The organism is Spiroplasma endosymbiont of Danaus chrysippus (genome assembly GCF_902809815.1).
Taxonomy (GTDB): domain Bacteria; phylum Bacillota_I; class Bacilli_A; order Mycoplasmatales; family VBWQ01; genus Spiroplasma_E.
The window spans coordinates 1-57,671 of record NZ_CADDIL010000005.1; the positions used below are offsets into that span (position 1 = coordinate 1).

Consider the following 57,671-nt stretch of genomic DNA (forward strand, 5'->3'; position numbering starts at 1 on the left):
GTAAACCAATATATTATGTTTTATAATTACGAAAGAATACATTCTAAATTTCTAAAACCACCAATTTCACAAATAAAAATTTAAAACTGTCTATCCAAAAGTGGTCCAGTATTTAGGGCTAACCACCGTTTTACAAAGTACTAGTTCAGATTAATTCTGTCTCCAAATTTTATCATAAAATGAGCAATTGCTGTATTTCAATTTTGAATAGGCAATGTTCATTTTTTTGTGATATTTTCAATTGCTAAGTAAAAAATTTTAAAAACTGCCATATCATTAGGAAAAACTTTTTTATTTCTAATAACTTTTCGTAATTGGCTATTAACAGATTCAATAGCATTTGTAGTATAAATTACCCTTTTAATTTCTGCTGGATAACTAATAAAAACCATTAAATTTTCTCAATTTTTATATCAAGATTTAGCAATTTGTGGATATTGTTTATTTCATTTACTTTCAAATGATTCTAAAGCTTGCATTGCTTGTTCTTCACTACATGCTGTATAAATTGGCTTTAAATCGATAACTAGAGACTTTCGATGTTTGTATGAAACATATTTTAAGCTATTTCTAATTTGATGAACTATGCATAATTGATGTTCAGTTTTAGGATAAACTGATTGTATTGCCTCTGACATGCCTGTTAAATTATCACTACAAGCAATAAGAATATCATTTAAGCCTCGATTTTTCATTTCTGTAAAATTATTTAATCAGAATTTAGCACCTTCATTTTCACTAATTCATAAACCTAAAACATCTTTTTTACCTTCTAAATCAACTCCTAAAGCTATATAAACTGATTTGTTAATAATACGTTTATCCTGACGTACTTTAACTACGATACAATCAAAATAAATGATTGGATAAACACTATCTAATGGACGATTTTGCCATGCTTTGACATCATCAATGACATCATCAGTAATTTGACTAATTACGCTTTCGCTAATATCTGCGCCATGATATAACTCTTGCAACTGCATTCTAATATCTGATAAAGTCATACCTTTTGCATATAGTGAAAGAACTTGTTGATCAAAACCATCAAATCTTCTCTGTCTTTTTGTGATTATTACTGGTTCAAAATTACTATTACGATCTCTTGGTACATCAATTTCAATTTTACCTTGTTGAGTTATTAATTTTTTTGATGTTGTACCATTACGAACATTGTCATTATTACTGCGTTGATTTCTTTCGTGTCCTAAATAATTTTGCATCTCAGAATTCAACATTTTTTCTACCAATCGTTTAGTTAATTCTTTATATAAGCCTCCCTCTTTAAAAACTGTTGTTAAATCCTCAGTATTTTCTAATAATAAATCTACTGCTTTTGATATTGGATCATTGTTATTAAGATTATCTTTTTTAGCCATCTGTAACTCACTCTTTCTAGATATATAAATTATATTTACTNTAATTATTGATTTTTATTCAAATAATATTGTAAGCTATAATACATGTTCAAACAAATCCTATCAAGATTTAATCCTTCCTGCACTTGAAAAAATAAATCAACAATTCTCTTGAAACCAAGTAAAAAACGTTATTTTACACTCAGATAACGCCAACGAATTTTATTGTCAAGACATCACAAATTGAGCTGCTGATAAGCAAATAATTTTAAGCAAAAAACAACCTTATGATATTGGTGGCAATGTAATATCTGAAAACTGATTTTCTCATTTATCTCAAGAATGACTACCTAAAGGTTCAAATCAATATTTTTCTCTCAATGAAGCTATAAATGATGTAAACCAATATATTATGTTTTATAATTACGAAAGAATACATTTTAAATTTCTAAAACCACCAATTTCACAAATAAAAATTTAAAACTGTCTATCCAAAAGTGGTCCAGTATTTAGGGCTAACCACCTGTCCTAAATAATTTTGCATCTCAGAATTCAACATTTTTTCTACCAATCGTTTAGTTAATTCTTTATATAAGCCTCCCTCTTTAAAAACTGTTGTTAAATCCTCAGTATTTTCTAATAATAAATCTACTGCTTTTGATATTGGATCATTGTTATTAAGATTATCTTTTTTAGCCATCTGTAACTCACTCTTTCTAGATATATAAATTATATTTACTAGAATTAATTAAACATAGTTATTTTTGTAAGTCACACAGATTACTAAACATTCCCAAAAAAGACGCAGAAAAAAATATATTGAAAAGAAAAAAAAATAAAGAACTTATTGATAAGCAAATTCAATTAATGATTAATGAAGTTAATAACTTTGCTAATTATGAAACAATACAGATAGAAGATATATTGCAAGAAAATCAAAAAATTCTGTCTTTAAATGATATTATTGATATTGAATCAGAATATTGAGTATATACAGTTAACTGTGTAAATTATAATCCTTTTAATCTTTAAAAAAATCGTAAGTATTACTTACGATTTCTATTTTGTTTACGTTCATTTTCAGTCAAGAATTTTTTACGCATACGAATATTTTGTGGTGTTACTTCAACTAATTCATCACTAGCAATAAATTCTAAAGATTCTTCTAAACTAAAAATAGTTGGTGGTGTTAATCTAACAGCTTCATCATTACCTGAACTTCTAGTATTTGTTAATTGTTTTGCTTTGCAAGGATTAACATCTAAATCTTTATCACGATTACTTAAACCAATAATCATTCCTTCATACACTTTAGTTTGTGGTTTAACAAATAAAGTACCACGTTCTTCTAAAGAATTTAAAGCATAAGGTAATGTTGTCCCTGTAATCATACTTACTAGAACGCCATTTCTATTATTATTAATTTCGCCTTTTAATGGTTCATATGTAAGGAAACTACGAACCATAACACCAGTTCCGCGAGTAATATTAACGTATTGACGACCAAATCCAATTAATCCTCTTGTTGGAATATGAAAAATAATTTTATCACGAACATTATCAGAATCCATATTAGTCATAATACCTTTTCTTAGATTTAAATTATTAATAACAGTACTACTATATTCAGTAGAATGATTTAAAATAATTTCTTCGACTGGTTCAGTGGTGTGTCCTTTTTCATCTTTTTTAAATACTACTTCCGGTTTAGAAATACCTAATTCAAAGCCTTCGCGACGCATATTTTCAATTAAAACAGATAAATGTAATTCACCACGACCAAAAACTTTAAAACCATCAGCATTACTTCCAGATAATTGTTCTATTTTTAAACCAACATTAGTTTCTAATTCTCTTGTTAAACGTTCTTTAATTTTATTACTAGTTACTAGTTTACCTTCAGTTCCAGAAAATGGTGAATTATTAACAAGGAAATTCATTGACATTGTTGGAGCCTGTATTGTAATTGGTTCCATTGGCACAACATTATCTTTATCACAAATAGTATTACCAATTGTTATATTTTCAATACCCGCTATGCAAACAATATCACCAGCAACAGCGTTTTTAACAGCTACTCGTTTTAATCCTTGATAAACAAATAAATATTTTACTTTAGCTTTTCTTTTTAAATCATAATCATCAACAACAATTATTTCTTGTCCTTCAGAAATAGTACCTTGAAATAATCTACCAATTCCAATTCTGCCAATAAAACTATCATAATCTAATGAACTAATTTGCATTTGTAAAGGCTCATTATATTTTACTAATTTAGAAATTTTAGCATGTTTAATAATTGTTTCAAATAATGGTTCTAAATTTTCACTTGGTTGATTCAATTCATATTGGGCAATACCTTGTTTAGTAATTCCATAAAGTGTTGGAAAGTCTAACTGTTCATCATTAGCATTTAATTCCATAAAAAGTTCTAATACTTCATCTTTTACTTCTTCAATTCTTTGGTCCTTTTTATCAATTTTGTTAATCATTAAAATTGGATTTAAGTTATGTTCTAGTGCTTTTTGCAATACAAAACGAGTTTGTGGCATTGGTCCTTCAACACTATCAACTAGTAAAATAACACAGTCTACTGTTTTCATAATTCTTTCAACTTCAGAGGAAAAGTCAGCATGACCAGGTGTATCAATAATATTAATTTTTGTATTACCATGCATGATTGAACAATTTTTAGAATAAATAGTAATTCCTCGTTGACGTTCTTGATCATTACTATCCATTATTTGTTCAACAATAACTTGGTTTTGATGAAAAATATTTGATTGCTTTAATAAAGCATCAACTAATGTTGACTTTCCAACATCGACGTGTGCTATCACTGCAATATTAATAATTTTTTGTTCAGCAGAAACTTTTTCTTGTTCAGACATTTTTCATTCTCCGTTATTCTTAAATTTTGACATTATATAAATTATACGCAATATTTTTAAATTTAGTAAACTAATTAAAAAAATAATTTATTTAAAATTATTTTTTGACATATAGTAGTTATCTAAATCTTATGATTTGTGATTTTTTTTCATTATTATTTAAAAAATTATTTTGTTGTATTTGTTCGGTTAATAAATATGTTTGTATATCATTAAAATTATTTGTATATATAAAACTGCTACTAGGTTTTGATATTTTTATTTCGATAAATAAACTATGTTTAGTGTGTGTTTCTAATGTATTAGTATAATGTTTTTTATTAATTAAAGATGTGTTAATTTTTGTTGTTAATTCTCATATTTGATTTTTATTTGGTAATGATAAATCTAATGGTTCTTGTTGTAGTCTTTGTTTTTTACTTGATAGTGATAAATCTAATGGTTTTTCATTTTTTAATTGTTCTGAAAATTGATGAGATATTGTAAATAAATATTGTAATTCTTCATCTGTTATGTTTTCTTGATTTATTAATTCACCTACAAATAAATTTAATTCACTTAATATTTCAAATAATTGTTGAGGTTCTTTTTTATATTTATCAATAAAAAAACTAAATTTTTTTATTTGTGCTAAATATTTGTTTAAAATCTTATTTAATTTCTTTTTTATCTTTTTGTTTTTATTAAATTTTCTCTGAATTTTATTTCTGTATTTTCTATTATTTTCTAATTCTAAAAAATATTTTTGTTGTTTATATAAGTCATTATTGATACTTGCAATTGCATTAGTTATTTCAGAAATTTTAAATTTGTAATTAATTAAAGTACTAATTTTTAAATTTCTATTCATCAATTCAAGTAATTTTTGTCTTCTTTCATTCATATTTTTGCCTCTTTCTATATTTTTGATAGTCTAATCTCAAATTTCTTAATAATTATAATTTGTGTACAAATACTAAATTTCTATAATAACTACTTATATCTATTTAATTTAAAATTTTTCTATAAACTTTTTTAAAAGTTTTACACACTTTAATGATAACACTTTATAGAAATTGATAAAATTATAATAAATATTTCATTTTTTTTATAAAACTATATTTTTATTTATTATTTTTTAAAAAATAATAAATAAAAACTGATAAAATCAAATTACAAAGTTATTTTAGATATTTCGGAGGCAAAAATAATGGCAAATAAAATATTAGTAATTCGTTCTTCTATGATTAAAAAAGAACTATCTTATTCTGAAAGTTTAGTATCTCGTTTTGTTAAATATTATCGTGAATTTCATCCAGAAGATTCAATAATTGAATTAGATTTAAATCAAATACCAATGGCAAGTATTACTATTACGCAAAAAAACTTTACTTCATATTTTAATGAAAAAGATTCTCATTATTATATTAATCAACTAAAAAATGTTAATAAAGTTATATATACAACACCAATGACAAATTTTAATGTTACTAGCATGACAAAAAATTATTTAGATCACATCTTAGTTGCTGGTAAAACTTTTGATTATAAATATACCAAACAAGGTGAAGCTAGAGGATTATTGCCACATTTAAAAGTTCAAATTTTGGCGACACAAGGAGCACCATATGGCTGATATTTATGAGGTAATCATGCAACTTATTTAAAAGGGACATGAGAATTTGTAGGTGCTAAAGTAGTAGAACCAATTCTTATTTGTGGTACTAAGGTTCAAGAACTTCATCAAAATGATGCTAATTTACTTATTGGTTCTAAAATATTAGCAAAAGGTGGAGGTTTGCCAGCATTAGGGCCAGAAAAAACGATCGATAAATTTGAACAGTATATTAAAGAAGCAGCAAAAAAGTTTTAACTTTAAAAATATATTTTGTGAATTTGTCTTCAAAAAGTAGTAAAGTAAAATTGACTTCTTGAATAAAGTCAAAATAAAATAGAAGGATGGAAAAATGAAAAAAATATTGACAGCATTAAGTGTTTTAACATTTGCATCAACTATAGGAAGTTTAACTGTAACTGTTTTAAACACAAGTTCACAAAAAAAATGATGTTTTAAATAATAAAACTCAACAAGACACTATTTACATTGATGAAAATGGCAAAAAAGTAATAACTAATAAGCATAATCTATCAGATATAAAAACTACCAAAATTACTCAAATTGGATTTTATAAAAATGATGAGGGAGAAATTCAAGTTGTTAATATGCCAAGAACAATTAAAGAAGTTCCAAAACAATTACCACCATAAATAACTTCTTTGAGTTATATGTTTAATAATGCTTCATCATTCAACCAAAATATATCAAGTTGAGATACTTCACGTGTAACAAATATGAACAATATGTTTAGTAATGCATGAGTATTTAATCAAGATTTATCAAAGTGAAATGTATCAAATGTTATGAAATACGAAAGTTTTTCTTTTGATTCAGGACTTCATAACTCAAAAAAATTACCAAAGTTTAAAAAAATTTTTAATAATTTAAATTAATTTAAGATTTTTATAGTTTTTTTATCCTAAATCTTCGTCCTTTATTAGAATTTCACGATTAGGATTTTGTTCAATTATTAATTGTTTGTAAATTGTATCACGATATTTTACACAACCATCAATAACATTATCTAAAGGATTTAGAGCAGTCCGCACTTCAAAAAGATCTCCTTCATATTTTTGACGCATTGGTTTTGTACCTTTTTCAGTTTTAACTTCAATATAATATTCTTTAGCTAATTCTTCTTGAATAAATTTATCAACTTTTTTAATATAAGCTCCACCACCACAAATTGTGATTCCCTTACCTTTTTTCTTTAAATCACTAATACTTCCAGCAGCCTTGTCACCAGCAGTTCTTAGTACTCTACGAATGGCCGGAATAATATGTTCTTTGAATTGAGCTTGCATAACATTTTCACGAATTTCTTCTGGTGTAATTTCAATAGTTTTAGAAATTGACATTGTTTCTCCTGGTTGAGAATTTAATCTAGGTAATGAAAAACCCGAAATTGTGTATGGTTTTTCATCTTGATATTTCATAAGTGAGCCAATATTTTTAATAACATCTTCAGCTTCTTTTATTCCAACTTTTAAGACATGTTTTTTTATAATATATTCTTGAACTTTTTGTATTAAATAGTCACCAGCACAATGTGTTGTATATGAATATAATATTGAATTATTACTAATAATAGCAGCATCAGTACTGCCACCACCAATATCAATGCACATAATTGCACTTCCAAAAATATCTTGCCCTGAACCTAAGGCTGCCATTTTTACTTCTTCTTGTACAAATCCACGGAGTGCTCCTAAACGATATACAATATTTTCTAAAGCTTCTTTTTGTACTGAATTAATTTCACTTGGTGTTGCCATCAACACAATCAAATTACGATTTTTATCTAATTTTTCATGTTTTTTTATAGAATTGTTATTAATTTCTTTTAAATTTTTAATTTCAAGTCTGAAATCTTGAAAAATTTTAGTAAGAATACGTTGTAAAGCATCTGGATCAGCAATATTACCATCACGAACTGGACGTTTAATAATAACGTTTTCATTTGTTTTGTCAGTTAAAGCCTTAGCCTCTTCACCGTAAAGAATTCTATTTTTTTCATAGTCTTCAGCTAAATAGGTTGGAGCATCATATCTAAGACCTATATTAATATGTCTAGCTTTAAAGTTTTCTGTTCCGATATCTAAAGCTAATCATTGATAATCAGTTATTGATTTAAGTTTGTTATTTTTCTGATTTAAATTTTCTTTTCTTGTTTTAAACATTTCTCTAATTTTCCCTTTCTTTAAATAATTAAATTTTATCTAAATTAATTTTACATTATTTTATAAATAAGTTATTTATATTAATTTATAAGGAAATATGGGATTAATGTTGATAATTTTTATTTATTATATTTTGTTTAAAAAACAGCAAAAACTTTGAAGTATGTAATATATCTAATTTTATAAATATTAAATTTAATTGAATAAATAGTTAAAAATATATTTTAATTATCTGAAAAAATCTCTGGTTTTTATTAAAAAAAGGAGATAAAATAATCATTGGAAAGGAAAGTAAAATTGAAAATAACTAATGATTTATTAAACAAATCACATATTATTTTTGAATCTAATACTAAAAATCAAATAGAAGCACTAACTAAAATTATTGATTTAGCATTTTCATTAGGTTATATTACTAATCGTGATGAATTACTAAAAGCATTTCTTGCTCACGAGCAAGAATCATCAACAGGTTTTGAAGGTGGAATTGCAATTCCACACGCTAGAATTAAATCAATTAAAAAACCTGCAATTCTAATATTATGTAATAATAATGGTGTTGACTGAAAAGCAATAGATGGACAATTAACAACTTTTATTATTGCTTTAATAATTCCTGAAACACAAGCAGAAAATTTACATTTAGATATTTTAAGTACACTTGCAATTAAACTTGTAAATGAAGATTTTCGTAAAAAATTAAAAAATGCAAAAAATTCACAAGAAATAATATCGCTTATTAATGATGAAACAGTTAAAAATAGTACTAAAAAAGAAATAAAAACAATGAAAAATAAGGGAACAAAAAAAATTATTAGAGTTTCTTCTTGTACAACTGGAGTAGTTCATACTTACATGTGTAAAGAATTATTAGAAACCGCAGGAAAAGAACTAGGCTATCAAGTACATATTGAATGTCAAGGTCAAAAAAGACCAGAATATGTACTAACAGAACAAAAAATTAAAGAAGCGGATGTCGTTATTTTAGCAACAGATGTTGCAATTGACTTAGAACGTTTTATTGGTAAAAAAACATGAAAAATTAGATAAAAATCGTAATTTGATTGTGTTGATGGCAACACCAAGTGAAATTAATTCAGTACAAAAAGAAGCTTTAGAAAATATTGTATATCGTTTAGGAGCAATGGTTGGATTTGATATGGGTGGTCCAATTAATAAAACAGCTGTTCTTGTTGCAACATCATTAATGGTACAAGATGGTAGTCGATTAATGGGACCAGTAGCAGCAGCGATTCCGATTGCACCATTGGGTTGTGCATTAACATCAACAGTATTTAGTCGTAAATTATTTACAAAACAAGAACAATCATTAGGGTGAAATGCCTGATTATTAGGGTTTATGGGAATTTCTGAATCTGCTATTCCATTTGCAGTAAGAGATACATGAAGAACAATAGTTGCTAATGTTATTGGTAGTGCTGTTGCGGGTGCTTTAGCATTTGGTTTTGGTGTACTTGGTCATGTTGGGGCTTGAGGTTCTTTTATTATTGCTTTATTTGGTGGTGTTACTAATATTGATGGTAGTTATATTGGTATTTTATGATATGCAGTAGCTATTATTATTGGTACGGTAGTACAATCTATTATTTATACTTCACTTTTATTGCAAAATCAAGGATTATATAGATCTTCAATTTTAATGTTATTAAATAAAATTGGAATTAAAACTAAAAATAAAAAAAAGAAAATAATATTAATATATGAATAATAAAAAAAATTGATGATTTGAAAATCAATATAGTCGAAGTACAATAACTATTGATGATAAAAAAATAACTATTTATCATAAAGGATTAACAACTTTTAGTTTAAAAAAACAAACTAAAAATATTATTATGATTAATAATATTAATTATTTAGTTCTTAAAAAACCAACTTTTTGACAGTGTGGGTACCTTTATTTTGTTTTAAAAAATGAAAATGAAAAAACTAATAATCAAGAAATTTTATTATCTAATTTATGTATAGCCTTCAAACGAAAAAATGAATTTAAAGAAGCAGAAGAAATTAAGCGTATTACTGATAATTTAATTATTTAAACCAAAAAAGAATTTTAATTGACATATTAAAAAAAAATAAATTATAATTTAATAGATGTCCATAGATGTATAGATGTCCAATCCTAATATAGAAATTTTTCTGTATTAGGATTTTTATTAAATTAAAATATTTGAAAGGAAGATTAAAAGATATGCCTAAAAATATACAAAATATACAAATGACAGAAAAAGAATATAAAAATTTTAAAAATTATAAAAAACAAAAAGCAATTCAAGAAGAAATGATATTAAAAACAAAAAGTACAGCAAAAAAAGCGGGGAAAATTGCTATTAATCATGCGCCAACAATAGGTGGTACGTTGGGGTTTTTAGCGGGTGGATTTGGTGCAGGACTTACTGATAATAATCATAATACTATTTTTGATATACCTTTTGCAATTTCTTCAGGTGTTGGTGGAGCAATAATTGGATCTGTTGTAAAACAAAATTACAAAGCTAATATTGCTGAAAAAAAAGCAAAACGACAAGAAAAATTACAATACATGCTATTAGAAAATATAAATAATTCATCAGATTCAGAATCCGAAGAAGAATCAGAACAAGAATTTGAACAAAACAAAGAAAATAGTTTGTATACTAATTTTGAAAAAAAATAACATTAAAAGAAGAAGCAATAAAAAAGAGAGAACTTTTATTACAAAACATGAAATTAGATGCAAAATTTCAAAAGCAAGAACAACAATTAAAAGAATTGAGTATTCAAAATAATTCAGTTGATGATATTCTTCCAAAAGAATTAGCAAACACATTATCTACTGTTCCTATGACTTTTGCTAATTTAAATAATGGTAATCCTATTTCTCAAGATGTAATAAATGCTGCTAATTTAATGTCTATAAGTCCATCTTCAAAACCTGTTGCTGATAAACAAGAAAACCAAAAACCTCTTATTTCTATGTAATATTATACATTAATGAAACAAATAATAAAATCAGATATAGTTTAAAGGAGGATTACTTATGCATTTTGATCCTATCGAAGACTTGTTTAATGATTTAGGTTCACAGTTTCAGTATTTTGGAAATGATACTGAAACTTTATTTAATAATTTTGGTGATAATATAAGTTCAGAATTTGAAGTATTTACAAAAGATTTAAATACTAATTTTCAATCTTTTAGCAATGATGCAAGTAATGTCTTTAATGATCTAGGTAAGGAGTTTCAATCTCTGGGTAATGAAATTACTGAAGGTTTTCAAATTGTTAGTAATGATGTAGAATTTTTTTTAATGATCTAGGTAAGGAGTTTCAATGTCTGGTATTTAATTAATTAAATTAAGTAACACAATTCAATTAAATTAAGTAACACTACTGTATTTAATTAATTAAGTAACACAATTCAATTAAGTAACACAATTCACCGCCATAAAACACAACAGCAATTTTAAAGAAGTAAGGGAATGTTTAGTAATCTGTGTGACTTACAAAAATAACTATGTTTAATTAATTCTAGTAAATATAATTTATATATCTAGAAAGAGTGAGTTACAGATGGCTAAAAAAGATAATCTTAATAACAATGATCGAATATCAAAAGCAGTAGATTTATTATTAGAAAATACTGAAGATTTAACAACAGTTTTTAAAGAGGGAGGCTTATATAAAGAATTAACTAAACGATTGTTAGAAAAAATGTTGAATTCTGAGATGCAAAATTATTTAGGACACGAAAGAAATCAACGCAGTAATAATGACAATGTTCGTAATGGTACAACATCAAAAAAATTAATAACTCAACAAGGTAAAATTGAAATTGATGTACCAAGAGATCGCAATAGTAATTTTGAACCAGTAATAATCACAAAAAGACAGAGAAGATTTGATGGTTTTGATCAACAAGTTCTTTCACTATATGCAAAAGGTATGACTTTATCAGATATTAGAATGCAGTTGCAAGAGTTATATCATGGCGCAGATATTAGCGAAAGCGTAATTAGTCAAATTACTGATGATGTCATTGATGATGAGGCTTTTTAGTAATCTGTGTTTCTTTGTTTTACAAAGTACTAGTTCAGATTAATTCTGTCTTCAAATTTTATCATAAAATGAGCAATTGCTGTATTTCAATTTTGAATAGGCAATGTTCATTTTTTTGTGATATTTTCAATTGCTAAGTAAAAAATTTTAAAAACTGCCATATCATTAGGAAAAACTTTTTTATTTCTAATAACTTTTCGTAATTGGCTATTAACAGATTCAATAGCATTTGTAGTATAAATTACCCTTTTAATTTCTGCTGGATAACTAATAAAAACCATTAAATTTTCTCAATTTTTATATCAAGATTTAGCAATTTGTGGATATTGTTTATTTCATTTACTTTCAAATGATTCTAAAGCTTGCATTGCTTGTTCTTCACTACATGCTGTATAAATTGGCTTTAAATCGATAACTAGAGACTTTCGATGTTTGTATGAAACATATTTTAAGCTATTTCTAATTTGATGAACTATGCATAATTGATGTTCAGTTTTAGGATAAACTGATTGTATTGCCTCTGACATGCCTGTTAAATTATCACTACAAGCAATAAGAATATCATTTAAGCCTCGATTTTTCATTTCTGTAAAATTATTTAATCAGAATTTAGCACCTTCATTTTCACTAATTCATAAACCTAAAACATCTTTTTTACCTTCTAAATCAACTCCTAAAGCTATATAAACTGATTTGTTAATAATACGTTTATCCTGACGTACTTTAACTACGATACAATCAAAATAAATGATTGGATAAACACTATCTAATGGACGATTTTGCCATGCTTTGACATCATCAATGACATCATCAGTAATTTGACTAATTACGCTTTCGCTAATATCTGCGCCATCATATAACTCTTGCAACTGCATTCTAATATCTGATAAAGTCATACCTTTTGCATATAGTGAAAGAACTTGTTGATCAAAACCATCAAATCTTCTCTGTCTTTTTGTGATTATTACTGGTTCAAAATTACTATTGCGATCTCTTGGTACATCAATTTCAATTTTACCTTGTTGAGTTATTAATTTTTTTGATGTTGTACCATTACGAACATTGTCATTATTACTGCGTTGATTTCTTTCGTGTCCTAAATAATTTTGCATCTCAGAATTCAACATTTTTTCTACCAATCGTTTAGTTAATTCTTTATATAAGCCTCCCTCTTTAAAAACTGTTGTTAAATCCTCAGTATTTTCTAATAATAAATCTACTGCTTTTGATATTGGATCATTGTTATTAAGATTATCTTTTTTAGCCATCTGTAACTCACTCTTTCTAGATATATAAATTATATTTACTAGAATTAATTAAACATAGTTATTTTTGTAAGTCACACAGATTACTAAACATTCCCATAAAATGAGCAATTGCTGTATTTCAATTTTGAATAGGCAATGTTCATTTTTTTGTGATATTTTCAATTGCTAAGTAAAAAATTTTAAAAACTGCCATATCATTAGGAAAAACTTTTTTATTTCTAATAACTTTTCGTAATTGGCTATTAACAGATTCAATAGCATTTGTAGTATAAATTACCCTTTTAATTTCTGCTGGATAACTAATAAAAACCATTAAATTTTCTCAATTTTTATATCAAGATTTAGCAATTTGTGGATATTGTTTATTTCATTTACTTTCAAATGATTCTAAAGCTTGCATTGCTTGTTCTTCACTACATGCTGTATAAATTGGCTTTAAATCGATAACTAGAGACTTTCGATGTTTGTATGAAACATATTTTAAGCTATTTCTAATTTGATGAACTATGCATAATTGATGTTCAGTTTTAGGATAAACTGATTGTATTGCCTCTGACATGCCTGTTAAATTATCACTACAAGCAATAAGAATATCATTTAAGCCTCGATTTTTCATTTCTGTAAAATTATTTAATCAGAATTTAGCACCTTCATTTTCACTAATTCATAAACCTAAAACATCTTTTTTACCTTCTAAATCAACTCCTAAAGCTATATAAACTGATTTGTTAATAATACGTTTATCCTGACGTACTTTAACTACGATACAATCAAAATAAATGATTGGATAAACACTATCTAATGGACGATTTTGCCATGCTTTGACATCATCAATGACATCATCAGTAATTTGACTAATTACGCTTTCGCTAATATCTGCGCCATCATATAACTCTTGCAACTGCATTCTAATATCTGATAAAGTCATACCTTTTGCATATAGTGAAAGAACTTGTTGATCAAAACCATCAAATCTTCTCTGTCTTTTTGTGATTATTACTGGTTCAAAATTACTATTACGATCTCTTGGTACATCAATTTCAATTTTACCTTGTTGAGTTATTAATTTTTTTGATGTTGTACCATTACGAACATTGTCATTATTACTGCGTTGATTTCTTTCGTGTCCTAAATAATTTTGCATCTCAGAATTCAACATTTTTTCTACCAATCGTTTAGTTAATTCTTTATATAAGCCTCCCTCTTTAAAAACTGTTGTTAAATCCTCAGTATTTTCTAATAATAAATCTACTGCTTTTGATATTGGATCATTGTTATTAAGATTATCTTTTTTAGCCATCTGTAACTCACTCTTTCTAGATATATAAATTATATTTACTAGAATTAATTAAACATAGTTATTTTTGTAAGTCACACAGATTACTAAACATTCCCAAAATGTAATTAGTCAAATTACTGATGATGTCATTGATGATGTCAAAGCATGGCAAAATCGTCCATTAGATAGTGTTTATCCAATCATTTATTTTGATTGTATCGTAGTTAAAGTACGTCAGGATAAACGTATTATTAACAAATCAGTTTATATAGCTTTAGGAGTTGATTTAGAAGGTAAAAAAGATGTTTTAGGTTTATGAATTAGTGAAAATGAAGGTGCTAAATTCTGATTAAATAATTTTACAGAAATGAAAAATCGAGGCTTAAATGATATTCTTATTGCTTGTAGTGATAATTTAACAGGCATGTCAGAGGCAATACAATCAGTTTATCCTAAAACTGAACATCAATTATGCATAGTTCATCAAATTAGAAATAGCTTAAAATATGTTTCATACAAACATCGAAAGTCTCTAGTTATCGATTTAAAGCCAATTTATACAGCATGTAGTGAAGAACAAGCAATGCAAGCTTTAGAATCATTTGAAAGTAAATGAAATAAACAATATCCACAAATTGCTAAATCTTGATATAAAAATTGAGAAAATTTAATGGTTTTTATTAGTTATCCAGCAGAAATTAAAAGGGTAATTTATACTACAAATGCTATTGAATCTGTTAATAGCCAATTACGAAAAGTTATTAGAAATAAAAAAGTTTTTCCTAATGATATGGCAGTTTTTAAAATTTTTTACTTAGCAATTGAAAATATCACAAAAAAATGAACATTGCCTATTCAAAATTGAAATACAGCAATTGCTCATTTTATGATAAAATTTGGAGACAGAATTAATCTGAACTAGTACTTTGTAAAACAAAGAAACACAGATTACTAAAAAGCCTCTATTTATCATGTAAGGAATATAAGATATGTTTTGAATTTTTACTTTTTTCTTTTCTTTTTTTTATTAAGTTGACGTAATATTTTTTGATAAAAATCATATAAATGATGTTCAGAAGTTTGATAACGTTTGAACATTAAATTATTAATTCAAATATAAAAATATTGTAAACTGAAAACTAAACCAAAAACAAAAACAACGGCACTAGCAGCGATTAATCATCCATATTCACCATTTGAATAATCAAAGAAAAAATATGGATATCATGTATCTCTTGGTGGATGAGGGACTAAGCCTTTACTGATAGTATCTTGATAATCTAAATAACGTAAATGACCTCTAATTAGAATAACAATACAATAAATTGCTGGATAAATAACAATTAATCATAAATATATTTTATGTTGTTGTTTCATATTAATATATTGATGACCTGATGTAACAATAAAGCTAGTAATCATAATTATTGGCATTAATAAGTGTAAAATTAATGTTGCAATTCAATTATAAGCACTGTATTGTTTTGGATCTTGCTCAGCAGTGAAAATACCTATTCAAAATACTAACATCGTAATAGTAATATAAACAGTTACTGCTAATCGAGTTTGAAAACTTGGTTTAGTACCACGAAAATAAGAATCAAATAAATAAACACAAAAATAAATAACAACCATATGATTACTCTCAGTAGTAAAAAAAGCATAGTAGTTACTTACTCGTTCACCATATCCTAAATCTTCAAATTTTTCCATTGGATAATATATTGCACTAATTAAATCAATAATTAAAAATAAAATTATCATTATTAATGCAGATAAACGTATATAAAAGTTGGCTTTGTTACTTAATTTATACATAATAATCCCACATCTTTTCTTTTTTCTTTGTATTATAATTCTAACATTAATTGTGTATTTTCTTCTAAATGTTCTAATACTCCTAACTCATTTAATAGTTGATAATTAGTTTTAGTAATATTAGTTCGTAGTTGTAAATCATTTTTTGAAGTAATTGCTTGTTCACTCCTTGCTTTAACAATTGAATTAGCCACAATTTCACCCAATCCATCTAAAGTAATAAAAGGTGGTAAAATTTGTTTTTCACCATTTATTATTTTAACTTGAAAAAGTTTAGCATCAGAATGTTCTAAACTAATATTGCTAAATTTAATATTTCTAGCATTCATTTCTAATGCTACTTCTAATAATGGGATTAAATCTTTTTCTTTAGTAGTAACTGTATTTTTTTGACCATCATTTTTTCTTAATCTGTTATTAATATCTTTTAATTTATTAGTAATAGCACCAATGCCTTGTAACATAGTTTTAATATCAAAAATTTCACATCTTGTTGTAAAATAAGTAACATAATATTCATGCGGATAATAAACTTTAAATCAAGCTACTCTTCATGCCATTAATACATAAGCAGTAGCGTGTGCTTTAGGAAACATATATTTAATTTTTTTGCAAGATTGAATGTATCAATTAGGAACTTTCTTTTCTTGCATTAACTTTTCATATTCTTGTTTAATGCCTTTTCCTTTACGGACATCTTCCATAATGTTAAAGGCAATTTTTGCTGGTAAGCCTTGATATACTAAATAAGTCATAATATCATCACGACAACCAATTACATCTTTTAGTTTTAAACCTTGTTGTGAAATTAATTCATCAGCATTATTTAATCAAACATCAGTACCATGTGATAAACCAGATATTTGTACTAATTCAGAAAATGAAGTAGGTAATGTATCACTTAACATTTTACGAACAAAACCAGTACCAAATTCAGGGATACCAATTGCTCCTGTTTTTTCGCCAAGTAAATCATCACTAGTAATATTTAAGGCACTTAAATTAGAAAATAATGATAAAACTTTTTCATCTTGATTAGGAATAGTTTTTGGATCAATACCAGTTAAATTTTCTAACATTTTTAATGCTGTTGGATCAACGTGACCTAGAATATCTAATTTTAATAAATTATCATGAATAGCATTAAAATCAAAGTGGGTAGTTTTTCATGTAGAACTAGTATCATCAGCTGGAAAATTAATTGGTGTAAAATCGTTAATATTATATTCTTTTGGTACAACAATAATACCGCCAGGATGTTGACCAGTTGTTCTTTTAATACCAACACATCCTTGACTTAGTAACTCTAGTTTTGCTGCACGCATATCTGATTGACCAATTTTTTCTGCATAAGCTTTAACATAACCATAAGCTGTTTTATTGGCAATTGTTGAAATTGTTCCAGCACGAAAAACATTTTCTTCACCAAACATTTCTTTAGTAAAATCATGAGCTTTATTTTGATATTCACCAGAAAAGTTTAAATCAATATCAGGTGTTTTATCACCATCAAATCCTAAGAATGTTTCAAAAGGAATATCATGACCATCAGTAATTAAATCAATATTGCATTGTGAACATATTTTTTTTGGTAAATCATAACCACACTTATAAGAACCATTACTAATAAATTCACTAGTTTTACATTGTGGACATAAATAGTGTGGTTGTAGTGGGTTAACCTCAGTAATGTTAGCAAAAGTAGCTACTAAAGATGAACCAACTGAGCCACGACTACCAACAAGATAACCATCTTGTAAAGATTTTTCTACTAATTTGTGTGCAATTCAATAAACAACAGCAAAACCATGAGTAATAATTGCATCTAATTCGCGAGTTAAACGTTTTTCTACATATGTTGGTAATGGATTACCGTAACGATTTCATGCTTGTTCATAACAAAGATTACGTAATTTAGTATCAACATTAACAATACTTGGTGTAAATAAGCCATCTTTAATTGGTTTAATCATTTCAAATTGTTTAGCTAATTGCAAAGGATTATTAATAACAATATCATTAATTAAATTAGGGTCATCTAAAAAATTAAATTCTGTTAGCATTTGATTAGTAGTTCTTAAATGTTGATCGGGATATGATGCAACTTTACCTTTACGATCAAATAATGGGTGTAACAAACCGCCAATTGCTTTGCTATTAATAATAACATCACGATACATTTTTTCATGGGGATGTAAATAGTGGGCATCGCTAGTAGCAATTACTAATTTATTTAATTTAAGGGCATTATTAATAATTTTTTTAATAGTATCATCTAATTGTTCTTTAGTAATATTTCCTAACTGTATTAAGTGTTTATAAACAGCAGGTGGTTGGATTTCAATAAAATCAAATCATTTCATTATTTTAATTAGTTCTTCTTCACTTTTATTTAATGCTGTTTCAAAAACAGCACCATTTATACAACTACTACCAATTAATAGTTCTTTTCTATTTTCATTAATTGCTTCTGATATGATTTTTGGTGTTTTATAAAAATACTTTGTATGAGATAGTGAAACTAATTGATATAAATCTTTTAATCCTAATTGATTTTTTGCAAAAATAGTAATATGTTCACCACGAAGTTTAAAATTAATTTGTTCATTAATTAAGTTATTAATTTCTTGTAAATTACAACAATTAAATTCTGTTTTTAATTGTTGTAACATTTTTAAAAATACTTGTGCTAATACATTAGCATCATAATCAGCACGGTGGGCAATTTCATCATCATATTTAATGCCATAAGTACGACAAATAGTACCTAATCGATAATATTTTAGTTGTGGTAGAATTGCTCTAGATAATTGCAAAGTATCAATGACAGGATTATTTAAAGGCATAAAACCCAATTGTTTCATTGCTGCTTGTAAAAAACCAAAGTCAAAGTTAGCATTATGAGCAACTATTGTTTTATTGCCAATTATTTCAATAATTGTTGGCAATATTTGTTGTAATGTTTGTTTATCTTTTAACATAACATTGGTAATACTAGTAAGTTCAGTAATATGTTCAGGTACGGGATTATTTGGTTTAATTAAAATTGTATCTTGTTTTAAAATCATATTGTCTTTAACAATTGTATAACCAAATTCAATAATTTCATGGTAATTGGTTGATAAACCAGTTGTTTCTAAGTCAAGAACAATGTATTCTAAATCTAATAATGGTGTATTAATATTATTTTTAGTAATACTAATATTATTGGGGATTAAATCCATTTCAATACCATACATTACTTTTAAGTTTGGATGTTTTTTAGCGGCATTAGCAATATCTGGGTATGCTTGTACATTTAAGTGATCAGTAAAACCAATTGCTTGGTGTCCTCATTTAGCTACTTGATTAATATAATCACTTGCTGAAGTAATACCATCCATAGCACTCATTTTAGTATGAGTATGAAATTCAATTCTTTTAGTTTTAGCATCATCATTATTGTTAGTATTTTTATTATTTAAATCAATAATTAAATCATCAATTCATAGTACTTGTTCTTTACTATAATTATCATAACGACTATTAGCATTAATTTTTATTCAATCATCAACTTTAATATTATCAAATTTCTGATCTGGTTGATCGCTATTAATAAATGCTTTGCAAGTAATTGCATCACTATAATCAGTAATTCAAAATGAATAAAATCATTTTTGAGTTTTAGTTAAAAATTTATTAATTTTAAAAACTTTACCACTAATAATAATATTGGGTTCATCGCCAATGATATCTTTAATGCTATGAGTTGGGTCTGTTATTTCTAAATTAACTTTTGCTTTTTTGCGATAAGTAGTTGTATTAAAATTTTTACTTATATTATTGTTAGGAATTTTAGTTTTTAAATTGTTAGTAATTTTGCTAATTTCTGCTTTAGATTCATTTTCATAACTAATAAATGGTTGCTCTGCTTTATTTATTTTAGTTTTTAATTGAATTTTTTTAAAACCATATTGTTGAAAGTAGTTAATAAATTGTAAAAATTCATTAGTTATTAATTTTTCTTCAATACTATTATGAATAGTAATGGTAATAATATTATTTTTATAATTAATTGCTGAGTCGGGTAAAGAATAATAAATGCCAGCTAATAGTTGCAATTTATGAGTTTTAATATAATGAAAATATGTTAATACAGTTGATTCATCAGCAGTAAGGGAAACATTAAAATCGACACTAATATTCGAAACAGGTAATTTTTCAAAATGTTGTTCAAAACTTTTTAAAGTAGTAGTTGTTAGAAAATTAGGTAAGTTGATGGTAATTATTACTTGTTGATTATGATGAAAATATTGTACTTTTTTAATAGTAGCATGATTAAATTCATTATTAACATCATTAAAATCCATTTCATGGAAAAGTTTTTGCAAATCTTGGTTCATATATTTTTCCCTCTCTTAATACTAAATAATTAACAATAATAACTATATTTTAATTAAAATATATTAAATCATTATTCTAATGTTTAATCAAATTTCATATTTTAATTATAACTTAATTAAAATTCTTATTCTTATTCTTATATAAAAAAAGTATGAAATTTTAGTTATAAAAAAATAAAAACAAAATAATTTAATTGCAATAAAAAGTAATGCCTAATATTTAGGCATTACTTTTTATCATGAAGGTATTATTGGATTATTTGTTTTAGGTAATGATTTGGTTTCAAAAATAGCATTTATATTATCCACATTAAAATTTGAATTTAATTGTTGATTTCTTGTTTGTATAGATGGTTTATTAAAAGCTTTTTTTGTTCTTTTGTAAAAACTTGTATTTGTTCTTTGGTAAATGCTGCCTTTTGATTAGAAGTAAATCATTTTAATTGTTTTGGAGTTAATGATTCAATTTGAAATTTAAATTCATAAAAATCATATTCTATTGTTAATTGATTATTAATTGTTTTTAATGCTTTTCTTATTCCTTTTTCTAGTAGCGAAAACTTATTATAACTGAAATTTTTTATTTGTTCTGTTGTAAATGCTTGAATTTGTTTTGTTGTAAGTGCTTTCATTTGTTTTTTTGAAAAAGCATAAAGCAGTAAATTATTTTTTGTAAATAAGGGAATTAAGTTGCAATTAATTGTTGAAACTTGATATGGACTTAATAGTTGCAATAATTGTCTTCAAATTGGTAACCCATTATTATTATTATTATTTGCTTTAATGATACTTAAAATAAATTTATCAATTTCTTGTTTATTGACAGTGTTTGTAAATGATTGTATTTGTGTTTTAGTAAGCCCTTTAAGTTCTGCTTTGCTAAATAATATTTGATTTTTTGTAGGCATATCTTTTAATTTTTGTCCTTTTTATTTAAATTTAATTTAATAAAAATCCTAATATAGAAATAATTTCTATATTAGTTATGAATATTTATATATTTATAAATTATAAAGTAATTATAATATAAATTAATTATTTTTGTTATATTATGCATTTTATGAATTATAATTTAATATTTTTTAAATGAATATGTAATTTGTTTTCTTTTTAGACAGAAGTTACTGTTAAACTTCTGGTTCTCATAACTGGTTCTTTTGATGAATTTGCTAGTTCATTAGATACTTTAATGTAATCAGGAGTAATATTTGCTTTTGATACTCTTTTTGTAGAAACAAAACCACTTAATCTTAAAAATTCGTTAAATCGTGATTCTTTAATATCATTAGGATTAACATTTTCTTTTGATACTCTTACTGTGGGGATAGTAGGATTTGTTCTTAAAAATTTGTTAATTCTTGATTCTTTTCTTCCAAAATTTGTAGTAGTAGCCATTCCACTGCTATTAAAGTTGTACCAACAGCAGCTGGTAATAATGAAGTACCACCCCAGTCATAGGTGCTGCAGCAACACAAGCTGCTGTTATTCCTGCGGTTGTTGTTAATGTTCCTGTAGTTATTGTGACACCAGCATTTACTTTTCTTTTTCAATATTTAATTTAATAAAAATCCTAATATAGAAATAATTTCTATATTAGGAATGAACAATTATTAAATTACAAAAATTATTATAATATAAAAAAATGAAAATATTTTATTTTTTTAAAAAAAATTATTGCTTAAAAGTACATAATGAAATATCAAAATAATATTAAATATAATAATATTATTTTTTTATTGAAAAGTAACCAATTAATAATTGCATTTTTTAATCAAACAAGTTAAGATTACTTATGGTAAATGTTATGCCCACGTAGCTCAGTGGATAGAGCACCGCCCTTCTAAGGCGGGGGTCAGAAGTTCGAATCTTCTCGTGGGCGCCATTAAATTTTAAAATACTAAGAAGGTTTAACTAAATAATGATAAATCATGACAATTATTATCAAGACATTATTGGTAAAATTAACCACCTCATTAGTGAAAATAAATGAGATCAAGCAATGAAGTTGGTCAAACATGAATTAGAGATGCCTTATATTCCTATTCATCATGAAATTACATTACAAGAGTTACATCATAATATTACTACTCATATTAGATTAAATAGTAAAAATGAAAGTCATGAGTGAAATTTAGAGAGAATAAGTCGTGTATTAATGAATCCATTTGATGAAGATCTTCATCCGGTGGCATTTTATTATTTACAAAGTCATAATGCTAGGTTAATTTTGCCAACAATTAAGATTTTTCTTACAAATAAAAATATAAATAATATAAATAAAACACAACTATTATTTATATTAAATAATCAAGGTATTGATGAAGAAATAGAAGTAATAAAAGGTCATGATACATTTAAAATTAATCCAAAAAAAATAACACAATGACAAGAATCACTCGTTTATTTAAAAATTACAAAAATATTTGAAAATGAAGTTCATATTGATAATCCAGGTATTTATGGTATTTGCTTGTTTTTATTGGATAGTTATTTTGAGAATTTGTTTCCAACATTACCTAATAAAAATCAAGCAGCAGCATTAGCAGCTGCTTTGTATATTCGTGCTTGTAGTTTCCAGTTTATTAGTGTAAAATTGGTAGAAAGTGCTAAAAAATTTAAAACTACTACTACTTTAATAAAAAAATACTTAAGTATTATGATTCAACAACAAATTACATAAGGAGAGATTTGAAAAATGACATTAAATATTATAAAAGATGAAAAAAATGGTCTTGGAAAATGACATGTTACCATTGATGCTAAAACTTGAAAAGATCAATTGGCAAAAGCTGAAAATAAATTGATTGCACAAGTAGAAATCCCTGGATTTCGTAAAGGAAAAGTTCCTACTAAAATGGCTAAAAAACATGTAACTGAAGAACAAACTTTACAAACAGCAACTAAAGCAGTTATTACTATTGCTTATGATTTTGCCTTAAAACAAAAACCTAACTTAATGCCTACTAATCAACCCGAAGTTAATGTGGAAAAATCTACTATTAAAGAGTGTGAAATAATGTTTGTATTTGATTTACCAGCAGAAATTACTATTGGTAAATATCGTGGTATTGATATAGTAAAACCTGTAGCAACTGTTAATCAAGAAGAAATTGATACTCAAATTAAACTATTACAAGATCGTTTTGCTATTTTTAATCCAAAAGAAAAAGGAAAATTAGAAAAAGGTGATACTGCAGTTTTTAATTTCACTGGTTTTTTAGACGGTAAAAAATTCCCTGGCGGTGAAGCTAAAAACATGGAATTAGAAATTGGTTCTGGTAAATTTATTCCTGGTTTTGAAGAAGGAATGATCGATATGGAACCTAAATCTAAAAAAACTATTGAAGTAACTTTCCCAGAAGATTATCATGTTTCAAATTTAAAAGGTCAATTAGTACAATTTGAAATTGAATTAAACGAAATAAAAACAAAAGTTATTAATGAAGATTTAGAAGAATTAGTAAAAGATGTTAACATTCCAGATGTTACTACTACTGAACAATTATTAGAAAATATTAAAAAACAAATTGAAGTACAAAAAACAATGACAATTAAGGAACAATTTATGGAAGAACTTATTGCTAAAATTGTTAAAGATTCAAAAATAATAATTCCAAGTTTTGCTGTTAAAAATGAAACTGAACGTTTAGAAAATGAATTTAAAAAACAATTAGCTAATCAAAACTTTACAATTGAAAACTATATGGCAGCAACTGGTTTATCTCATGAAGAAATTATTAATGAAATAAAAAAGGATGCAATTATGCAACTTCAAAATTTTTTAGTTATTGAAGAAATTATTAAACAAGAAAAAATAGAAATTACCGAAGAGGAAGTTCAAAAACAATTAACAACATTTGCCGACCAATTTAAAATAAGCATTGAAGAAGTTAAAGCAAATATTAAAGATTTAAGTTTAGTTACTACTACCCTAAAACGTAATAAAGCCTTTGATTTATTATGAGAAAGTAACGGTAAAAACCAAAAGCAAACAACAAGTGCTTAATTTAATTTGATAATTATTATATAACCTAATTACCAATTTAATAATTAGGTTATTTTATTGTTTATTTTTTTCAAAAAGTAAAAATTATCAAAAAAAAAAAAAAAAAAAATAAATGTAATAAAATACTACTAGTATAAATTAAATATGAATTAATAAGTGCTGCTGTAATAGTATAGTATAAATCAAAAATTAGATATTTTAGCAATTAAGTATTGCAAGTGCTAATATTTTATATTATAATCCAGTTAATACATTATTTGAGGTGAGACAATGAAGATAAAAAATATTACTAATATTCCAGTACTAGTAACAAGAGGAAGTTTTGTTTTCCCAACAGTTGAAATAGAACTAGAAGTTGGCAGACATAAATCAGTAGCGGCAATTAATGAATCGGTAGCTAAGTTTAATTCAGAAATTATTTTAGTTTCGCAAAAGGATCCGAAAGTAGATAATCCGCAATTAAGTGAAGTCTACAATCATGGTACTTTGTGTAAAGTGCAAATTCAAAAAAGTCATAATGATGGTACACTTACCGTATCTTTTTATGGACAACAAAGAGTTAAAGTTTCTAAGTTTTATGATGATAAATTTTATACAGGAGATGCTGAAACTTTAGTTAGTCCTAATGTTTCAAAATCATTAGAAGAAGAGTTGATTCAAAGAATTGTAAATAATTTACAACAGATTTTAGATGTTCATGGTTCAATTCCACAAGGTGTAATTAGTCAAATCACCGATGGAATGAAAGCTAGTGAAATTATTGATAAAATGGCTCAATTTTTACCATTTTTAACTATCAATAAACGCCAAGAAATTTTACAAGAAACTGATATTAATAAACGTTTAGATTTATTATTGAAAGATGTTGGTGGTCAAAAACAAGTTGGTGCCATTGAAAAGGATTTAACAGCTAAAATTAAAGATCGTATTGATGAACAACAACGTGAATATTATTTACGAGAAAGATTGCGTGCTATTAAAGAAGAATTAGGCGAAATTGATGGTAAGTCTAATGAAATGAAACGTTATTTAGAACGCTTAGAAACAGAAGAGTTTCCTGAAGCAATCAAAACTCGTGTTAAAGAAGAAATTAGTCGTTATGAAGATATGCCGCAAGCTTCAAGTGAATCAAATATAATTCGTACATACATTGATTGAATGATGACTTTACCTTGATTTCAAAAAAGTGAAGAAAAATTTGATTTAATTAATGCAAAAAAAATTCTTGATAAATATCACTATGGTTTAGAAAAAGTTAAAGAAAGAATTATTGAATATCTTGCTGTTAAAAAAATGGCTAAGGCAATGCCAGGACAAATTATTTGTTTAGTTGGCCCTCCTGGTGTTGGTAAGACTTCTTTAGCTAAATCAATTGCTGAAGCGATGGGTCGTACTTTCGTTAAAGTTTCACTTGGTGGAGTTAAAGATGAATCTGAAATTCGTGGTCATCGTAAAACTTATATTGGTGCGATGCCAGGAAGAATTATCCAAGGTATGAAACGTGCTAAAGTTATTAATCCATTATTTTTATTAGATGAAATTGATAAAATGTCATCTGATTATCGTGGTGATCCAGCTAGTGCTATGTTAGAAGTATTAGATCCTGAACAAAATGCTAATTTTTCAGATCATTATATTGAAGAAAATTATGATTTATCACAAGTTATGTTTCTAGCAACAGCTAATTATATGGAAGGTATCCCTGAACCATTAAAAGATCGAATGGAAATTATTGAACTTTCTTCATATACAGAATTAGAAAAACTTGAAATTGCAAAAAAATATTTAATTCCTCGTGTTATTGAAATTACTGGTTTAAATAATAAAATGTTAAAATTTAAACCAAATTCAATAGAAGAACTAATTAAATATTATACAAGAGAATCAGGTGTTCGACAGTTAGAAAGATTATTAAATAAAATTGCTCGTAAATTTATTGTTAAACTTTTAAATAAAAAAATTAGTACTGAAGAAATTGTTGCTGATAATGTTAAAGATTATTTAGGAAAACAAATTTTTGATTATACTAAAAAAGAAAATGAATCACAAATTGGAGTGGTAACTGGTCTTGCTTATACTCAATATGGTGGTGATATCTTACCAATTGAAGTAAACTACTTTAAAGGAAAAGGTAATTTAGTATTAACTGGTAAATTAGGTGAGGTCATGAAAGAATCTGCTACTATTGCTTTAGATTATATTAAAGCAAATGCTATTACTTTCAATATTCCTGATACTTTCTTTGCAGAACATGATATTCATATCCATGTTCCTGAAGGAGCAGTGCCAAAGGATGGTCCAAGTGCTGGTATTACTTTAACAACTGCAATTATTTCTGCTCTGACAAGTAGACCTGTATCAAAAGATATTGGTATGACAGGTGAAATTACACTTCGTGGTCATGTATTACCAATTGGTGGATTAAAAGAAAAATCAATTTCTGCTCATCGTAGTGGACTAAAAACAATTTTAATTCCAAAAGCTAATATAAAAGACTTAGAAGATATTCCAGAAGAAGTAAAGAAAAAATTAAATATTGTTTCAGTTGAATTTTATTCTGAAGTATATGATTTTATTTTTAATAAACATAAAACAAAAATTCACTCACCTATTAATAATATTAAACCAACTTCAAGTATTATTGATGAAGGTTAAAATCTAATTAAATTATTAATAACTATAACTTTAAAAAAAGTAAATACTAAAAACAAGTATTTACTTTTTTTATATAATTTTTTTTATATTTGTGATAAATTTGATTTACTTTTATTTGTTACAGAAAAATTAATTTCTGCATTTACATTATTAATTATATTTTTTTTGTTAATTCGTAATATTAGTTCATTTATTTTTACTAAATTTTGTTGTTTAATTTCTTTGATTTTTGTTAAAATAGTTATTTTTGTTTTTATTTTTTTTATTTCAATTAAATAATCCAATAGTAAGTACTTTTATTATTTTATTTATTTTTTTATTATTTAATTTTTTTGATAGGTTATTTATTGAATTTATAAAATTATTTTCTAATTTTTTTAAAGATTCTAAAGTTTTTATTTTTTTATTTAAAAATTGATAATGATTTTGAGTATTTTTTTATTATTTTCTCAAAAGTCAAAAATATCATTGTAATCTTTACTATAAGTTTCAATTGGAAAATGTAAATAAAGATTAATAATATGATAATTATCTGCTATAAAGTTAACTTCTCTTTCTAAGTCATTAATATCCATTTTTAATGTCTCCTCTTTTAAAATAAAGTAATGGGTTAAAACTTTGATTAAGTTTGTTTTTATATTATATATTATTTTAATTTTATAATTCAAAAATTAAATTATAAATAATAAAAGTGTTGTTATTAATAATTATTTAAATTTTTATATAAAAATATTTAAAATTAAAAAATTGTGCATGGTGGACAACATTTTTTACCATATTGCATATTAATTAATTCTTCTGAATTTATACTATTTATATCATCATTTGTTATTAGAAAAGTACTATCTTTTAAATATTCATCTTCATTATTTAACTGTTGGAGGTTAAAATTAAATTCTAGATTTCCATTTTCAATTTCATCTAAATCTTCTTCATAATCTACTAATAATTTTTGTTTTAAGTTAATAATTTTTTCATTAATTAAAGCAATTTCTTTTAATACCTTTTCTTTATTATTAAGACTAAAATTTTTGTTAAATGGATTGAAACTTTTTTCTAATTCTTTTTTCTCTTTTTTTAATTTTTTTATTTCTTTTTTTTGTGCATTTTTTTTCATAATTTTCTCCTTTTTTAAAAATAAAAACTCATTTACTTTTTATGAAAATAATGAGTAAAAACCTAATGAAGTTTACATTATATTATATAATATTTTAATTTTTATATCTTAAAAAACAAGTAATATTTATGTAGTAATTATGATAAAATTATAAAATTATAGGAAGAAAGTAATTATGATTAAAGATAAAAAAAATAATGTTGAAATCATTAATGTCAGTAAAAACTATGATAGTAATGAAGTCATTAAAAATGTTAGTCTGAATATTGCTATTGGTGCCAAAATTGGTATTGTTGGCCCCAATGGTACTAGAAAAACAACATTATGTGAAATGATTTCCCAACTTCGTAAACCAACAACGGGTACTATTAATATTAAATCTGATTTAAAAATAGGCATGCAATTACAAGAAACTAAATTTCCTCGTGGTTTAACTGGTTGAGATATGGCCCAATATTATATGAGAGCTTATCGTTTAAATAAGTCTGTTGAAGACATTCAAAAGTTATTGTACTATTTGGACGCCGAAGCATTTATTAATAAACCTATTATTACTTTATCGGGTGGTCAACAACAAAAAATAAATATTTTATTAGCATTAATTGTTGAACCAGATTTATGGGCGTATCAAGTTAATGGTTAGATTTAATAAGAACTTAAATGAGAGATAATACTCTCATTTTTAATTGTTGAACAATTATAATTAATTATTTTATTAAACCTATACTTTATTAAAGTAATTAATTATTCCAAATTTAATAAAAATTATAAGGGACGGTAACAAAAACGGAGGATATAATTACTTTTTAAACATTTCTTTAAAATTATAGACAAGAAATAATTGTAATTATATGCAATTGTACATAAATCTTACTACTAAATTAAATGAATTTCAATTAAAATACAAATATTGAAAAAATCACTAATAAAATTAATATTTATACACAACAAAAATTCTTATTAAATTAAACTTTAATAAGTTTTTAATATTTTTTATTAAAAAATAAAATTTTGATTATGTTTTACAATTTATTTGATTACATTTAAAAATAACCATTTTAATATAAATATTTATGTTATAAGTTCTATTGCCAAGCATTTCTTTTAAAATATGTCAAATATTACCTTCTGTAAAACAACCTATATTTCACTTTGCACCTTGATTTTCAATACCTTGTTTATTATTTTTAAAATATTGTTTTTTTAATTTTTTATGGTTTTTTAATATTTCATTCATATATTTTATTAACTCATCATATTGACCATTTTCAATAAAATTTCTACAAATCTTATATTCATCTCAATATTTTCCTTTATTTCCAGCGATTATTCCAAGATATAATTTTTTAACTAAATGGAATTTATCTAAAACAAAACTTGCACGTAAATAATCAGCGACTTCTTTAATTCATTCTGCACTATCTCCACAAATAATAATTTTTGCTTGGTCAAAATTTTCAAAAAATCTATTTCCTTGTTCTTTGATAAATTCAGCAGTTTTTTTAACACCAATTGCTGTTTTTGTTGGTCTTATTATTACATCTGCTCTTTTATTAACTAATTTATGATTAACATTATCTGTACAAAATAATACTAAACGCATTGAATATTTACCAGAATTGCGTTTAAATTTTCAAAATTTTCGATGTCCATCATCAATACTAATATAAATAAATTGATTTGGTTCTAATTTTATTTTAGGAACATCTAATTTATTAACTTGATATTCTTGAAATAATCTACTAATACTTGTTGTACTAAATTTTGTTTGCTTCATAGTATGTAAAATATCAACATATCTTTTTCCATCAGCAAAATGTTCAATAACATTATTTTTGATATCGTGACAAGTTCTTTTATATTTAGGTAATTCTAATTCTTCATCTAATAAACAAACTCTTACTCATTTTTTTAATTGTTCATCATAATATTTATAATCACGACATTTATAAGTAACAAGACCATTGATAGTATTTCTAGTTCTTTCTTTAATTTTAATTGGAATATATTTTCTATCTCTTTCTTTTAATATTCTTCAATCTGTTTTTTCTCATTGATTTTTTATATCATCTCTAAATGATTGATACATTCTTTTTGTTGCTTCTTTTAAAGTTCATAAGTAATTAAAACTCATATTTTTTCTCCTAAATATTTTAAAAATCTAAATTTAGTGTAAATATATTTAAAAAAATAATTTACTTAATTATTATATAAATATATAAGTGTAATTTTAAATAAAATAAAAATTATTTAAAAAAGTACTTTCATATTTACAATATAATAAACAAGTTATATACAATTAATATTATAGGTCTCACAAAATAAACGCCTTTAATTTAGGCGTTATTTTGCATTTAAAAGCATACTTGTAAAAATAATCAAAAATAGTACAATTTATAAGTAAAATCAAGGAAAAAAGAGAATTTATGAGTAAAAAAAAGATGTAAGACAAAAATAAAAATTAAAAAACCAAAAAAACAAAATAAATTTAAAAATCAAAATCATGAAATACTTGTAAATAAATATGAAGTTGAAAATACTAAACTTATTTTTTGTCAAAAAGAAGGATGTTTTAAAGAATGAACGAATGTTATAGATATAGATGAATTTGGTAAATTTTTTTTCTGTCATAAACATGCAAATGAATATGAAGAAGAGTTACCAAGTATTATAGATAATTTACCAAAAGAACAAGCAATAAAAATAATTGAAGCAAGCAAAAAATATAGGGAGTAATTTAAAATGAAAAATATATTAACTATTTTGGGAGTAATAACTTTAGGTTGTATTATAACTTCAAATGTTATTGCATGTGAAAAACCTAATTTAGATAAAGAAAAATATAAAATAAACGAACAAGGAGAAATAATATATAATTTTCAAGAAAAACAATCATACATAATAGGATTTACAATAGATAGTCATATACATGAATCAAATATTTTTATAAGCGATATTCCTTTAAAAACAACAATTTATGGCAAAGGAACACAATATTGAACATATATTAATATTAATCAAAATAAAGCATGAACTACTGGCTGATATACAAATAATTTAATATACTTAAAAAAAGCAGTAGTAATTTAATATGAAAACATGAATAAGAACAAATTTAAGTAAAATAACATTAGCATTAGCACTAACTGGTGCTACAACTGGAACAATAGGATTAATCATGGGGGGTGCTTACCCATAATGTTGGTACTAATGTTAAATCTTATCTAGAAACAAATGGTCAAGTAATATTAGGAACAACAACTATATGGTCACATAAAAGTTTAGATAATCATCAAATATATTTATATTTTGATAAAATAAAGCATAATGATGATGATATAGTATGAGATGGAAATTATCCAGAAGGATATTTTAACAAATAATATTGATATTTATATATAAACATATATAATTTTAAATAAGAACTAAATAAAGTTTTTTTTAACTCATTTCTTTATTTTTAAAGTAAATGAGTTTTTTATTTTTAAGGAGATTTAAAAAAATATGATTACAAAAAAAGAACAAGATTTTATTAATAGTCAAATATTAAAAAATCAAAAAAATATTGAAGAAATTGAAAAACAAATTCAAAGTTTAGAAAAAGAAAGAAATTATTTTAAAAACGAAATTTCAATAAATGAAATTACAATAAAAAATTTTAAAACTAATATTTTTTTTTGAAGTGAACAAAGTAAAAAAATAGAAACAAAAATAATTAATTATCAAAAACAAATTTTAAAGTTAAAAAAACAAAAAATTAATAAGATTAAAAATTTTTTTATTAAATTTTTTTCACTTGGAAAAATCAATATAAATCAAAATATTAATAATTTAACTCAACAAGAAGAGAAAAATTGTGAATTATTAAAAGAAACAAATTTAAATAATCAGAAAAAAATTGAAATTTTAAATTTAAGTTATAATGAAAACAAGGAAAATCAAAAAAATTTAATAACTAATATTAATAAAATAATTGAAAATATAAATAAATTATTGAACCATAAAAATAAATTATTACAAAATAATAATAATTTATTATTTAACTTATTAAATCAAAAACAACAAAAAGTAATTATCAAAGTTGATGAACAAACGATTGAAAAATATGAATTAGAAATATTTAAACTTAATGAGAAAATTTGTGATTTAGAAAATAAGTTATTATCTAGCAGCAATGATAATGATGAAGGATTTCATTCGAAATCTACATCAACAAATTCTTTACCTTCAAGTAATTCATTGTCTTTAAATAAACAACAAAAACCACAAATACCAAAAGTGATTAATAATCTAAAAGAAAAAATTAAACCATGAGAAGAAACTTTAAGAGAATATCCAACAGAAAAAAGTATTCAAAAAAATAAGTTAAATTTATGAAAAATATAATTTAAATTTCTAAATTAATGTATGAAATATTCTCGTTATATTTATCAAATAAATTAATACTATTTAAATTTATTTCTTGTTTATCAGTTATTAAAATTAATTCATAATTACCAACACCAAAAATACCACTAATTTCAATCCGATTTAAGTTATTAATCGGATTTTCAATTTCTAATTCAAATTCACTATTATTATCAATTTGTGAAATTTCTTTATAAAATTCTAATTTAGAAAATAATTGTGTTTTATTTGAACCATATAAATTTAAAGAATTTTCAACTTTATTTTTATCAATAATTGCTCTTGTAAAGTATTTACCATATTCACCATTACTTAATGTTCAATCAGCAGGAATTAATGAAGGTATATTATTACTTTCTAATTCGTTTGTTATAGATAATCAATTAAATTGGTTATCATCTAGTTTAAACAATTCATTTTGACTAATATCATTGTTTTTTAATTTAATATTATTTATATCTATAAAATCAAAATACTCAGATTTTAATATTACTTTTACATCTTTAAATTGTCAAATATCATTTTTACTAGGATGTATTGGACTTGATTTTAATTCAAAATAATAAGGTAATAAAATTTTATTATCATCATTTAAACCTTTACTAATAGACATATTTCAATAAATATTATTTGATAACATAATAATTATTTGTTTAAATATTTTTACTTGTTCTAAATTAATATAATTTGGATAATCTAATTTTCACTGTTTAAACAAATTACTAATTACTTCATCTGGTTTTTGATTTTCAAATTTTTCACGTAATTTTGCAATAGCATTTTCTGGTTTTCCATTTTTCTCATTATATGTAGCACCATCAAAATTTCTATTATAATTATATGTATAACTTAGCATATCTAATAAAAGTTGTTGTAAACTATCAATTGTTGGCGCATCTTGTATTTCAATTGCTATACTTTTAAATCTATTATTGGTTGCAAGATAAACATATCATCCTTCATTACTAAAAGATAAAACTTTTTTATCTTCCAAATGTATTTCATTTTTTAATGGTCAATCACCAGTTCAAATAGAACCTAATTCTCAACCTAGTCAAGTATCAGTTACTCTTGCGTTATTAATAACTTCTTTTCTTGTTTCTTTGCCGCCACTAATAGCAATTAAATCTAAAACTGATTTTTCTTGTCCAATAAATTGTTTTGCTAATTTTCAAGGTAAAATTTGTTCACTAAATCATTGTTGTAATATTCTAACTTTTGGTTGAGTTTCAATAGGCATTGATAATAGCGGAAATGCTATCTTATCCTTGATAAATAACTTCGGGTATACTTTTCCATATTGTCAACTTCACCAAGTACCTTTATATTGCCGAAAATCATGCTTCTAGGGGCTTTAATTTTTAAACCAATTACTTTTGTATCTTTATCTAATGGTTTTTGCAATTTAATAATGATTGGATAACCATCTCTTGTTTTAAAATCTTTAATTTTAATAATAGTTATACTTTTAGTACTTCTTGTTTTTGGGTTTTGATATGGCTGTGAATAATTATTTATGATATATAAATTATCAATATTATTTTCAGTTAAAGGTTCATTAATAGAAACTGCATATAATTTAAATTGATTTAATAAATTTATTTCTTGAAAAATTAAATTTTTAATATCAGTCATACTATACTCAATTGTATTGTCATTAATATTTGTGCTAGCTCTTTGATTTAATTGCATAGTAAAGTCTGATGTTTCAGCAACAGTAGTTTTTAATACTTTATCAATATCAATAAAACCTATTTTAATAGTATTTGCTGAAAATCTTAAACTATTATTTTCATTATTTTTAAAGGTGGTTAGCCCTAAATACTGGACCACTTTTGGATAGACAGTTTTAAATTTTTATTTGTGAAATTGGTGGTTTTAGAAATTTAGAATGTATTCTTTCGTAATTATAAAACATAATATATTGGTTTACATCATTTATAGCTTCATTGAGAGAAAAATATTGATTTGAACCTTTAGGTAGTCATTCTTGAGATAAATGAGAAAATCAGTTTTCAGATATTACATTGCCACCAATATCATAAGGTTGTTTTTTGCTTAAAATTATTTGCTTATCAGCAGCTCAATTTGTGATGTCTTGACAATAAAATTCGTTGGCGTTATCTGAGTGTAAAATAACGTTTTTTACTTGGTTTCAAGAGAATTGTTGATTTATTTTTTCAAGTGCAGGAAGAATTAAATCTTGATAGGATTTGTTTGAACATGTATTATAGCTTACAATATTATTTGAATAAAAATCAATAATTACAAAAAGATATAATCAACCTTCTTTAGTATTTATTTGTTTAGTGTCCATTGATCAAATTTGATTTGAAGAGGTTGTACTTTTATAATCTTTGTTTACTTTATCCATTGTAGGTATTCACTTATTTGGATTTTTTTTGTTTTTAGGATAGTTATTTTTAGTTTGTTTTAATCCTTGAAGATTGTGATCTTTCATAATTTTTCGCATTTGTTTTGTTGATAATTCTAGATTTAAAATAATATGTTTGTATTGTTTTAATCATTCTTTAAATGCTGAAAAAATTCGTAAATAGCCATAAATTTGTCCTTTTCTTGTAAAATGAAATTCAAGTAAAAGTTGGCATAATTCTTGATATTTATGTGTACAATTACTAATTTGATTTTTTTCTTTTTTAATAGGGTTTTGTTTGTTTTTTACAAAATAATATGTTGATCGGTTTAGTTGAAGATGTTGGCAAAGATATCTAATTGAATATTGGTTTTTGCTATCATCAATAATTTGAATTTTTTGTTTGATATTTAACTTGTTAATTACTAATGCTATTTGTTTAATTTTATCCATTATTAAAAATCCTTTCATGTCAAAATTAGTGTTAATTGTATAACACAATTGTTTTTCGAATACATTCAAGTTTTTTTTTAAATTAATGGTCTAGTAAAAAGGGCTAAGTAGCAAGTAGCAATGGTACTGCCATTTTTTATTTTCCTTCCTTATAATTTATTTTTATTTTTATAATCCAATAAAGCATTTTTTATTGAATTTGGTTGATTTGTTATTATTGTTTGTGGTTTGCCACCTGTATTAATTGTTTCTTTAAATACTGGTTGTTCTTTAATTATTTTTTTAATACTTTCTTCAATTTTTGAATTTTCTATATTACTTGTTTTAAATTTTAAATAATCATAAAATTCACTTTTAACTTGATATTTTTTAAATATATTAATCATTTCTTTTTCTTTAATTTCTTGATTAAGTTTATTTAACTTATTTTCTGCTTCATTAACTTTATTTTCTATTTCTTGTGAAGAAGCATTATTTTCAGTTAAAGGTTCAGTTGTTTGTTGAACATTATTTTCATTTTCTAACATTTAACATTCTCCTAATCTTATCCTAATAATCAATCTTTAACTAATTGTGGCATTTCACTTATTAATTTTTTATAATCATTAACTGCATTTTCTAATGTATCAATATCAGAAAATTTAAAACAATTATCAATATGTAAATCAAAATCTCTATCAATACTAATATCTTGTTTTCTATATTTTTCATTAAATTGAATTTTTGTCATATTATTTTTCTCCTTTATTAATCTTTTCATTTAATTTTGCTAATTTTTTTTGATGTTTTATAATTTTGTTATTTGCTCTAACATGTTTTGGAGTTGTGATAAATCTTTTTAATAAAACAATAATTTCTCTGCAAATTAATGTTCCAACACTTGTTCCAATAATTATTAATTCATGTAAAAATTCTTTCATGTCAATATTTTCCTTTCAACTATTTATTTTTAATTTTTAATTATTCATCAAATTGACCACCATTAATTTTTTCAATCATTGATTGTGAATTACTTATAACTTCTACTAATACAGATAGTTTTTTTTCTAATTCTTCTATTTGTTCTTTATATGTTTTTATTTCATTATTATAATATTCAAGTATTTTTTCTTTATTCATAAATTATTCACCTCCTTTATAAACTCATGTGATTATAATCTCAATTTAATTAAGCATTATCTAATATTACTTCACTCATATCACTACCATAATATTGACTTGATGTTTCACTATTAATTGTGAATCTATTATCATTAATTAATCTTGCAGTTTCATTATTAAATGATGTTTCTTGCATTTCTTCAATATGATTAGTTGTTTCCATAGGTAGTAAATTATGGATAATTTCACTTGCACCAGCAATTATGGTAGGTACTGCATAAGCATTATTAAAATCATTATTAATACCCATAGCAACACCACTTGATATGAGGCTTTTTAGTAATCTGTGTTTCTTTGTTTTACAAAGTACTAGTTCAGATTAATTCTGTCTTCAAATTTTATCATAAAATGAGCAATTGCTGTATTTCAATTTTGAATAGGCAATGTTCATTTTTTTGTGATATTTTCAATTGCTAAGTAAAAAATTTTAAAAACTGCCATATCATTAGGAAAAACTTTTTTATTTCTAATAACTTTTCGTAATTGGCTATTAACAGATTCAATAGCATTTGTAGTATAAATTACCCTTTTAATTTCTGCTGGATAACTAATAAAAACCATTAAATTTTCTCAATTTTTATATCAAGATTTAGCAATTTGTGGATATTGTTTATTTCATTTACTTTCAAATGATTCTAAAGCTTGCATTGCTTGTTCTTCACTACATGCTGTATAAATTGGCTTTAAATCGATAACTAGAGACTTTCGATGTTTGTATGAAACATATTTTAAGCTATTTCTAATTTGATGAACTATGCATAATTGATGTTCAGTTTTAGGATAAACTGATTGTATTGCCTCTGACATGCCTGTTAAATTATCACTACAAGCAATAAGAATATCATTTAAGCCTCGATTTTTCATTTCTGTAAAATTATTTAATCAGAATTTAGCACCTTCATTTTCACTAATTCATAAACCTAAAACATCTTTTTTACCTTCTAAATCAACTCCTAAAGCTATATAAACTGATTTGTTAATAATACGTTTATCCTGACGTACTTTAACTACGATACAATCAAAATAAATGATTGGATAAACACTATCTAATGGACGATTTTGCCATGCTTTGACATCATCAATGACATCATCAGTAATTTGACTAATTACGCTTTGGGAATGTTTAGTAATCTGTGTGACTTACAAAAATAACTATGTTTAATTAATTCTAGTAAATATAATTTATATATCTAGAAAGAGTGAGTTACAGAAGGCTAAAAAAGATAATCTTAATAACAATGATCCAATATCAAAAGCAGTAGATTTATTATTAGAAAATACTGAGGATTTAACAACAGTTTTTAAAGAGGGAGGCTTATATAAAGAATTAACTAAACGATTGGTAGAAAAAATGTTGAATTCTGAGATGCAAAATTATTTAGGACACGAAAGAAATCAACGCAGTAATAATGACAATGTTCGTAATGGTACAACATCAAAAAAATTAATAACTCAACAAGGTAAAATTGAAATTGATGTACCANGATCATTGTTATTAAGATTATCTTTTTTAGCCATCTGTAACTCACTCTTTCTAGATATATAAATTATATTTACTAGAATTAATTAAACATAGTTATTTTTGTAAGTCACACAGATTACTAAACATTCCCCTTGATATTAAACATCCACCAGTTGCCATATTACAAATTTTTCTTATTGTTTCAAATTTATTAGGTATTAACTCAGTTAATCCACTAATAAGATTTGAAATACCATAAGCATTTAATGAAATATAAGTATCTCAATCCATTAATGACTGATTTTCTTGTTTATTTAATAGTAATCATGGTGGATGGACCCTCAGTTGTAGTTGTAGTAGTTATCGGCATTGGTGTTGTTGGAATAATTGGATTAATATTATTTTCTGTTCATTTACTATAATTTGCTAATCCAATTGTTCCTAAACCTAATAAGATTTTTTTACTACTATTAATTAATTTAGTTTTAGTATTTGGTCTTTGATTTAAATTTCAAATATCTAAACCTAATTTTTTACCAAATAATAAACTATTAATTGAACCTAATATTGGATTTGCAATTACTTGACCATAATAAGCACTTGTGCCAATCATTGCACAAATAGGACTTATACCAGTTCTAATTAATTTAGTTAAAGTATAATTTGATTGATTTTCTATACTTGGCATTTTATTCTCCTTTATTTGTTTTTATCAGTTCTCTTATAACATCTAATAAGGAATCTACTACATAAGAATTTAATTCAAATTCATAATTTCTAATTTTAATTTTTTCCTTTTGCATTTATTTGTTCTCCTTTAATTTTCTAATTTTTTAATTGTTACTTTAATTCAACCTTGATAAACATCATTATCACCAACTATTAATGCAACATTACTTTCGGGGTCAGAAACAATTATATGTTTTGATTTAACATTTGGGTATTGTCTTAAAATAATTGCTCTAATATCATTACTTGTATGAATTGCTTTTGGAAATGGTGATAATATTTCAATTTCATCTTTATTTTCAAACAAAGTAATTAATATTATCATTAATTATTCTCCTTATGTTTAATTTCTTTTGATATTTCACTTAATATTTTTAATACTTTATATTCATTTTTTAATTCTTTAATAATAAATATTAAAATTATTATTACTGTTATAGATGTTATTAATATTGGTACTATTAATAAAATTTTTCATAATATCATTTTTTACTCTTTTCATTTTTTAAATCATTTAACATTAATTGAACAAAATGCACGATTTTTAGGAATATTTAAAGTATTAAAAATTTGACCAGTTACTATAATTTCATCATTTTTGTTTAATAAAATACAGCGTCTATAAAATTTTGGGTTGTTAAAAATTAAAGTAACGTAGTTTAAACCATTTTACTGACCTCGAACACTATAATATAATTCCTTATTACCTTTTTCGTAATATTTTGCTTCAATAGTGTTGCTCAGTTTTACTGTTAATTTGACATAATTGGCTTTATCTTTCATTTTTATAATTCCTTAAATAGTATTGAATATGCTTATATGCATCTTGTTCATGTTTTGTAAATTTTATATTTCCTTTATAATTTTCTATTTTAGTTTTATTTTTTGGTTCACTTTCTAAATAATCTCAGTTGAAAACATCTTGAACTAATACCATTAATGCACCAATAATTTTAGGAGTTGCTAATGGATTAGTTAATAATTGTTTTGAACTTAAAAAGAAATTTTCTACAATAACTAATATTTTTTTATCAAAAAATTGTTCTTTAATTATCGATAGTATTCTTTTAAAACGATTTTTACTTTCAAAAACATGTGTTGTGTTGAATGTTTCCGTATAAATAATTCTATTTGTTTCATTTGAATATATAACAATTCCATTATTACCAATTCCAGCGGGGTCAATTCCAATAATTAAGTCATATTGCATTATTCAAAGTCACCATTTTTAATTTCATCTCTTAATTTAATAATAAATCCGAATGGAGTTAAACCTTGTGTATCACCAATATAAAAGGTTTCATAATCAAGTATTATATTAATTATTTTTTCTTTATATTCATTAATTACTTCTTTTTTAAAATCTTTTCTTAATTTTTCTATATTATTTAAATATTCTTCTGTTATTTTTTTACTACGTTTTTTATTATATTCATTAATAATTTCTTGGTCTTTAACAGAAAATGGTTTTTCTTTATCCATATTTATGCCTCCTACTTAACCTAATATTTAAAATACAGTCATAACAAATTGCTTTACTATTTTTATCTCTTAAAAAATATTTTCTTGTTTTTATATCATTAGTATTAAAGAATAAATAATCTAATTTATTTTGTTTACATGTTCAACAAAAATACTTTTTCATAATAGTTCTTTCTAATATATTCTGTTGCTTGTAGCATAAAGAATATATATTTTTATTTTTATATTATTAATACTATTCGTTTTATTCATTCCAGAAATTCTGGGCTCAAAAATAAAAAATAAAACCAACACTTGCTCACTTGATAGTGGCAAGGTTGGTTAAATAAAGAATAGAATTAATACAATAGGTCCCTACAACAGGTCTATATATACTAGTTTCCAATTCGCTCCCACCCCAAGAATTACCATTAATGGTTAGTATATTTTATTAGGTATCACTCCACTTTTTATTTATCCATGCAACTCCACATGTTCTAGCTACTATTTTTAACAACTGTGTTGTAGTTCACTTTTTTAGTTCCCTAACACGTGTTGATAATAGTGTTAAAGAGAGTTATTAATTATTAACTTTCTCCTACTTGGTCACTGCGTGTAGTAGATATTTAAAGGATGTTAATAATAAAAATTTTAAAATTTTACAATTACAAAAAAAAGACAAGATTATTTCTTGTCTTTTTCCTTTGATAATAATTTTTTAAATTTATATTTTTTAAAATACGTCGAATATAAATTTAAGGGTAAAAGAGAATTTAATTTGTCTATCATCATTTTTAAATGGTAATCTTGAAAAGAATTTATTTATCTAGTAATTCATCTTCCTACTTTTTTGGGAACCTCCTTTTTTTTTAAGTATTAATAATTTTTTTTGTATATTTTTCAATAAAAAAATCACTAATATCACTATTAGTTGCGTTATCTTTTATACAAATTTTATAAAAAATTATAGTTAAGGTAGTTGTATTATTAAATACTTCATTTACTTCTTTTTCAATTTCTTTTGTTAATTTTTTATTTATTGTTATTAGTGGAATTTTAATTTTATGATGTGTATCATAAAATTCTTTTATTAATGTTTCTAAATCCATATTTTTTGTTTTATTAAATTCATTAGCAATTTTTTCATTAGTCAAAAATGTAATAAATTTTTGATCTAGAAACCCATTGACTGTTGTATAAAAATATATAATTTTTTCTATTAAAGTTTTGAATATATATTCACAAAAAACTTTAGCATATTCAGTGGGATCTGGTAAATAATTAGTTAGATATTTTTAACATATTATTGTTCCTTTCAAAATCATTAAATTTTATGTATATAAAATTTCAATACTTATTATATTTAACACTTTTTAATGTTAACAATTAAATATTATTTTATATTATATAAAATTACAATTGTTAATAAGTGATTGAACATTAAATTTAGTTATTAAGAAGTTAATATATTTTCATTATCATTAAATTAATTTTTATTTTAAAAAGTGATAATCTTTTTATATAAAATAAGAGGTAATTTATTAAAATATGTAATTGTTATTATGAAAATTGTATTTGAAATTTCTGCAAAAAATAAGATTACGATTAAAAACACAAAAATTCCTAAAATTTATATAGTAAATTTTTGAAGTATAGTTTAATTATTAATTATACTTTTGGTTAGTTAGTATTTTATATATTTTAAATTTTATTATTTTCTATTATATAATGTTTAAGTATAAAAATAAGACAGTTAAGAATAAATAATTATTTAATTATTATTGTATTGTATTACTTTACTAAAAGTAATATTAATTTTTAAAATTATATATAGTATTTTATATTTAATAATTAGGTAGTTTAGTTTTTCTTAATTATGTTTTTATATAGAAAAAACCATTATCAATATATAATATCTTTATCTTTAAGATTATTATTGTCTTGATATATTATATTAGGTATAATATAAAAGACTATAAAAATTATAAGAGATTTTATTTTATATAAATTTAATTTATTATTAATATAATAGGGGTGATTATGTGGAGAAAGATAAAGATATTATGAACATTATTAAAAAAGCATTATCAGAAAGTATTTTATCTGTACCAGGTGTTGCCAATATTTATGAAAAAGATAATAATTATGGAATTAAAGTTAACAAGTCTGATTTAGGTTGAATTATTGATATTAATATAGTTTGTTTTTTTAATAATAATATTTGAAATATTATGAATCAAACTCAGAAAAATTTAAAATATATTGTTGAAAAGATTATTAAACATCAAGACTATATAGTACTTAACATTTTTGTTCATGATTTAATTGAAGAATAAAAGAAAATATAAGGTGAAATTAAATGAAAAAAATTGATATTAAAACCTTAAAAGTTATGCTTATTAGCGGTGCTAATAATCTTTATAATCATCATTTTGAAGTTGATAAATTAAATGTTTTCCCAGTACCTGATGGTGATACTGGAACAAATATGAATTTAACAATGATGAATGGTATAAAAGAATTAAATGGCAAAGAATATTATAGTTTAAAAACATTTGCTACTACTTTTTCTCGTGGTTTAATGATGGGTGCGCGTGGTAATTCTGGAGTTATTTTATCTCAAATTTTTCGTGGTTTTTTTCAAACTATAAAAACAAAAGATTTAAAAAATGATTTCATTAGTAATAAGGATTTATTAAAATCTTGAAAAAGTGCGCAAGATTATGCATATCGTGCAGTTATGAAACCAGTAGAAGGTACTATTCTTACTATTATTAAAGATGGTGCTAAGTATATTAATGAATTAGAAATAACAGGCAAAGATTCGCTTTATATTTTTGAAAAATTACTAGAAGGAATGAATGAATCATTAAAAAGAACACCTGATTTATTGCCAATTTTAAAAAAAGTAGGAGTTGTTGATTCGGGTGGTGCTGGTTTAGTTTATATTGTTGAAGGTATGGTGTATGGTTTAAAGCACGGTAAAGCTATTTCGCCAAAGAAAAAATTAGAACAACAAGATACAGCAAAATTTGACCTGGTTTTAAATCAAGAAAACTTTGGTTATTGTTCAGAAGTTATTGTAAAACTAAATAAAGTTAGTAAGTTAGATTTTAATTTAAGCAAAACACGAACTGATTTAGAAACAATGGATGGTCAATCAATAGTTTTAGTAGATGATGAAGATTTAATCAAAGTTCATATTCATACTTTAAAACCAGGTCAAATTTTAAATTATTTTCAGAAATTTGGTGAAATTTTAAAAGTAAAAATTGAAAATATGACCGAACAGGCAAAAGCACATACACAAACTATTAAACCAATTCGTAAATTAAATAATAAATTTGCTTTAATTGCTGCTGTTCCTGGCAGAGGAATTGAAACCTTTTTTAGAGATGAATTAAAGGTTAACAATATTATTATGTATTCAAAAAGAATTAATCCATCAACAGATGACTTTTTAAAGGCAATTGAAATTGTCGATGCAAAAAATGTCTTTATTTTGCCAAATGATAGTAATTTATTTTTAGTAGCAGAACAAGCAAGAAAATTAGAAAAAAAATCAAAAGTTTTTGTATTACCTGCTAAAAATATTGCTCAAGGTATGCGTGCTGCTTTAAATTTCAATCCTGAATTAAGTGCAAAAGAAAATAATAAAAATATGTGAAGTGAAATTAAATATGCTGCTTTTGGTTATGTAACAGTTGCTGATCGTGATGTTGAAATAGATGGTATTAAAATTGGAAAAAAACACTTTTTTTCTGCTGTTAGTTTTCGTAATAAAGATGGTAAAGAAAAAATTATTGCTTCAAATGAAAATTTATTTAATGTAATTAAAGTATTGTTTACTAAATTAATTTGAGATGGTGCAGAAATAATTACTATTTTTAAAGGTAAAGGTTATTCAAAAGATCAAATTAATTTTATGAAAAAAATTTTAGATGAAGATTATGATATTGAATATGAAATTGTTGATGGTGATCAAGAAGTTTATAACTTTCTTTTCGTGGTGGAATAATACTATGTTATAATATTGTAGACTCTATTCAAATAGTTAGAAAGGAGAAGATTATGACTAATTTATTATTATCCTCAGTTAATCCAAATGATCCAAAGACTTGATCAACTAGTTTAATTGTTTTAGCAAGCTTAGTAGCTATTGTTGGTGTAATTTTGTTTGTTGTTACTATGATTTGATTTTTCACTTGAATTAAGTATTCTTGATTCCATCGCGAAAATAGTGCTAATTTAACTGGTGGCGAGTTATCTCAAAAATATTTAAAAACATACGGTATTAATGCAAAAAGAATAAAATTTAAGGGATTTGGTAATATTAATAGTATTACTGTTGAACCTAGGTTTTTTTATTTAAGTCCCTATTTATTTAATAATGGTAATTTTACTTTAAGACTATTACCATGAACTTATCACCGTCGTTCTATTTATACTTTAGCAATGGCAATGGAAAGTACTTGGGCAGTAAGTAGTTCAAATAGTAGTCGTTTTAATACTTTTTGATGAGATTTTTCTCGTAAAATAACATTATTTTTTGTTTTAATTCCTTTTGCACTTGCTATTCTATTTGCTCTTTCACCCGCTAATTCTTGAATTACTTTATCAGCAGCGAGCGCCAATATACTTTCAATTGTTTTATCAATTTTAGGTAGTATTTTATTAATTCTTTTTTCTTCAATGCAAATGATTTTTTATGCTAAATCAAGAAAAGAAATTTGTCAAAATCTTGTTGGTATTTTAAATGAAAAAGAAATACGTGCTATTAGTTGAATTTTCCAAATTAAGTTTATTTATTACTTGATTCGTATGATTTATGAAATATTACAACTTATTTTACGTATTGTGATGTACACACAGCAAAATGAGAAATAATAAAAATTTGTACCTAAATTATAGGTACAAATTTTAAATTTAAAATTATATTAAGTTTTATTGATAAAACATTATTTTCAAAACTTTTATAAAATATAAGTTTTAAAGTTTTGTTTTTTTAATTTTACATTTAATTACTAAACTAATATTTTTCATTTTCATTTATTATTGTATATTTAAAATTTAAAAATATAAAAAAAGGTTTTAAATGTTAACTATGAGAGAGAAAAAAGAATATTTTAAGTTAAAGAGAATACTGAATGCAAAGTAAGTCTGCTATTAATATATATTCAGAAATTAATAAATTAAAAATAGTTTTATTACTTGCTAAAATTTTTATCAGAAATGGTATTGGAGTATTTTATATTAAAAAGTTTGTTGTAATGAGTATTATCCAAGATAAAAAAATATGTTCTTACTTAATCAATCAAATTTTGAAAGAATGGAATTCTAAAAAAGAATATATTATTTCACTAGAAAAATATTTAAAACAACTTTCAGTTCAATAATTTATTAACAAAATAATTACTTGCTGTTAATAAATTTGAGTTAAAAATTAAATATAATAATACATATCCATGTTTATGAAATTACTAATTCTGAATTGTCATGTGGTCAGAGTGTTGCCCATATTGTATATTAATGTTAAATTAAATAAAGATATTAGGAACTGAAAGGAAGAAAAGATATCATGGCTATTAATTTAAAAGGCAGAAATTTTATTTGTTTATTAGATTTTACTTCAGAAGAAATTTATTACTTATTAGAATTAGCTGCTACTTTAAAAATTGCAAAACAAAAAGGAATAGAAAAACAGCCATTAAAAGGCTATAGTGTTGCTTTATTATATCGAAAAGATTCATTAAGAACAAGAAGCGCGTTTGAAGTGGGAATGTTTAGTAATCTGTGTGACTTACAAAAATAACTATGTTTAATTAATTCTAGTAAATATAATTTATATATCTAGAAAGAGTGAGTTACAGATGGCTAAAAAAGATAATCTTAATAACAATGATCCAATATCAAAAGCAGTAGATTTATTATTAGAAAATACTGAGGATTTAACAACAGTTTTTAAAGAGGGAGGCTTATATAAAGAATTAACTAAACGATTGGTAGAAAAAATGTTGAATTCTGAGATGCAAAATTATTTAGGACACGAAAGAAATCAACGCAGTAATAATGACAATGTTCGTAATGGTACAACATCAAAAAAATTAATAACTCAACAAGGTAAAATTGAAATTGATGTACCAAGAGATCGTAATAGTAATTTTGAACCAGTAATAATCACAAAAAGACAGAGAAGATTTGATGGTTTTGATCAACAAGTTCTTTCACTATATGCAAAAGGTATGACTTTATCAGATATTAGAATGCAGTTGCAAGAGTTATATGATGGCGCAGATATTAGCGAAAGCGTAATTAGTCAAATTACTGATGATGTCATTGATGATGTCAAAGCATGGCAAAATCGTCCATTAGATAGTGTTTATCCAATCATTTATTTTGATTGTATCGTAGTTAAAGTACGTCAGGATAAACGTATTATTAACAAATCAGTTTATATAGCTTTAGGAGTTGATTTAGAAGGTAAAAAAGATGTTTTAGGTTTATGAATTAGTGAAAATGAAGGTGCTAAATTCTGATTAAATAATTTTACAGAAATGAAAAATCGAGGCTTAAATGATATTCTTATTGCTTGTAGTGATAATTTAACAGGCATGTCAGAGGCAATACAATCAGTTTATCCTAAAACTGAACATCAATTATGCATAGTTCATCAAATTAGAAATAGCTTAAAATATGTTTCATACAAACATCGAAAGTCTCTAGTTATCGATTTAAAGCCAATTTATACAGCATGTAGTGAAGAACAAGCAATGCAAGCTTTAGAATCATTTGAAAGTAAATGAAATAAACAATATCCACAAATTGCTAAATCTTGATATAAAAATTGAGAAAATTTAATGGTTTTTATTAGTTATCCAGCAGAAATTAAAAGGGTAATTTATACTACAAATGCTATTGAATCTGTTAATAGCCAATTACGAAAAGTTATTAGAAATAAAAAAGTTTTTCCTAATGATATGGCAGTTTTTAAAATTTTTTACTTAGCAATTGAAAATATCACAAAAAAATGAACATTGCCCATTCAAAATTGAAATACAGCAATTGCTCATTTTATGATAAAATTTGAAGACAGAATTAATCTGAACTAGTACTTTGTAAAACAAAGAAACACAGATTACTAAAAAGCCTCCATTTTATGATAAAATTTGAAGACAGAATTAATCTGAACTAGTACTTTGTAAAACAAAGAAACACAGATTACTAAAAAGCCTCTTTGAAGTTGCTCCTTGTGATTTAGGAATGCATTCAACATATTTTGATCCAACTAGTAGTAAATTAGGAGTTAAAGAATTAATTATTGATACCGCTAAATTTCTTGGTAGAATTTATAATGGTATTCAATTTCGTGGATATAAACAAACTGATGTTGAAGAATTAGCTGAAAATCCCGGTGTTCCGATATGAAATGGCTTAACTGACTTATATCATCAACACAAATGCTAGCTGATATTATAACAATTCAAGAGTGTAAAAAAATAAAGATGTTAAAGGTATTAAATTTGTTTATTTTGGAGATGCTCGTTTTAATATGGCTAATAGTTATATGATTATTAGTGCAAAATTAGGAATGAATTTAGTAATCTGTACTAATAAAAATTTATGACCATATCCTCAAGTATTAAAACAATGTCAAGAAATTGCTCAAGAAACGGGTGGTTCTATTATTTTAACAGAAGATTATAAAACAGCAAGTAAAGATGCTGATGTAGTTGCTACTGATGTTTGAACATATGTATGTGAAGATAACTATTAAAATGATTTGTTCATCAATATCACCTAATTTTTTTAAAAGATATTCATATCTTTTCTTAAAATCTTCACTATCAATATCTCTATCTTTGTAAATTATTTTTTTCAATTTTTTTATTTTATACAACGTTTTTGGAGAATATATTTCTCCATGCATACATAGAAAACATTTCATTATTTTATTTCCTTATTTTTAATTTGATTAACAATTTCACTTAATATTTTTAATACTTTATATTCATTTTTTAATTCTTTAATAATAAATATTAAAAATATTATTAGTGTTATAGATGTTATTAATATTGGTACTATCAATAAAATTTTTCATAATATCATTTTTTTACTCTTTTCATTTTTTAAATCATTTAACATTGATTGAACAAAATGCACGATTTTTAGGAATATTTAAAGTATTAAAAATTTGACCAGTTACAATAATTTCATCGTTTTTGTTTAATAAAATACATCGATTATAAAATTTTGGGTTGTTAAAAATTAAAGTAACATAGTTTAATCCATTTCATTGACCACGAACACTATAATATAATCCTTTATTACCTTTTTCGTAACATTTTGCTTCAATAGTGTTACTCAGTTTTACTGTTAATTTGACATAATTGGCTTTATCTTTCATTTTTATAATTCCTTAAATAGTATTGAATATGCTTATATGCATCATGTTCATGTTTTGTAAATTTTATATTTCCTTTATAATTTTCTATTTTAGTTTTATTTTTTGGTTCGCTTTCTTGAAAATCTCAATTCATAACGTCTTCTACTAATACCATTAATGCACCAATAATTTTAGGAGTTGCTAATGGATTAGTTAATAATTGTTTTGAATTTAAAAAGAAATTTTCTACAATAACTAGTATTTTTTTATTGTCAGAATGTTTTTTAATTAATAAAAAGTATTTTTTATACAAATTTTTACTTTCTAAAACTGTTTTAGTTTTGAATCTTTCATTAAAAACAATATTATTAGTTTCATTTGAATATATAACAATTCCATTATTACCAATTCCAGCGGGGTCAATTCCAATAATTAAGTCATATTGCATTATTCAAGAGGCTTTTTAGTAATCTGTGTTTCTTTGTTTTACAAAGTACTAGTTCAGATTAATTCTGTCTTCAAATTTTATCATAAAATGAGCAATTGCTGTATTTCAATTTTGAATAGGCAATGTTCATTTTTTTGTGATATTTTCAATTGCTAAGTAAAAAATTTTAAAAACTGCCATATCATTAGGAAAAACTTTTTTATTTCTAATAACTTTTCGTAATTGGCTATTAACAGATTCAATAGCATTTGTAGTATAAATTACCCTTTTAATTTCTGCTGGATAACTAATAAAAACCATTAAATTTTCTCAATTTTTATATCAAGATTTAGCAATTTGTGGATATTGTTTATTTCATTTACTTTCAAATGATTCTAAAGCTTGCATTGCTTGTTCTTCACTACATGCTGTATAAATTGGCTTTAAATCGATAACTAGAGACTTTCGATGTTTGTATGAAACATATTTTAAGCTATTTCTAATTTGATGAACTATGCATAATTGATGTTCAGTTTTAGGATAAACTGATTGTATTGCCTCTGACATGCCTGTTAAATTATCACTACAAGCAATAAGAATATCATTTAAGCCTCGATTTTTCATTTCTGTAAAATTATTTAATCAGAATTTAGCACCTTCATTTTCACTAATTCATAAACCTAAAACATCTTTTTTACCTTCTAAATCAACTCCTAAAGCTATATAAACTGATTTGTTAATAATACGTTTATCCTGACGTACTTTAACTACGATACAATCAAAATAAATGATTGGATAAACACTATCTAATGGACGATTTTGCCATGCTTTGACATCATCAATGACATCATCAGTAATTTGACTAATTACGCTTTCGCTAATATCTGCGCCATCATATAACTCTTGCAACTGCATTCTAATATCTGATAAAGTCATACCTTTTGCATATAGTGAAAGAACTTGTTGATCAAAACCATCAAATCTTCTCTGTCTTTTTGTGATTATTACTGGTTCAAAATTACTATTACGATCTCTTGGTACATCAATTTCAATTTTACCTTGTTGAGTTATTAATTTTTTTGATGTTGTACCATTACGAACATTGTCATTATTACTGCGTTGATTTCTTTCGTGTCCTAAATAATTTTGCATCTCAGAATTCAACATTTTTTCTACCAATCGTTTAGTTAATTCTTTATATAAGCCTCCCTCTTTAAAAACTGTTGTTAAATCCTCAGTATTTTCTAATAATAAATCTACTGCTTTTGATATTGGATCATTGTTATTAAGATTATCTTTTTTAGCCATCTGTAACTCACTCTTTCTAGATATATAAATTATATTTACTAGAATTAATTAAACATAGTTATTTTTGTAAGTCACACAGATTACTAAACATTCCCTTATTCAAAGTCACCATTTTGAATTTTTTCTTGTAATTTCATTATTAATTTAAGTTTTCAATTAGTAATATCAATTTTAATTACATCACTAATATCATCTTTAAGTAATTCCATAAATTCATTTTCAAGATAATTAATTAAATTTTCCTTATATTGATTAATTACTTTTTGTTTAAACTCTTCTCTTAATTTTTCTATATTATATAAATGTTCTTTTGTTATTTCTTGATTACGTTTTTTATTATATTCATTAATATTTTCTTGGTCTTTATAAGAAAATGGTTTTTGTTTATCCATATTTATAACTCCTACTTAACTTCTAATAACTGTTTTAATAATTTCTAAATCACAATTACATCAACAATATTTACATTCTTCAATAAATTCTTTATTACCACAAACTAAATTATCTTTTTTTAAATCATCAATCAGTTTAATTAGTCCTATTTTAAATTCAATATCATTACTATCCGGTATGCAAATCGTTCCTCTTTTAGTTAAATATTCTTTATCCATATTTATAGCTCCTACTTAACCTAATATTTAAAATACAGTCATAACAAATTGCTTTACTATTTTTATCTCTTAAAAAATATTTTCTTGCTTTTATATCATTAGTATTAAAGAATAAATAATCTAATTTATTTTGTTTACATGTTCAACAAAAATACTTTTTCATTATGAGTTGAAATTTCCTTATAAGAAGTAACTATATAATTAATTGGTAAATCATCATGTTTATATGGATTATTTATTTTAAAGCCTTTTCTGTTTTCTTCTCATGTAATGTTATATTTAAAACAAGGATTAGTAATTTTAGTTTTGTTATCTGTTATTTCACCCATAAATCAACTATTATGCTGTTCATAAAATGTTAATGGTTCAAGTTTTATATCATTAAGATAATATTCTTTGGGTGTTTCTTGTTTATTAACAGTTATTTTTTGGTCTTTAATATATGGTTCTAATAATTTTATTAATTCATTACCACTTAATTCTCTTTTAATATTTTCTAAATTAAAAACTCAATATGTGTAACTGTTATCAACAATAAAAGAATTATTTTTAATCATTCATTTTGGAAGCGATAATTTATATTCAACATAATCAATAAGAATAGATTGTGGTTTATCTTTAACAATTTGTTCTTTTTTAAATTCTATTTGCATAATAATCCTTTCCTAATATGTTCTGTTGCTTCTAGCATAAAGAACATATATTTTGATTTTTAAATTATTAATAATACTACTATTCGTTTTATTCATTCCAGAAATTCTGGGCGAGAAAATAAAAAATAAAACCAACACTTGCTCACTGGGGAGTGGCAAGGTTGGTTAAATAAAGAATAATAGTTGGTTCCCCCAAGGGTCTATATATACTAGTTTCCAATTCGCTCCCACCCCAAGAATTACCATTACTGGTTAGTATATTTTATTAGGCATCATCTACTTTTTATTTATTCATGCAAGTCCACATGTTCTAGCTACTATTTTTAACAACTGTGTTGTAGTTCACTATTTTAATTCCCTAACACGTGTTGATAATAGCGTTAAAGAGGTTTATTAAAAATTTTAAAATTTTACAATTACAAAAAAAGACAAGATTATTTCTTGTCTTTTTCCTTGATAATAATTTTAATTTAACTTACAAAATGTATCTTTTATTTTTTTTAAAATACGTCGAATATTAAATTTAAGGGTTAAAGAGAGTAATTTTGTCTAATTTTTCATTATTTTTCAAATAATTCATTTTTGGAAATAAGTTACTAATATAATAATTAATTATTTCGTAAATTTGACAACCGCCCCTTTATCAATTATTCAGATTTGTATAAGTGTTTTATCTGCAATAGGTGTTTTAGGAACTTTAAGTTTTACTATATATTTTCAAATAAAAAATAAAAAAGATAATAAATATTTAGATATAGCAAGATTACTAGATTATGCATTTGAAAAATATAAAATTTTTGAATATAAATATTTTGAAAAAATAAATATTGAACAAAAGAATTGAAAATTATAGATAATGAAACCAAATGAATACAAGGTTTTAAAGATATTGAAATAAGAAATAATTCTAAAGAGTTATTAAACCAATTTATAGAACATTATAGTAATTATTTATATGAAATATCTTTTTTAATATCAAGGTATGAAATTACAGATTTTTTCTATTGTCATTATTGTAAAAATAAATATAAACAAGAAGAATGATTTATTTTTTTAAAAAATTTAAAATCAGGAGAACAATGAGTATGAAATTTAAGTAAGCTACTTGCTACTTAGCCCTTTTTACTAGACCATTAATTTAAAAAAACTTGAATGTATTCGAAAAACAATTGTGTTATACAATTAACACTAATTTTGACATGAAAGGATTTTTAATAATGGATAAAATTAAACAAATAGCATTAGTAATTAACAAGTTAAATATCAAACAAAAAATTCAAATTATTGATGATAGCAAAAACCAATATTCAATTAGATATCTTTGCCAACATCTTCAACTAAACCGATCAACATATTATTTTGTAAAAAACAAACAAAACCCTATTAAAAAAGAAAAAAATCAAATTAGTAATTGTACACATAAATATCAAGAATTATGCCAACTTTTACTTGAATTTCATTTTACAAGAAAAGGACAAATTTATGGCTATTTACGAATTTTTTCAGCATTTAAAGAATGATTAAAACAATACAAACATATTATTTTAAATCTAGAATTATCAACAAAACAAATGCGAAAAATTATGAAAGATCACAATCTTCAAGGATTAAAACAAACTAAAAATAACTATCCTAAAAACAAAAAAAATCCAAATAAGTGAATACCTACAATGGATAAAGTAAACAAAGATTATAAAAGTACAACCTCTTCAAATCAAATTTGATCAATGGACACTAAACAAATAAATACTAAAGAAGGTTGATTATATCTTTTTGTAATTATTGATTTTTATTCAAATAATATTGTAAGCTATAATACATGTTCAAACAAATCCTATCAAGATTTAATCCTTCCTGCACTTGAAAAAATAAATCAACAATTCTCTTGAAACCAAGTAAAAAACGTTATTTTACACTCAGATAACGCCAACGAATTTTATTGTCAAGACATCACAAATTGAGCTGCTGATAAGCAAATAATTTTAAGCAAAAAACAACCTTATGATATTGGTGGCAATGTAATATCTGAAAACTGATTTTCTCATTTATCTCAAGAATGACTACCTAAAGGTTCAAATCAATATTTTTCTCTCAATGAAGCTATAAATGATGTAAACCAATATATTATGTTTTATAATTACGAAAGAATACATTCTAAATTTCTAAAACCACCAATTTCACAAATAAAAATTTAAAACTGTCTATCCAAAAGTGGTCCAGTATTTAGGGCTAACCAGCGTTTTTTATGACAAAAGTATTAAAAAAAATTTATCAACATTAAATTGTCCAAAATGTTTTAAAGAAGAATTAGAACAGCAATTAAAAGATATTACTTAACTGTTATTTTTTATATAAATGTTTTTTTGCAATAATAAATCAAAAATCGATTATAGAAAGATATTACATATATCAATTATGTTATACTATTTTTATAAGTTATTTTGTGGAGAATGTTAAGAGGTGATGTTCTTATGATTAAAAATGGCATTAAAATATCAAAATCTCAATCTCGTGGTGATGAAGTTGGGTTACTTTTTTTCTTATTAGTAATCTTCTTTTTTCTAATAGTTAGTTTAACTAGATTTTCAATAATTGGTAAAGTACTTGATGATTTTCTTTTTTCTTTTTTATTTGGATGAATGAAATATGCTGTTTATTTCTTTCTTTTTTTAATGATTATTCCTTTAGCTTTTGGTTATCGCATGCAATTTAAATTGAAGTATATTTTTGTTTATTTTTTATTTTTAGTGATTAGTTGTTGGACAACACAAACTTTAACTTTAATAATTTTAGGAAAGAATAATTTATGAACTAGTTATTATAATTTAAACCTATTAAATATTAGTGAAATATACGTTAAAACATGATGAAATACAAATGCTATAAATAATTATCTAGGTTTTTTTGCTTCACCAATTTCTTTTAAAGATTTTAGTGTTGAAACCTTTTTTCCAGCATATGCTACTGGTGGCATTATTAGTAATGTTTTAATAGGTATTTTTAATTATGGTTTTTTTGTTACTAATTTAATTGCAAACTTTATTAGTATTTTTTCTTTAACTTGTTTATTTATTTTTAATAAACCTTTTATTTTCTTTAGCAAAATGAAACAAATTATTAAACAAATTATTATTAATAATAAAAATAAAAAGCAAAAAAATAAAATAAATACTGATTTAAAACAAAAACATATTAAGTTAAAAAAAGAAAAATTATTAATTGATAAACAAGTTAAAAAATCTTTTAGAAAAGAAAATAGTTTCAATAAGGAATCAAAGAAAGAACCACCTATATCACCAGTAAAAAAAGCAGAAATAAAACAAAATGAAATAAAACAAAATGATAATAGTGACATTATCAATAAACCTTCTTCACCTATTGTTTATTTTAATGAAAATAGTTATTTAACTCCTTTTGGTAAAATTGACCCTGAAAAACAAAAAGATGTAATGAGTAATAGCAAAGGTACTCTGGTAGTTAAAAAAAGTTTAGAAGATAGTATTTTAAATCGTGAAATTCTTAATGATAACGAAACTATTATTAATAACGAATCATAAGTAATTAATAATGAATAAAATTAAGAGTTTACTTTAGGATAAAACATTATATTAATGTTAAAATCAAAGTATCTTTTAATTTGTTAATAAATTTAGGTGAACTAATGGCAGAAAAATCTTTACTACAAATGAAAATTAAACTTTTACCTAATATTGCTGGATGTTATTTATTTAAAGATATACATAATAATTTGATTTATGTTGGTAAAGCTAATTCATTAAAAAAACGAGTAACTTCATATTTAAATAAAGCCAGTAATTTTAAAACAATGTTATTAGTTAATGATATTCATGATGTTGAATACATTACGACATCTAATGAAAAAGAGGCTTTAATTTTAGAACAAACATTGATTAAAAAACATCATCCTAAATATAATATTTTGTTAGCAGATGATAAAAAATATCCTTATATTCAAATCACTAATAATCGTGATCCACAATATCGTTATGTACGTAGTGCTACTAAAAAAGAGGGACATTATTATGGACCATTTCCCGATGGTACTGGTGCGCGTGAAATTTTAAAGTTATTGGAACGAATTTTTCCATTACGAAAATGTGCTGGTAATCTTGGTAAACCTTGTTTATATTATCATTTACAGCAATGTTCTGGCGCTTGTTTTAAATCAGTACCTATTACTTATTATGAAGATATGATTAGTAAAATTGATCAATTTTTCAAAGGGAATGTTACTGCTGTTAAAAAAATATTAATTAATAATATGAATATTAGTGTTGAAAACTTACAATTTGAAAATGCTAATCGTATTAAAATTTTGTTATCAAAAATAGATTTATTTTTATCACAACAAGTTGTTGAGTTTCAAGATTATGGAAATCGCGATTTTATTAATTTTTTAATTGAAGATGAAATGGTTGTTTTAATTACTTTATTTTATCGTAATGGTAAATTGCAAGCTAAAGATGAACAAATAGTTCAAAATAATTACTTAGAAATTCAAGATTTAATTCGTAATTATTGTCAACAACTATATAGTAAAAATACATTACCAAATGAAATATATTTACCATCAAATATTGATTTAAAACAATTAAAATTATTATTTCCACAAATAAAATTTATTAATCCAATTAAAGGAACAAAAGAACATATTTTAACATTGGCAAAAACCAATGCCATTTATGCATGAAATAATTATTTACAAACTAATCAGTTTAATGCACCGTTAAATATGATGAAAGTATTATCACAATGATTAAAAATTCCTAATTTAAATCATTTAGAGGTTTTTGATGTTTCTAATCTTCAACAAAGTGCTAGTGTTGGTGGTATGATTGTTTATAAGAATGGTAATCCTAGTTTTAATGATTATCGTAAATTTTTATTAGATCCAAAAATTATTGATGATTATCATCGTTTTTGTGAAATGATTTATCGTAGATATCATCACTTAGTTATTAATAAATTGTCACTTCCTGATTTAATTATTGTTGATGGTGGAAAACCACAAATTAGTGCTACATTAGAACAACTAACATTATTAAACTTAACAATTCCTATTATTGGATTAGTTAAAAATAAAAAACATCAAACTGATAAAATTATAAATGATAAAATGCAAATTATTAACATTCCTAAAACTGATGCTTGTTTTTTATTTTTGAGTAAATTACAAGATCAAGTTCATAATTATGCAATTAAATATCATAAAACAAAACGAAGTCAATCAATGATAAATAGTGTTTTATCATCAGTACCAGGAATTGGTTTACAATTACAAAATAAAATATTACAGCAATTTCCAACTTGACAATTATTGCAAAATGCTACAAAAACAGAACTTTCATCATTAGTTAAATCAAAAGTAATTTTAGAAAAACTATGAAAAGAATTACATAGTTTTGAATAATATATTATTAAGAAATAAATAATAATGTAAATAAGATATTTATTTAAGTTACTAATGTAAAAATATGAAAAATTAGATAAAAAATATCTTAATGTTTTAAGATATTGAAAATTTTAAGGTGTTGCTTTCGTTTGTGAAAGAATTTTGCATTTGTAAATCGATACTACTAATATGTTCTCAACTTTCAATACTATTTTTATCT

66 protein-coding genes, 1 tRNA gene and 4 pseudogenes are annotated in these 57,671 nt (G+C 24.0%); 33 read left to right on the forward strand and 38 right to left on the reverse strand.

Annotated features, from left to right (window positions below; genetic code table 4):
- Positions 1-140 precede the first annotated feature (140 nt).
- Complete coding sequence (locus tag SPIRDC1_RS06570) at positions 141-1,379, reverse strand: IS256 family transposase (protein WP_174481100.1); 1,239 nt, start codon at positions 1,377-1,379, stop codon at positions 141-143.
- A 505-nt stretch (positions 1,380-1,884) separates the two neighbouring features.
- Positions 1,885-2,058: pseudogene (locus SPIRDC1_RS06575) on the reverse strand (IS256 family transposase); the annotation flags it as partial.
- Between the two features lie 119 nt (positions 2,059-2,177).
- On the opposite strand from SPIRDC1_RS06575, the gene SPIRDC1_RS06580 reads away from it, so the two are divergent.
- Positions 2,178-2,390 carry a hypothetical protein gene (locus tag SPIRDC1_RS06580; RefSeq protein ID WP_174481102.1) on the forward strand — a complete coding sequence of 71 codons (213 nt, stop codon included), beginning with the start codon at positions 2,178-2,180 and terminating at the stop codon, positions 2,388-2,390.
- A 14-nt stretch (positions 2,391-2,404) separates the two neighbouring features.
- On the opposite strand, the gene typA is transcribed toward SPIRDC1_RS06580, so the two are convergent.
- Both typA and SPIRDC1_RS06590 read right to left on the reverse strand, forming a co-directional pair.
- The gene (gene typA / locus SPIRDC1_RS06585) at positions 2,405-4,249 is read right to left on the reverse strand and encodes a translational GTPase TypA (protein WP_174481103.1); all 1,845 of its coding nucleotides are present in this window, start codon (positions 4,247-4,249) and stop codon (positions 2,405-2,407) included.
- A gap of 118 nt (positions 4,250-4,367) precedes the next feature.
- On the reverse strand, positions 4,368-5,132 hold the full coding sequence (locus SPIRDC1_RS06590; protein ID WP_174481104.1) for a hypothetical protein: 765 nt from the start codon (positions 5,130-5,132) through the stop codon (positions 4,368-4,370).
- 306 nt (positions 5,133-5,438) lie between these two features.
- Between SPIRDC1_RS06590 and SPIRDC1_RS06595 the strand changes: the two genes are divergently transcribed.
- Positions 5,439-6,101: an FMN-dependent NADH-azoreductase gene (locus SPIRDC1_RS06595; protein ID WP_174481105.1), complete on the forward strand. Its 663-nt coding sequence runs from the start codon at positions 5,439-5,441 to the stop codon at positions 6,099-6,101.
- A gap of 659 nt (positions 6,102-6,760) precedes the next feature.
- On the opposite strand, the gene SPIRDC1_RS06600 is transcribed toward SPIRDC1_RS06595, so the two are convergent.
- The gene (locus SPIRDC1_RS06600; protein ID WP_174481106.1) at positions 6,761-8,026 is read right to left on the reverse strand and encodes a rod shape-determining protein; all 1,266 of its coding nucleotides are present in this window, start codon (positions 8,024-8,026) and stop codon (positions 6,761-6,763) included.
- Between the two features lie 279 nt (positions 8,027-8,305).
- On the opposite strand from SPIRDC1_RS06600, the gene SPIRDC1_RS06605 reads away from it, so the two are divergent.
- The 7 genes and pseudogenes from SPIRDC1_RS06605 to SPIRDC1_RS06635 form a co-directional block, all read left to right on the forward strand.
- Positions 8,306-9,076: a fructose PTS transporter subunit IIA gene (locus SPIRDC1_RS06605; RefSeq protein ID WP_174481107.1), complete on the forward strand. Its 771-nt coding sequence runs from the start codon at positions 8,306-8,308 to the stop codon at positions 9,074-9,076.
- Positions 9,048-9,755 (forward strand): hypothetical protein, encoded by a 708-nt coding sequence (locus tag SPIRDC1_RS06610; RefSeq protein WP_174481108.1) that lies wholly within the window; start codon positions 9,048-9,050, stop codon positions 9,753-9,755. Before SPIRDC1_RS06605 ends, SPIRDC1_RS06610 begins: the two co-directional genes overlap by 29 nt.
- Positions 9,748-10,086 carry a hypothetical protein gene (locus SPIRDC1_RS06615; RefSeq protein ID WP_174481109.1) on the forward strand — a complete coding sequence of 113 codons (339 nt, stop codon included), beginning with the start codon at positions 9,748-9,750 and terminating at the stop codon, positions 10,084-10,086. Before SPIRDC1_RS06610 ends, SPIRDC1_RS06615 begins: the two co-directional genes overlap by 8 nt.
- A 152-nt stretch (positions 10,087-10,238) precedes the next feature.
- The gene (locus tag SPIRDC1_RS06620; RefSeq protein WP_174481110.1) at positions 10,239-10,703 is read left to right on the forward strand and encodes a hypothetical protein; all 465 of its coding nucleotides are present in this window, start codon (positions 10,239-10,241) and stop codon (positions 10,701-10,703) included.
- Positions 10,704-10,750: 47 nt separating this feature from the next.
- A complete protein-coding gene (locus tag SPIRDC1_RS06625) occupies positions 10,751-11,008 on the forward strand; it encodes a hypothetical protein (RefSeq protein ID WP_174481111.1) in 258 nt (85 codons plus the stop codon).
- Positions 11,009-11,066: 58 nt separating this feature from the next.
- Entirely contained in the window at positions 11,067-11,345 is a 279-nt protein-coding gene (locus SPIRDC1_RS06630; RefSeq protein ID WP_174481112.1) for a hypothetical protein, read from the forward strand.
- 253 nt (positions 11,346-11,598) lie between these two features.
- Positions 11,599-12,072, forward strand: a pseudogene (locus SPIRDC1_RS06635) (transposase); the annotation flags it as partial.
- Positions 12,073-12,113: 41 nt separating this feature from the next.
- On the opposite strand, the gene SPIRDC1_RS06640 reads toward SPIRDC1_RS06635, so the two are convergent.
- Positions 12,114-13,352 carry an IS256 family transposase gene (locus tag SPIRDC1_RS06640; protein WP_174479940.1) on the reverse strand — a complete coding sequence of 413 codons (1,239 nt, stop codon included), beginning with the start codon at positions 13,350-13,352 and terminating at the stop codon, positions 12,114-12,116.
- A gap of 58 nt (positions 13,353-13,410) precedes the next feature.
- Positions 13,411-14,652, reverse strand: coding sequence for an IS256 family transposase (locus SPIRDC1_RS06645; RefSeq protein WP_174481114.1), 1,242 nt, complete (start codon positions 14,650-14,652; stop codon positions 13,411-13,413).
- Between the two features lie 91 nt (positions 14,653-14,743).
- Here SPIRDC1_RS06645 and SPIRDC1_RS06650 point away from each other — a divergent pair.
- Positions 14,744-15,553 (forward strand): annotated as a pseudogene (locus SPIRDC1_RS06650) (IS256 family transposase); the annotation flags it as partial.
- An 80-nt stretch (positions 15,554-15,633) separates the two neighbouring features.
- On the opposite strand, the gene SPIRDC1_RS06655 reads toward SPIRDC1_RS06650, so the two are convergent.
- The 4 genes from SPIRDC1_RS06655 to SPIRDC1_RS06670 all read right to left on the reverse strand — a co-directional run bounded on the left by SPIRDC1_RS06655 (position 15,634) and on the right by SPIRDC1_RS06670 (position 22,226).
- Positions 15,634-16,449: a Pr6Pr family membrane protein gene (locus tag SPIRDC1_RS06655; protein WP_174481115.1), complete on the reverse strand. Its 816-nt coding sequence runs from the start codon at positions 16,447-16,449 to the stop codon at positions 15,634-15,636.
- Between the two features lie 32 nt (positions 16,450-16,481).
- Positions 16,482-20,831 carry a PolC-type DNA polymerase III gene (locus SPIRDC1_RS06660; protein WP_174481116.1) on the reverse strand — a complete coding sequence of 1,450 codons (4,350 nt, stop codon included), beginning with the start codon at positions 20,829-20,831 and terminating at the stop codon, positions 16,482-16,484.
- 323 nt (positions 20,832-21,154) lie between these two features.
- Entirely contained in the window at positions 21,155-21,739 is a 585-nt protein-coding gene (locus tag SPIRDC1_RS06665; RefSeq protein WP_174481117.1) for a hypothetical protein, read from the reverse strand.
- Positions 21,740-21,941: 202 nt separating this feature from the next.
- The gene (locus tag SPIRDC1_RS06670; protein ID WP_174481118.1) at positions 21,942-22,226 is read right to left on the reverse strand and encodes a hypothetical protein; all 285 of its coding nucleotides are present in this window, start codon (positions 22,224-22,226) and stop codon (positions 21,942-21,944) included.
- 411 nt (positions 22,227-22,637) lie between these two features.
- On the opposite strand from SPIRDC1_RS06670, the gene SPIRDC1_RS06675 reads away from it, so the two are divergent.
- From SPIRDC1_RS06675 to lon, 4 genes are all read left to right on the forward strand, one after another.
- Positions 22,638-22,713, forward strand: a tRNA-Arg gene (locus SPIRDC1_RS06675).
- A 36-nt stretch (positions 22,714-22,749) separates the two neighbouring features.
- Positions 22,750-23,511 (forward strand): DUF3196 family protein, encoded by a 762-nt coding sequence (locus tag SPIRDC1_RS06680; RefSeq protein ID WP_174481119.1) that lies wholly within the window; start codon positions 22,750-22,752, stop codon positions 23,509-23,511.
- 15 nt (positions 23,512-23,526) lie between these two features.
- Positions 23,527-24,837, forward strand: coding sequence for a trigger factor (gene tig, locus SPIRDC1_RS06685; protein ID WP_174481120.1), 1,311 nt, complete (start codon positions 23,527-23,529; stop codon positions 24,835-24,837).
- Positions 24,838-25,107: 270 nt separating this feature from the next.
- Positions 25,108-27,492, forward strand: a complete 2,385-nt coding sequence (gene lon, locus SPIRDC1_RS06690; protein WP_174481121.1) for an endopeptidase La — start codon at positions 25,108-25,110, stop codon at positions 27,490-27,492.
- Between the two features lie 83 nt (positions 27,493-27,575).
- Here the strand turns inward: lon and SPIRDC1_RS06695 are convergent, their stop codons facing one another.
- The 3 genes from SPIRDC1_RS06695 to SPIRDC1_RS06705 form a co-directional block, all read right to left on the reverse strand.
- Positions 27,576-27,776 carry a hypothetical protein gene (locus tag SPIRDC1_RS06695; RefSeq protein ID WP_174481122.1) on the reverse strand — a complete coding sequence of 67 codons (201 nt, stop codon included), beginning with the start codon at positions 27,774-27,776 and terminating at the stop codon, positions 27,576-27,578.
- Between the two features lie 123 nt (positions 27,777-27,899).
- Positions 27,900-28,067, reverse strand: coding sequence for a hypothetical protein (locus SPIRDC1_RS06700; protein ID WP_174481123.1), 168 nt, complete (start codon positions 28,065-28,067; stop codon positions 27,900-27,902).
- A 164-nt stretch (positions 28,068-28,231) separates the two neighbouring features.
- Positions 28,232-28,609 carry a hypothetical protein gene (locus SPIRDC1_RS06705; RefSeq protein ID WP_174481124.1) on the reverse strand — a complete coding sequence of 126 codons (378 nt, stop codon included), beginning with the start codon at positions 28,607-28,609 and terminating at the stop codon, positions 28,232-28,234.
- Positions 28,610-28,784: 175 nt separating this feature from the next.
- Here SPIRDC1_RS06705 and SPIRDC1_RS06710 point away from each other — a divergent pair, with 175 nt between their 5' ends.
- Positions 28,785-29,252: an ATP-binding cassette domain-containing protein gene (locus SPIRDC1_RS06710; RefSeq protein ID WP_174481125.1), complete on the forward strand. Its 468-nt coding sequence runs from the start codon at positions 28,785-28,787 to the stop codon at positions 29,250-29,252.
- Positions 29,253-29,624: 372 nt separating this feature from the next.
- Here the strand turns inward: SPIRDC1_RS06710 and SPIRDC1_RS06715 are convergent, their stop codons facing one another.
- Complete coding sequence (locus SPIRDC1_RS06715) at positions 29,625-30,743, reverse strand: Mbov_0401 family ICE element transposase-like protein (RefSeq protein ID WP_174481126.1); 1,119 nt, start codon at positions 30,741-30,743, stop codon at positions 29,625-29,627.
- 608 nt (positions 30,744-31,351) lie between these two features.
- Here SPIRDC1_RS06715 and SPIRDC1_RS06720 point away from each other — a divergent pair.
- The 3 genes from SPIRDC1_RS06720 to SPIRDC1_RS06730 all read left to right on the forward strand — a co-directional run bounded on the left by SPIRDC1_RS06720 (position 31,352) and on the right by SPIRDC1_RS06730 (position 32,995).
- Positions 31,352-31,699 (forward strand): hypothetical protein, encoded by a 348-nt coding sequence (locus SPIRDC1_RS06720; protein WP_174481127.1) that lies wholly within the window; start codon positions 31,352-31,354, stop codon positions 31,697-31,699.
- Positions 31,700-31,794: 95 nt separating this feature from the next.
- Positions 31,795-31,992: a hypothetical protein gene (locus SPIRDC1_RS06725; protein WP_174481128.1), complete on the forward strand. Its 198-nt coding sequence runs from the start codon at positions 31,795-31,797 to the stop codon at positions 31,990-31,992.
- 121 nt (positions 31,993-32,113) lie between these two features.
- Positions 32,114-32,995 (forward strand): hypothetical protein, encoded by an 882-nt coding sequence (locus SPIRDC1_RS06730; protein WP_174481129.1) that lies wholly within the window; start codon positions 32,114-32,116, stop codon positions 32,993-32,995.
- A gap of 1 nt (position 32,996) precedes the next feature.
- Here the strand turns inward: SPIRDC1_RS06730 and SPIRDC1_RS06735 are convergent, their stop codons facing one another.
- From SPIRDC1_RS06735 to SPIRDC1_RS06775, 9 genes and pseudogenes are all read right to left on the reverse strand, one after another.
- The gene (locus SPIRDC1_RS06735; protein ID WP_174481130.1) at positions 32,997-34,256 is read right to left on the reverse strand and encodes a hypothetical protein; all 1,260 of its coding nucleotides are present in this window, start codon (positions 34,254-34,256) and stop codon (positions 32,997-32,999) included.
- Positions 34,257-34,273: 17 nt separating this feature from the next.
- Positions 34,274-34,849 carry a hypothetical protein gene (locus tag SPIRDC1_RS06740; protein WP_174481131.1) on the reverse strand — a complete coding sequence of 192 codons (576 nt, stop codon included), beginning with the start codon at positions 34,847-34,849 and terminating at the stop codon, positions 34,274-34,276.
- Between the two features lie 16 nt (positions 34,850-34,865).
- Entirely contained in the window at positions 34,866-35,861 is a 996-nt protein-coding gene (locus SPIRDC1_RS06745) for an IS3 family transposase (RefSeq protein WP_174479968.1), read from the reverse strand.
- 131 nt (positions 35,862-35,992) lie between these two features.
- Positions 35,993-36,370, reverse strand: coding sequence for a hypothetical protein (locus tag SPIRDC1_RS06750; protein ID WP_174481132.1), 378 nt, complete (start codon positions 36,368-36,370; stop codon positions 35,993-35,995).
- A 17-nt stretch (positions 36,371-36,387) separates the two neighbouring features.
- Positions 36,388-36,573, reverse strand: a complete 186-nt coding sequence (locus SPIRDC1_RS06755) for a hypothetical protein (RefSeq protein WP_174481133.1) — start codon at positions 36,571-36,573, stop codon at positions 36,388-36,390.
- Position 36,574: 1 nt separating this feature from the next.
- A complete protein-coding gene (locus tag SPIRDC1_RS06760; RefSeq protein WP_174481134.1) occupies positions 36,575-36,763 on the reverse strand; it encodes a hypothetical protein in 189 nt (62 codons plus the stop codon).
- 40 nt (positions 36,764-36,803) lie between these two features.
- Positions 36,804-36,962, reverse strand: a complete 159-nt coding sequence (locus SPIRDC1_RS06765; RefSeq protein ID WP_174481135.1) for a hypothetical protein — start codon at positions 36,960-36,962, stop codon at positions 36,804-36,806.
- A gap of 49 nt (positions 36,963-37,011) precedes the next feature.
- Positions 37,012-37,254 (reverse strand): hypothetical protein, encoded by a 243-nt coding sequence (locus tag SPIRDC1_RS06770; protein ID WP_174481136.1) that lies wholly within the window; start codon positions 37,252-37,254, stop codon positions 37,012-37,014.
- Positions 37,255-37,313: 59 nt separating this feature from the next.
- Positions 37,314-38,123: pseudogene (locus tag SPIRDC1_RS06775) on the reverse strand (IS256 family transposase); the annotation flags it as partial.
- An 85-nt stretch (positions 38,124-38,208) separates the two neighbouring features.
- Here SPIRDC1_RS06775 and SPIRDC1_RS10535 point away from each other — a divergent pair.
- A partial coding sequence (locus SPIRDC1_RS10535; protein WP_438363303.1) for a transposase occupies positions 38,209-38,487 on the forward strand: 279 nt, incomplete at its 3' end.
- A gap of 93 nt (positions 38,488-38,580) precedes the next feature.
- Here SPIRDC1_RS10535 and SPIRDC1_RS06785 read toward each other — a convergent pair.
- The 7 genes from SPIRDC1_RS06785 to SPIRDC1_RS06815 form a co-directional block, all read right to left on the reverse strand.
- Positions 38,581-38,757 carry a hypothetical protein gene (locus SPIRDC1_RS06785; RefSeq protein WP_174481137.1) on the reverse strand — a complete coding sequence of 59 codons (177 nt, stop codon included), beginning with the start codon at positions 38,755-38,757 and terminating at the stop codon, positions 38,581-38,583.
- Between the two features lie 19 nt (positions 38,758-38,776).
- Entirely contained in the window at positions 38,777-39,154 is a 378-nt protein-coding gene (locus SPIRDC1_RS06790) for a hypothetical protein (protein ID WP_174481138.1), read from the reverse strand.
- Between the two features lie 129 nt (positions 39,155-39,283).
- Positions 39,284-39,520 (reverse strand): hypothetical protein, encoded by a 237-nt coding sequence (locus SPIRDC1_RS06795; protein WP_174481139.1) that lies wholly within the window; start codon positions 39,518-39,520, stop codon positions 39,284-39,286.
- Positions 39,520-39,681, reverse strand: coding sequence for a hypothetical protein (locus SPIRDC1_RS06800; RefSeq protein ID WP_174481140.1), 162 nt, complete (start codon positions 39,679-39,681; stop codon positions 39,520-39,522). Before SPIRDC1_RS06800 ends, SPIRDC1_RS06795 begins: the two co-directional genes overlap by 1 nt.
- 286 nt (positions 39,682-39,967) lie before the next feature.
- A complete protein-coding gene (locus SPIRDC1_RS06805) occupies positions 39,968-40,405 on the reverse strand; it encodes a hypothetical protein (RefSeq protein WP_174481141.1) in 438 nt (145 codons plus the stop codon).
- Positions 40,405-40,677 carry a hypothetical protein gene (locus tag SPIRDC1_RS06810; RefSeq protein ID WP_174481142.1) on the reverse strand — a complete coding sequence of 91 codons (273 nt, stop codon included), beginning with the start codon at positions 40,675-40,677 and terminating at the stop codon, positions 40,405-40,407. The genes SPIRDC1_RS06805 and SPIRDC1_RS06810 overlap by 1 nt, the downstream gene beginning before the upstream one ends.
- An 848-nt stretch (positions 40,678-41,525) precedes the next feature.
- The gene (locus SPIRDC1_RS06815) at positions 41,526-41,810 is read right to left on the reverse strand and encodes a hypothetical protein (protein ID WP_174481143.1); all 285 of its coding nucleotides are present in this window, start codon (positions 41,808-41,810) and stop codon (positions 41,526-41,528) included.
- An 888-nt stretch (positions 41,811-42,698) separates the two neighbouring features.
- Here SPIRDC1_RS06815 and SPIRDC1_RS06820 point away from each other — a divergent pair.
- From SPIRDC1_RS06820 to SPIRDC1_RS10060, 8 genes are all read left to right on the forward strand, one after another.
- The gene (locus SPIRDC1_RS06820) at positions 42,699-42,992 is read left to right on the forward strand and encodes a hypothetical protein (protein WP_174481144.1); all 294 of its coding nucleotides are present in this window, start codon (positions 42,699-42,701) and stop codon (positions 42,990-42,992) included.
- Between the two features lie 23 nt (positions 42,993-43,015).
- Complete coding sequence (locus SPIRDC1_RS06825; RefSeq protein WP_174481145.1) at positions 43,016-44,674, forward strand: DAK2 domain-containing protein; 1,659 nt, start codon at positions 43,016-43,018, stop codon at positions 44,672-44,674.
- A gap of 53 nt (positions 44,675-44,727) precedes the next feature.
- Entirely contained in the window at positions 44,728-45,543 is an 816-nt protein-coding gene (locus SPIRDC1_RS06830; RefSeq protein ID WP_174481146.1) for a hypothetical protein, read from the forward strand.
- Positions 45,544-45,803: 260 nt separating this feature from the next.
- Positions 45,804-46,052 carry a hypothetical protein gene (locus tag SPIRDC1_RS06835; protein WP_174481147.1) on the forward strand — a complete coding sequence of 83 codons (249 nt, stop codon included), beginning with the start codon at positions 45,804-45,806 and terminating at the stop codon, positions 46,050-46,052.
- Positions 46,053-46,234: 182 nt separating this feature from the next.
- Positions 46,235-46,468 (forward strand): Rossmann-fold NAD(P)-binding domain-containing protein, encoded by a 234-nt coding sequence (locus tag SPIRDC1_RS06840; RefSeq protein ID WP_174481148.1) that lies wholly within the window; start codon positions 46,235-46,237, stop codon positions 46,466-46,468.
- Between the two features lie 58 nt (positions 46,469-46,526).
- Positions 46,527-47,765, forward strand: a complete 1,239-nt coding sequence (locus SPIRDC1_RS06845; RefSeq protein ID WP_174479940.1) for an IS256 family transposase — start codon at positions 46,527-46,529, stop codon at positions 47,763-47,765.
- A 151-nt stretch (positions 47,766-47,916) separates the two neighbouring features.
- On the forward strand, positions 47,917-48,120 hold the full coding sequence (locus SPIRDC1_RS10055) for a hypothetical protein (protein ID WP_233215006.1): 204 nt from the start codon (positions 47,917-47,919) through the stop codon (positions 48,118-48,120).
- An 85-nt stretch (positions 48,121-48,205) separates the two neighbouring features.
- Positions 48,206-48,430 carry a hypothetical protein gene (locus tag SPIRDC1_RS10060; RefSeq protein ID WP_233215007.1) on the forward strand — a complete coding sequence of 75 codons (225 nt, stop codon included), beginning with the start codon at positions 48,206-48,208 and terminating at the stop codon, positions 48,428-48,430.
- A gap of 170 nt (positions 48,431-48,600) precedes the next feature.
- On the opposite strand, the gene SPIRDC1_RS06855 is transcribed toward SPIRDC1_RS10060, so the two are convergent.
- From SPIRDC1_RS06855 to SPIRDC1_RS06885, 7 genes are all read right to left on the reverse strand, one after another.
- Positions 48,601-48,762 (reverse strand): hypothetical protein, encoded by a 162-nt coding sequence (locus SPIRDC1_RS06855; protein ID WP_174481149.1) that lies wholly within the window; start codon positions 48,760-48,762, stop codon positions 48,601-48,603.
- Positions 48,763-48,766: 4 nt separating this feature from the next.
- A complete protein-coding gene (locus SPIRDC1_RS06860; protein WP_174481150.1) occupies positions 48,767-49,060 on the reverse strand; it encodes a hypothetical protein in 294 nt (97 codons plus the stop codon).
- Positions 49,050-49,487, reverse strand: a complete 438-nt coding sequence (locus SPIRDC1_RS06865; RefSeq protein ID WP_174481151.1) for a hypothetical protein — start codon at positions 49,485-49,487, stop codon at positions 49,050-49,052. The genes SPIRDC1_RS06860 and SPIRDC1_RS06865 overlap by 11 nt, the downstream gene beginning before the upstream one ends.
- Positions 49,488-49,535: 48 nt before the next feature.
- Positions 49,536-50,774 (reverse strand): IS256 family transposase, encoded by a 1,239-nt coding sequence (locus SPIRDC1_RS06870; RefSeq protein WP_174479940.1) that lies wholly within the window; start codon positions 50,772-50,774, stop codon positions 49,536-49,538.
- A gap of 95 nt (positions 50,775-50,869) precedes the next feature.
- The gene (locus SPIRDC1_RS06875; protein WP_174481152.1) at positions 50,870-51,166 is read right to left on the reverse strand and encodes a hypothetical protein; all 297 of its coding nucleotides are present in this window, start codon (positions 51,164-51,166) and stop codon (positions 50,870-50,872) included.
- A 15-nt stretch (positions 51,167-51,181) separates the two neighbouring features.
- Positions 51,182-51,385 carry a hypothetical protein gene (locus SPIRDC1_RS06880; protein ID WP_174481153.1) on the reverse strand — a complete coding sequence of 68 codons (204 nt, stop codon included), beginning with the start codon at positions 51,383-51,385 and terminating at the stop codon, positions 51,182-51,184.
- A gap of 134 nt (positions 51,386-51,519) precedes the next feature.
- Positions 51,520-52,038, reverse strand: a complete 519-nt coding sequence (locus tag SPIRDC1_RS06885) for a hypothetical protein (RefSeq protein WP_174481154.1) — start codon at positions 52,036-52,038, stop codon at positions 51,520-51,522.
- A gap of 625 nt (positions 52,039-52,663) precedes the next feature.
- On the opposite strand from SPIRDC1_RS06885, the gene SPIRDC1_RS06890 reads away from it, so the two are divergent.
- From SPIRDC1_RS06890 to uvrC, 6 genes are all read left to right on the forward strand, one after another.
- A complete protein-coding gene (locus tag SPIRDC1_RS06890; protein ID WP_174481155.1) occupies positions 52,664-52,891 on the forward strand; it encodes a hypothetical protein in 228 nt (75 codons plus the stop codon).
- Complete coding sequence (locus SPIRDC1_RS06895) at positions 52,879-53,154, forward strand: hypothetical protein (RefSeq protein ID WP_174481156.1); 276 nt, start codon at positions 52,879-52,881, stop codon at positions 53,152-53,154. Before SPIRDC1_RS06890 ends, SPIRDC1_RS06895 begins: the two co-directional genes overlap by 13 nt.
- 83 nt (positions 53,155-53,237) lie before the next feature.
- Positions 53,238-54,233: an IS3 family transposase gene (locus SPIRDC1_RS06900; protein ID WP_174479968.1), complete on the forward strand. Its 996-nt coding sequence runs from the start codon at positions 53,238-53,240 to the stop codon at positions 54,231-54,233.
- Between the two features lie 16 nt (positions 54,234-54,249).
- Positions 54,250-54,375, forward strand: coding sequence for a hypothetical protein (locus tag SPIRDC1_RS10340; protein WP_255495958.1), 126 nt, complete (start codon positions 54,250-54,252; stop codon positions 54,373-54,375).
- 134 nt (positions 54,376-54,509) lie between these two features.
- Complete coding sequence (locus SPIRDC1_RS06905; RefSeq protein ID WP_174481157.1) at positions 54,510-55,595, forward strand: hypothetical protein; 1,086 nt, start codon at positions 54,510-54,512, stop codon at positions 55,593-55,595.
- A 104-nt stretch (positions 55,596-55,699) separates the two neighbouring features.
- The gene (uvrC, locus tag SPIRDC1_RS06910; RefSeq protein ID WP_174481158.1) at positions 55,700-57,469 is read left to right on the forward strand and encodes an excinuclease ABC subunit UvrC; all 1,770 of its coding nucleotides are present in this window, start codon (positions 55,700-55,702) and stop codon (positions 57,467-57,469) included.
- Positions 57,470-57,671: the final 202 nt, after the last annotated feature.